Origin of the sequence: Bacillus sp. MAG717A (assembly GCF_036884855.1) — a bacterium.
GTDB lineage: Bacteria > Bacillota > Bacilli > Bacillales > Bacillaceae > Bacillus > Bacillus safensis.
In genome coordinates this window covers 228000-285528 of the sequence record NZ_CP145733.1, presented here as the reverse complement: position 1 = coordinate 285528, position 57529 = coordinate 228000, and the positions used below count along the sequence as shown (strand labels likewise).

General features: G+C 41.0%; 61 protein-coding genes and 1 pseudogene (2 of these 62 only partly in view). 48 read left to right on the top strand and 14 right to left on the bottom strand.

Features of this window, described 5'->3' with window-relative positions:
- From V6Z54_RS01525 to V6Z54_RS01500, 6 genes and pseudogenes are all read left to right on the top strand, one after another.
- Positions 1 to 1021, top strand: partial view of a Rap family tetratricopeptide repeat protein gene (locus V6Z54_RS01525; RefSeq protein ID WP_197203151.1) — the 3' portion only. The gene continues 92 nt to the left of window position 1, outside the view; 1021 of the gene's 1113 nt are visible here — the last part of the coding sequence; its start codon lies beyond the left edge, outside the window; the stop codon is at positions 1019 to 1021.
- On the top strand, positions 1011 to 1181 hold the full coding sequence (locus V6Z54_RS01520) for a RapH phosphatase inhibitor (RefSeq protein WP_101677288.1): 171 nt from the start codon (positions 1011 to 1013) through the stop codon (positions 1179 to 1181). Before V6Z54_RS01525 ends, V6Z54_RS01520 begins: the two co-directional genes overlap by 11 nt.
- Before the next feature lie 400 nt (positions 1182 to 1581).
- Positions 1582 to 3004 (top strand): annotated as a pseudogene (locus V6Z54_RS01515) (T7SS effector LXG polymorphic toxin); the annotation flags it as partial.
- Positions 3005 to 3018: 14 nt separating this feature from the next.
- Complete coding sequence (locus tag V6Z54_RS01510; protein WP_080772247.1) at positions 3019 to 3474, top strand: hypothetical protein; 456 nt, start codon at positions 3019 to 3021, stop codon at positions 3472 to 3474.
- A 44-nt stretch (positions 3475 to 3518) separates the two neighbouring features.
- Positions 3519 to 3818 carry a contact-dependent growth inhibition system immunity protein gene (locus V6Z54_RS01505; protein WP_041085223.1) on the top strand — a complete coding sequence of 100 codons (300 nt, stop codon included), beginning with the start codon at positions 3519 to 3521 and terminating at the stop codon, positions 3816 to 3818.
- A 346-nt stretch (positions 3819 to 4164) separates the two neighbouring features.
- Entirely contained in the window at positions 4165 to 4995 is an 831-nt protein-coding gene (locus V6Z54_RS01500) for an SMI1/KNR4 family protein (RefSeq protein WP_073980050.1), read from the top strand.
- Between the two features lie 42 nt (positions 4996 to 5037).
- Here the strand turns inward: V6Z54_RS01500 and V6Z54_RS01495 are convergent, their stop codons facing one another.
- Positions 5038 to 5286, bottom strand: a complete 249-nt coding sequence (locus V6Z54_RS01495; RefSeq protein ID WP_073980051.1) for a DUF2651 family protein — start codon at positions 5284 to 5286, stop codon at positions 5038 to 5040.
- Between the two features lie 594 nt (positions 5287 to 5880).
- Between V6Z54_RS01495 and V6Z54_RS01490 the strand changes: the two genes are divergently transcribed.
- Both V6Z54_RS01490 and V6Z54_RS01485 read left to right on the top strand, forming a co-directional pair.
- A complete protein-coding gene (locus tag V6Z54_RS01490) occupies positions 5881 to 6777 on the top strand; it encodes a macrolide 2'-phosphotransferase (protein ID WP_338527625.1) in 897 nt (298 codons plus the stop codon).
- Between the two features lie 201 nt (positions 6778 to 6978).
- A complete protein-coding gene (locus V6Z54_RS01485; RefSeq protein ID WP_073980053.1) occupies positions 6979 to 7503 on the top strand; it encodes a DinB family protein in 525 nt (174 codons plus the stop codon).
- A 4-nt stretch (positions 7504 to 7507) separates the two neighbouring features.
- Here V6Z54_RS01485 and V6Z54_RS01480 read toward each other — a convergent pair whose 3' ends face one another.
- The gene (locus tag V6Z54_RS01480; protein WP_073980054.1) at positions 7508 to 8071 is read right to left on the bottom strand and encodes a GNAT family protein; all 564 of its coding nucleotides are present in this window, start codon (positions 8069 to 8071) and stop codon (positions 7508 to 7510) included.
- Positions 8072 to 8089: 18 nt separating this feature from the next.
- Positions 8090 to 8980 carry a LysR family transcriptional regulator gene (locus V6Z54_RS01475; RefSeq protein ID WP_073980055.1) on the bottom strand — a complete coding sequence of 297 codons (891 nt, stop codon included), beginning with the start codon at positions 8978 to 8980 and terminating at the stop codon, positions 8090 to 8092.
- A gap of 121 nt (positions 8981 to 9101) precedes the next feature.
- Between V6Z54_RS01475 and V6Z54_RS01470 the strand changes: the two genes are divergently transcribed.
- The 6 genes from V6Z54_RS01470 to V6Z54_RS01445 all read left to right on the top strand — a co-directional run bounded on the left by V6Z54_RS01470 (position 9102) and on the right by V6Z54_RS01445 (position 13067).
- Positions 9102 to 10259 carry an MFS transporter gene (locus V6Z54_RS01470; RefSeq protein WP_041085105.1) on the top strand — a complete coding sequence of 386 codons (1158 nt, stop codon included), beginning with the start codon at positions 9102 to 9104 and terminating at the stop codon, positions 10257 to 10259.
- Positions 10260 to 10300: 41 nt separating this feature from the next.
- Positions 10301 to 10720: a GNAT family N-acetyltransferase gene (locus tag V6Z54_RS01465; protein WP_338527624.1), complete on the top strand. Its 420-nt coding sequence runs from the start codon at positions 10301 to 10303 to the stop codon at positions 10718 to 10720.
- Positions 10721 to 10849: 129 nt separating this feature from the next.
- A complete protein-coding gene (locus V6Z54_RS01460; RefSeq protein WP_039177907.1) occupies positions 10850 to 11983 on the top strand; it encodes a Rap family tetratricopeptide repeat protein in 1134 nt (377 codons plus the stop codon).
- Positions 11973 to 12110 (top strand): aspartate phosphatase, encoded by a 138-nt coding sequence (locus tag V6Z54_RS01455; RefSeq protein ID WP_095408252.1) that lies wholly within the window; start codon positions 11973 to 11975, stop codon positions 12108 to 12110. Before V6Z54_RS01460 ends, V6Z54_RS01455 begins: the two co-directional genes overlap by 11 nt.
- A gap of 99 nt (positions 12111 to 12209) precedes the next feature.
- Positions 12210 to 12443 (top strand): hypothetical protein, encoded by a 234-nt coding sequence (locus V6Z54_RS01450; protein WP_073980057.1) that lies wholly within the window; start codon positions 12210 to 12212, stop codon positions 12441 to 12443.
- A gap of 174 nt (positions 12444 to 12617) precedes the next feature.
- Entirely contained in the window at positions 12618 to 13067 is a 450-nt protein-coding gene (locus V6Z54_RS01445; RefSeq protein WP_269104386.1) for a GyrI-like domain-containing protein, read from the top strand.
- 46 nt (positions 13068 to 13113) lie between these two features.
- On the opposite strand, the gene V6Z54_RS01440 is transcribed toward V6Z54_RS01445, so the two are convergent.
- Positions 13114 to 13470 carry a hypothetical protein gene (locus V6Z54_RS01440; protein WP_155761588.1) on the bottom strand — a complete coding sequence of 119 codons (357 nt, stop codon included), beginning with the start codon at positions 13468 to 13470 and terminating at the stop codon, positions 13114 to 13116.
- Positions 13471 to 13589: 119 nt separating this feature from the next.
- Between V6Z54_RS01440 and V6Z54_RS01435 the strand changes: the two genes are divergently transcribed.
- From V6Z54_RS01435 to hag (V6Z54_RS01410), 6 genes are all read left to right on the top strand, one after another.
- A complete protein-coding gene (locus tag V6Z54_RS01435) occupies positions 13590 to 14219 on the top strand; it encodes a hypothetical protein (protein ID WP_338527623.1) in 630 nt (209 codons plus the stop codon).
- A gap of 173 nt (positions 14220 to 14392) precedes the next feature.
- Entirely contained in the window at positions 14393 to 15574 is a 1182-nt protein-coding gene (alr, locus tag V6Z54_RS01430) for an alanine racemase (protein WP_338527622.1), read from the top strand.
- 102 nt (positions 15575 to 15676) lie between these two features.
- The gene (locus tag V6Z54_RS01425; protein ID WP_338527621.1) at positions 15677 to 17248 is read left to right on the top strand and encodes a kelch repeat-containing protein; all 1572 of its coding nucleotides are present in this window, start codon (positions 15677 to 15679) and stop codon (positions 17246 to 17248) included.
- A 230-nt stretch (positions 17249 to 17478) separates the two neighbouring features.
- Positions 17479 to 18381, top strand: coding sequence for a flagellin Hag (gene hag, locus V6Z54_RS01420; RefSeq protein ID WP_267586058.1), 903 nt, complete (start codon positions 17479 to 17481; stop codon positions 18379 to 18381).
- A 267-nt stretch (positions 18382 to 18648) separates the two neighbouring features.
- On the top strand, positions 18649 to 19521 hold the full coding sequence (gene hag / locus V6Z54_RS01415; protein ID WP_064498330.1) for a flagellin Hag: 873 nt from the start codon (positions 18649 to 18651) through the stop codon (positions 19519 to 19521).
- 288 nt (positions 19522 to 19809) lie between these two features.
- Positions 19810 to 20709, top strand: coding sequence for a flagellin Hag (hag, locus tag V6Z54_RS01410; RefSeq protein WP_034623420.1), 900 nt, complete (start codon positions 19810 to 19812; stop codon positions 20707 to 20709).
- Positions 20710 to 20744: 35 nt separating this feature from the next.
- Here the strand turns inward: hag (V6Z54_RS01410) and V6Z54_RS01405 are convergent, their stop codons facing one another.
- Positions 20745 to 22217, bottom strand: a complete 1473-nt coding sequence (locus tag V6Z54_RS01405; RefSeq protein WP_338527620.1) for an FAD-dependent monooxygenase — start codon at positions 22215 to 22217, stop codon at positions 20745 to 20747.
- A 218-nt stretch (positions 22218 to 22435) separates the two neighbouring features.
- On the opposite strand from V6Z54_RS01405, the gene V6Z54_RS01400 reads away from it, so the two are divergent.
- Entirely contained in the window at positions 22436 to 23260 is an 825-nt protein-coding gene (locus V6Z54_RS01400; protein ID WP_269103755.1) for a methyl-accepting chemotaxis protein, read from the top strand.
- A 36-nt stretch (positions 23261 to 23296) separates the two neighbouring features.
- On the opposite strand, the gene V6Z54_RS01395 is transcribed toward V6Z54_RS01400, so the two are convergent.
- Positions 23297 to 23668, bottom strand: a complete 372-nt coding sequence (locus V6Z54_RS01395) for a DUF5412 domain-containing protein (RefSeq protein ID WP_039177928.1) — start codon at positions 23666 to 23668, stop codon at positions 23297 to 23299.
- Positions 23669 to 23910: 242 nt separating this feature from the next.
- On the opposite strand from V6Z54_RS01395, the gene V6Z54_RS01390 reads away from it, so the two are divergent.
- The gene (locus V6Z54_RS01390; RefSeq protein WP_041085094.1) at positions 23911 to 24534 is read left to right on the top strand and encodes a poly-gamma-glutamate hydrolase family protein; all 624 of its coding nucleotides are present in this window, start codon (positions 23911 to 23913) and stop codon (positions 24532 to 24534) included.
- Between the two features lie 26 nt (positions 24535 to 24560).
- Here V6Z54_RS01390 and V6Z54_RS01385 read toward each other — a convergent pair whose 3' ends face one another.
- Positions 24561 to 25109, bottom strand: a complete 549-nt coding sequence (locus tag V6Z54_RS01385) for an ImmA/IrrE family metallo-endopeptidase (protein ID WP_024424963.1) — start codon at positions 25107 to 25109, stop codon at positions 24561 to 24563.
- 309 nt (positions 25110 to 25418) lie between these two features.
- On the opposite strand from V6Z54_RS01385, the gene V6Z54_RS01380 reads away from it, so the two are divergent.
- Positions 25419 to 26318: an N-acetylmuramoyl-L-alanine amidase gene (locus tag V6Z54_RS01380; RefSeq protein ID WP_338527619.1), complete on the top strand. Its 900-nt coding sequence runs from the start codon at positions 25419 to 25421 to the stop codon at positions 26316 to 26318.
- Between the two features lie 218 nt (positions 26319 to 26536).
- Here V6Z54_RS01380 and V6Z54_RS01375 read toward each other — a convergent pair whose 3' ends face one another.
- The 5 genes from V6Z54_RS01375 to V6Z54_RS01355 form a co-directional block, all read right to left on the bottom strand.
- Positions 26537 to 26713, bottom strand: a complete 177-nt coding sequence (locus tag V6Z54_RS01375; RefSeq protein WP_078061713.1) for a type II toxin-antitoxin system SpoIISB family antitoxin — start codon at positions 26711 to 26713, stop codon at positions 26537 to 26539.
- Positions 26682 to 27452 carry a type II toxin-antitoxin system SpoIISA family toxin gene (locus V6Z54_RS01370; protein WP_039177934.1) on the bottom strand — a complete coding sequence of 257 codons (771 nt, stop codon included), beginning with the start codon at positions 27450 to 27452 and terminating at the stop codon, positions 26682 to 26684. The genes V6Z54_RS01375 and V6Z54_RS01370 overlap by 32 nt, the downstream gene beginning before the upstream one ends.
- Before the next feature lie 146 nt (positions 27453 to 27598).
- Positions 27599 to 28597: an inorganic phosphate transporter gene (locus V6Z54_RS01365; protein WP_017359158.1), complete on the bottom strand. Its 999-nt coding sequence runs from the start codon at positions 28595 to 28597 to the stop codon at positions 27599 to 27601.
- A 15-nt stretch (positions 28598 to 28612) separates the two neighbouring features.
- The gene (locus V6Z54_RS01360; protein WP_024426775.1) at positions 28613 to 29230 is read right to left on the bottom strand and encodes a DUF47 domain-containing protein; all 618 of its coding nucleotides are present in this window, start codon (positions 29228 to 29230) and stop codon (positions 28613 to 28615) included.
- A gap of 206 nt (positions 29231 to 29436) precedes the next feature.
- Positions 29437 to 29895, bottom strand: coding sequence for an ASCH domain-containing protein (locus V6Z54_RS01355; RefSeq protein ID WP_269103749.1), 459 nt, complete (start codon positions 29893 to 29895; stop codon positions 29437 to 29439).
- Between the two features lie 227 nt (positions 29896 to 30122).
- Here V6Z54_RS01355 and ggt point away from each other — a divergent pair, with 227 nt between their 5' ends.
- The 18 genes from ggt to V6Z54_RS01265 all read left to right on the top strand — a co-directional run bounded on the left by ggt (position 30123) and on the right by V6Z54_RS01265 (position 47467).
- The gene (ggt, locus tag V6Z54_RS01350) at positions 30123 to 31874 is read left to right on the top strand and encodes a gamma-glutamyltransferase (RefSeq protein ID WP_041085090.1); all 1752 of its coding nucleotides are present in this window, start codon (positions 30123 to 30125) and stop codon (positions 31872 to 31874) included.
- A 260-nt stretch (positions 31875 to 32134) separates the two neighbouring features.
- Positions 32135 to 33172 (top strand): sulfate ABC transporter substrate-binding protein, encoded by a 1038-nt coding sequence (locus V6Z54_RS01345; protein WP_305960387.1) that lies wholly within the window; start codon positions 32135 to 32137, stop codon positions 33170 to 33172.
- Positions 33173 to 33183: 11 nt separating this feature from the next.
- Positions 33184 to 34029: a sulfate ABC transporter permease subunit CysT gene (gene cysT / locus V6Z54_RS01340; protein WP_039177942.1), complete on the top strand. Its 846-nt coding sequence runs from the start codon at positions 33184 to 33186 to the stop codon at positions 34027 to 34029.
- 5 nt (positions 34030 to 34034) lie between these two features.
- Positions 34035 to 34904: a sulfate ABC transporter permease subunit CysW gene (gene cysW, locus V6Z54_RS01335; RefSeq protein ID WP_041085088.1), complete on the top strand. Its 870-nt coding sequence runs from the start codon at positions 34035 to 34037 to the stop codon at positions 34902 to 34904.
- Positions 34905 to 34919: 15 nt separating this feature from the next.
- On the top strand, positions 34920 to 35651 hold the full coding sequence (cysA, locus tag V6Z54_RS01330) for a sulfate ABC transporter ATP-binding protein (RefSeq protein WP_052468195.1): 732 nt from the start codon (positions 34920 to 34922) through the stop codon (positions 35649 to 35651).
- Between the two features lie 240 nt (positions 35652 to 35891).
- A complete protein-coding gene (locus V6Z54_RS01325) occupies positions 35892 to 36359 on the top strand; it encodes a PTS sugar transporter subunit IIA (protein ID WP_041085087.1) in 468 nt (155 codons plus the stop codon).
- Between the two features lie 53 nt (positions 36360 to 36412).
- Entirely contained in the window at positions 36413 to 37786 is a 1374-nt protein-coding gene (locus tag V6Z54_RS01320; protein WP_025093457.1) for a PTS transporter subunit IIC, read from the top strand.
- Between the two features lie 19 nt (positions 37787 to 37805).
- The gene (locus V6Z54_RS01315) at positions 37806 to 38084 is read left to right on the top strand and encodes a PTS sugar transporter subunit IIB (RefSeq protein WP_003212259.1); all 279 of its coding nucleotides are present in this window, start codon (positions 37806 to 37808) and stop codon (positions 38082 to 38084) included.
- A gap of 61 nt (positions 38085 to 38145) precedes the next feature.
- Positions 38146 to 38592: a hypothetical protein gene (locus tag V6Z54_RS01310; protein ID WP_041085086.1), complete on the top strand. Its 447-nt coding sequence runs from the start codon at positions 38146 to 38148 to the stop codon at positions 38590 to 38592.
- Positions 38589 to 39620, top strand: a complete 1032-nt coding sequence (locus tag V6Z54_RS01305; RefSeq protein ID WP_338527618.1) for an alcohol dehydrogenase catalytic domain-containing protein — start codon at positions 38589 to 38591, stop codon at positions 39618 to 39620. Before V6Z54_RS01310 ends, V6Z54_RS01305 begins: the two co-directional genes overlap by 4 nt.
- Positions 39621 to 39800: 180 nt before the next feature.
- Entirely contained in the window at positions 39801 to 40784 is a 984-nt protein-coding gene (gene pdhA, locus V6Z54_RS01300) for a pyruvate dehydrogenase (acetyl-transferring) E1 component subunit alpha (RefSeq protein ID WP_039177954.1), read from the top strand.
- A 31-nt stretch (positions 40785 to 40815) separates the two neighbouring features.
- Complete coding sequence (locus V6Z54_RS01295) at positions 40816 to 41796, top strand: alpha-ketoacid dehydrogenase subunit beta (protein ID WP_338527956.1); 981 nt, start codon at positions 40816 to 40818, stop codon at positions 41794 to 41796.
- Positions 41797 to 41813: 17 nt separating this feature from the next.
- Positions 41814 to 43139 carry a dihydrolipoamide acetyltransferase family protein gene (locus tag V6Z54_RS01290; protein WP_075611289.1) on the top strand — a complete coding sequence of 442 codons (1326 nt, stop codon included), beginning with the start codon at positions 41814 to 41816 and terminating at the stop codon, positions 43137 to 43139.
- 12 nt (positions 43140 to 43151) lie between these two features.
- Positions 43152 to 44534, top strand: a complete 1383-nt coding sequence (gene lpdA, locus V6Z54_RS01285) for a dihydrolipoyl dehydrogenase (RefSeq protein WP_224928053.1) — start codon at positions 43152 to 43154, stop codon at positions 44532 to 44534.
- Between the two features lie 31 nt (positions 44535 to 44565).
- On the top strand, positions 44566 to 45261 hold the full coding sequence (locus V6Z54_RS01280) for an SDR family oxidoreductase (protein ID WP_338527617.1): 696 nt from the start codon (positions 44566 to 44568) through the stop codon (positions 45259 to 45261).
- Positions 45239 to 46024, top strand: coding sequence for an SDR family oxidoreductase (locus V6Z54_RS01275; RefSeq protein WP_041085081.1), 786 nt, complete (start codon positions 45239 to 45241; stop codon positions 46022 to 46024). The genes V6Z54_RS01280 and V6Z54_RS01275 overlap by 23 nt, the downstream gene beginning before the upstream one ends.
- 93 nt (positions 46025 to 46117) lie before the next feature.
- Positions 46118 to 47074 carry a sugar-binding transcriptional regulator gene (locus tag V6Z54_RS01270; RefSeq protein WP_024426787.1) on the top strand — a complete coding sequence of 319 codons (957 nt, stop codon included), beginning with the start codon at positions 46118 to 46120 and terminating at the stop codon, positions 47072 to 47074.
- Positions 47075 to 47137: 63 nt separating this feature from the next.
- Complete coding sequence (locus V6Z54_RS01265) at positions 47138 to 47467, top strand: hypothetical protein (protein ID WP_024426788.1); 330 nt, start codon at positions 47138 to 47140, stop codon at positions 47465 to 47467.
- 13 nt (positions 47468 to 47480) lie between these two features.
- On the opposite strand, the gene V6Z54_RS01260 is transcribed toward V6Z54_RS01265, so the two are convergent.
- The gene (locus tag V6Z54_RS01260) at positions 47481 to 48806 is read right to left on the bottom strand and encodes an amino acid permease (RefSeq protein WP_039177966.1); all 1326 of its coding nucleotides are present in this window, start codon (positions 48804 to 48806) and stop codon (positions 47481 to 47483) included.
- A gap of 329 nt (positions 48807 to 49135) precedes the next feature.
- On the opposite strand from V6Z54_RS01260, the gene V6Z54_RS01255 reads away from it, so the two are divergent.
- Positions 49136 to 50092, top strand: a complete 957-nt coding sequence (locus V6Z54_RS01255; protein WP_338527616.1) for a ring-cleaving dioxygenase — start codon at positions 49136 to 49138, stop codon at positions 50090 to 50092.
- Between the two features lie 32 nt (positions 50093 to 50124).
- Here V6Z54_RS01255 and V6Z54_RS01250 read toward each other — a convergent pair whose 3' ends face one another.
- Entirely contained in the window at positions 50125 to 51414 is a 1290-nt protein-coding gene (locus V6Z54_RS01250) for a trypsin-like peptidase domain-containing protein (RefSeq protein WP_041085077.1), read from the bottom strand.
- A gap of 168 nt (positions 51415 to 51582) precedes the next feature.
- Here V6Z54_RS01250 and proG point away from each other — a divergent pair, with 168 nt between their 5' ends.
- The 6 genes from proG to V6Z54_RS01220 all read left to right on the top strand — a co-directional run.
- Complete coding sequence (gene proG / locus V6Z54_RS01245; RefSeq protein ID WP_338527615.1) at positions 51583 to 52407, top strand: pyrroline-5-carboxylate reductase ProG; 825 nt, start codon at positions 51583 to 51585, stop codon at positions 52405 to 52407.
- A 189-nt stretch (positions 52408 to 52596) separates the two neighbouring features.
- Positions 52597 to 53421: a M55 family metallopeptidase gene (locus V6Z54_RS01240; protein WP_041085075.1), complete on the top strand. Its 825-nt coding sequence runs from the start codon at positions 52597 to 52599 to the stop codon at positions 53419 to 53421.
- 18 nt (positions 53422 to 53439) lie between these two features.
- Positions 53440 to 54375, top strand: coding sequence for an ABC transporter permease (locus V6Z54_RS01235; protein ID WP_039177974.1), 936 nt, complete (start codon positions 53440 to 53442; stop codon positions 54373 to 54375).
- A complete protein-coding gene (locus tag V6Z54_RS01230) occupies positions 54372 to 55334 on the top strand; it encodes an ABC transporter permease (protein ID WP_041085074.1) in 963 nt (320 codons plus the stop codon). The genes V6Z54_RS01235 and V6Z54_RS01230 overlap by 4 nt, the downstream gene beginning before the upstream one ends.
- Before the next feature lie 6 nt (positions 55335 to 55340).
- Positions 55341 to 56351: an ABC transporter ATP-binding protein gene (locus V6Z54_RS01225; protein WP_041085073.1), complete on the top strand. Its 1011-nt coding sequence runs from the start codon at positions 55341 to 55343 to the stop codon at positions 56349 to 56351.
- Positions 56351 to 57529 carry the 5' portion of a peptide ABC transporter substrate-binding protein gene (locus V6Z54_RS01220; protein WP_338527614.1) on the top strand. The gene runs 444 nt beyond the window's last position, so 1179 of the gene's 1623 nt are visible here — the first part of the coding sequence; its start codon is at positions 56351 to 56353; its stop codon lies off the right edge, out of view. Before V6Z54_RS01225 ends, V6Z54_RS01220 begins: the two co-directional genes overlap by 1 nt.

The following is a 57529-nucleotide window of genomic DNA, read 5'->3' as shown; positions in this document are numbered from 1 at the left end:
GAAAGCGGAAGTTGAATGGGAAATAGATAGGATGGAAGAAGATCAGGATCTTCTTATCTATTATCAATTAATGTGTTTTCGACATCAACTTATGCTTGATTATATAAAACCTTCATTCGATCAATCAATTTCCGCGCTAGTCGATAAAATAGAGAATTCTAACCATCAACTGTCTGGAATGTTGCAATACTATAATGCCTTTTTTAGAGGTATGCATGAATTCAGTAAGAAAGAGTATGTACAAGCCATTCAATATTATAAGATTGCTGAGAGGCAGCTGGCGCTTGTTGTAGATGAAATTGAACAAGCAGAATTCCATTTTAAAGTTGCTGAAGCATATTACATCATGAAACAAACCCATGTTTCTATGCATCATATTATAAAAGCCCTAGAGATTTATGATCGTTATGATCTTTATAAGGTGAGAAAAATTCAAAGTCTATTTGTGATCGCAGGAAATTATGATGATTTTAAACGATATGAGAAGTCGCTCCCCCACTTACATAAAGCACTAGATCTAGCTGAAGAAATAAATGATCAAAGATTAATCGCTAAAACTTATTTGAATCTTGGAAATACGTATGACAGGCAACAGGATTATATTAAAGCTGCTTCCTTCTATAAAAAAGGGTTGGATAAGATGACTGAAAACAATGAAGATATTAAACCAAGATTATTTTTTAGTTTAAGTTGGACTTTGTTTAAAAGTGATAAAACAAAAGAAGCACTTGAATATATCGCTAAAGGAATAAAAAGTGCAACAGCAGAAAACAATCTGTTTTATAAAACATTGCTCAATTCATTAAAGACAATTTATGTAGATGAAGGTATTGAAAATATACGAAAAATGTTTAAAGGGTTAGAGGAAAAGAAGTTGTATCCTTATATTGAAGAGTTTGCTTTAAGTCTTGCAAATCTTTATGAAAAAAGGAATGATTCGGAGAGGGTAGCAGATTATTATAGAACTGCCATAGAAGCTCAAACCGAAATCCAAAAAGGGGAGTGTTTATATGAATATTAAAATGAAGATATTGATTAGCGCCACTTTATTGGTAGGTGCTGCTTGCCTAGGTTCTTTTAATTACTCACAAGAATCAACTGATCGAAATACCACTGTATTTCCTCAAAAAACCGATCGAAACACGACGATGATCGATCCAAATTCAACATTTGAAAACTAATAGGCAAAACTAAACAGACCTTGAGGGTCTGTTTTTTTTAAATGGGGACAGATTGGGGACGAACCCTTTCAGTTTTTAATCAGAAATTCACTTGCACATTATAGAACCTTATTAAATCAGTCTTTTTCAGAAAACGTCCGTTTGCTTCGGATGAGGTCATTCACCTTGATAGGGTAGAGGTCGCTGGTTGGAATCATCTTTGAAACTCTTACGTAGCAGGGTTTTTTTGTTTTTCTGTCAACGAATGTTCTGTTTCTTTTTATTGGCGACAAACTTTTATCTACTAAAATTGTTTTGAGTGTTTTTAGGAAGAGCTAGATATCACTTATTAAAAAACAAGTAACCATAAACACTAGAAAGTGCTCTAGGTCTTGTTTTTGTGTCTTTAATCCTATTTCATGAGCTCGCCGGAAATGTAGACATGTTTATCAGCTTAATCGATAAGCAAAAAGCCTTTCATGAAGGTGTTTCTGGGACACTTGATGATACGAGCTTTGGTGGCGATACCTTTGTAGAAGAACACTTTTTAGACAACGCAGTACATATGGGCATTAAAAATGCCAAAAGCATTGTAAAGGATCAAAAAAAGGCACTCAAAACGATTTTTCAAGACATTGATGATCTCATTTCACTAGAGGTATTTGATAGCCAAAACTTTGACGAAAAAATAGAAGATGCGGAAGATGAACGAAAAAAGACAGTCAAAGATCTAAGAGAGCTTGATCAAAATTTAAAAGATGAATATGCTTTGTCAGAGACGGAGCAGCAAGCTACAATGGCATTGTACGCTGAAATGATGAATGCGACAAATGACGGAAAAGCGATTTCGCCTATGAATTTTGACAAAAAAGCGTATCAAAATAGCGAAATCTACAAGGCAAAAAGTGATATTGAAAAGCAAACTTCTGAATATCTGAAAATCAAAAAAGAACAAGAAGAAGCCCGCGAGATCGCAAAGGAACAAGAAGCCCTCGCCAACCGTCCTTGGTATGAAAAAAGCGCTCGATTACGGTGGAAATATCGTCAATGAACTGACTGGTGTGAACGATGCAAAACGTGCCGCAACAGGTGTTGATCCAATCACAGGTGAGGAACTCACCGCAGGCCAGCGAGTCGCGGCAGGAGGCATGGCAGCAGCAGGCTACATCCCAATCGTCGGCTGGGCAGGCCGCATTTTCAAAGGCGGAAAAGCTGTCTATAAAACCACCCAAGCCACATCAGCTGCAGTCAGAGCAGTCGACATCTACAAGACATCACAAAAATCCTTTGACGCCCTGAAAACATCTCAAAAAGGCTTATATGGCCTCACCGCCACCAACGGCTTCAGCGAGGCAATCACAGGCCGCGATATGTTTGGAAACAAGATCTCAAAAGAACAGCAGGAAGCGAGTATGAATGTGGCGTTGGGGATGCTTTTGCCGTTTGGTACGAAAGGGTTTCATGGGAAGATGGGGGTAAACCCTCAAAGTCCAGAAGGATTTAATCGAAAAAGGGCATTGCGGCATGCAAAAGATTTAGGTGGGATACCTAGATCGCAACAGCCTACTTGTCAATGGCAAGTAGGAGATAATGTTTTTAAGAAGGGGCAAGAACATAGTAATTATGAGTACAGTTCTAACCATACTCATCATGGGCGATACTATGAATTTGATACCCCAAAAGGAAAAAGAGTTATAGTACAACATACTAATGACGGAAAATTACACACTCATGCAGGGAAACCAAAAGAGGGTGCCAATCCATTTAATTATGATTTTAAAAAAGAAAGATATTCAAATATTTATGGACCAAATGGTGATCATCATATCTATTACAATGAATAGCGGGGCATGAAAATATGGTATATCAAAATGAAAAAATACAGAAGAAAATAGCTTTAATGAATGCTAAGAAGAAAATAAATCAATTAGCGTATCTTGAAGTAATTGATTATGAAGATGATTCTTCTCAATGGCTGAAATTATGTGAAGCAGTACTAAAGCAATTTCGTCAAATAAACTCCACGCCTTCCGACATTTTAACAATTACAGACAGTGAATCTGTTATGGCTTGGTTAAAAAATTCTTTAGATTTTCTGAAAGAGAAAAAAGAATGGTTTATTTTGGTAGTGAATGACCCTTTTCCTGTTTGGGCTAATGTAAAAGCACTCGATTTTGATAAGGCAATTGAAGAGATTTGGCTATTTTCAGAGAATCACAACGTAATTGTAGCGGATAAAGTAACAGGTAAAATCGCTCAAATATATTCAGAAGAAAAACATTTTGAACTTCATATTGGAGAATGCCAAATTTAAATTAAAGTTGATATTAGATGTGGGATAGTATGAAGGATGATAAAATGAATGAGAGTTACAGTTATTTAGAAGAGTTAGAAGATTTTTTAGGTGGCACATTTCATCAGGATATCAATTCACCAGAAGAAGCGATAGATGAGTTTATTCATGAAGCTAGCAAAGAATGTCTGCTGTCTACTATAAAGGATTGTCAGGAATTTTTGAATAGTACTTTAACAATACAGGAAAAAGAAAGCTTTATTGAAAATAATGCAGAAATCTACTTTCCGGCGATCTCATTAAACCCTTTACAGTGGTTTAATAAAATAATAGAGGAAATGAAAGAAGCAGTGAAAATGAAGTAACAAAATGAACCTTGATTGGCTAATGCCTTTCAAGGTTTTTTGGGTCAATTGGTCATCAAATCGAGAAAAAGGGGATCTTTTTTCTATGCGGATCATCGTATGATTTAGATAAACAAAACGAACGTGAATATTTTGTCCAGAAGGAATAACATGCGGATGCTGGCATTGAGCACTTGAAGTGCCTGGTACTTGGCTGGCACTCCAGCCAGATCTTTTTTATATCTACTGATAAATTCTTTATTGGAGGAAGGAATTGAAGGGGTTTGTAATTTGAAGTTTTAAAATGGTAAATGAGTAGTTGGTCAATGATATACTGATCTCAATTAGAAAATAGGAGGTCCCCACTTTGAAACCATTTTGGGAGAAAGAAGAAGAGAGTCCTTTCACTTTAGAAAAGATAGATGAGGAACAAATTCGTGAAGCAGAGGGGACACTTGGTGTCACTTTACCTGCTACATACAAAAAGCTCATTTTAGATTGGAACGGTGGTTTTACAGTGCGTAATGCTTTTCCAACCGAAAAGCCGAATTCATGGGCAGATGATCATGTTCAATTTGACCATCTAAGAGGAATCGCCAAAGGTAATGGAATTATGACTAGCCCTCAGTTAAGTGATGAATTGGAGCTGCCGGAGGGGCTTGTGATCATCAGCGGAGAAGAAGATACATGGATCGCAATGGATTATCGACAAACGAAGGAACATCCTCCTATTCACTATTTTGATTTAGAGATGGGAGTCGATTTTAAACTGGCGGATACTTTCGATGATTTTATTGAGCAGTTATATACAGCTGAAGATGCGATGATCGAGGTTGTAGAGATTGATGAGGTATCTTCGGATTTGTATGTCAGTAAAGAAGAGCTTGAACAAATATTTGAGAGACAAGACCTTCGTCAGCAGAACCTCTTTAAAATGGCACATTATCCAATGGAAGACATTGAAGAGATTGAATGGTTTTTCGATCGCATGAAACAAAGCATCAAACATATAAAAGATCAGAATGTTTTGTATGAGGCGGCCACGACGGTTCACTCCATTCTTTTGTTAAATCCAGATATGCCGAGGAATGACCGTATCAATCAAGAGCTGAAAGAAATAGCGGAGTTTCTAGAAAATAGTGGTGAGTCTAATACCGCTTTTTTGGGAGAAGACATTCATCCAGTGAAAAAACGATAGTGAAAGAATAAAAGCCCCTCAAAAGGGCTTTTAAAACGTGGTTTAAGACCTCTTTTTATTTAAAGTTTTCATGATGAATAATGCTACATATGAAGCAATGAATGAGCCTAAAGTGTAAACAACTGACCACCCTAAGAAAGAGACATTAAAAAGTGTAAATGTCAGGATGAGCAAAATGATAAAGCTCACAACTGGCATAAAATAAACCTTTTGTACAAACAATGTGACGATAAAAGAAGCGATGATCATACTTACTGGAAGCAAGCCGAATGCGAATTCTAAATGAGTCATACCAATTCTCCCTTTAAATAACTTAGCTACATTTGATTTGTTCTAATTGCCTCTCATACACTCAAAATTCATAGTACATCGGGTTTTTGAGTTTAATAAATTTATTAGACAAAAGAATCAATAACCATATCTAAACACAAGTGAATACATTTATTATATTATATGTAATCCATTGGGAATTTAGATGATTTAAAATCCTTCTTTTTGTAGTCTTATTGAAAGTCATATTTAAATAAAGTATAGTAACTTTATATGACAAAGAGGAGGATGGTTAAAGATGATGCATGCAGGAAGATTACGCCAGCAAACTTTGAACAATCAGTAATTTCATATGTTCAAAGGCTCTGTTTTCATCAAACGGAGTAAACGGGGTAGTCTGCACATTTTTAATGATCTTCAGCGGGAAAGTATGCAATTTCACTAGAAGACAGGCAGATAATTGTTCTGTCTTTTTTGTATGTTTTTATAATACAAAGAAGGGCATAAGTCTAGCTTTGTTTACTCTGAACACATAAAGTAGCCTTTTGTGGATTTTTGTGATGATTTTGTTGATGCCTATTGATCATGACTAAATGAGCAATTGGAGGAATGGATATGAATAGACTAGAATTAAAGCAGTTAGCCAATCATCACGGATTAGAAATTTCAGAGAATACCATCAAAATAAATGAATCAGGTGTTGATTTCCGTGTCGCACATGTTGAAGATTCAAATGGTGTTAAATGGATATTAAGAGTGCCTCGCAGACCTGAATCAATGAAACATACCTTACAAGAAAAAAAGACATTAGATCATATTAGTAAGAAGGTTCAATTTCAGATCCCTCAGTGGTCAATCTTTACAGAAAGTCTGATTGCTTATAAACAATTAGAGGGGGTACCGGCGGCTAGTATTGATGTGGAGAAGCAATCGTATGTGTGGAGTTTTGACTCAACGAATGTACCGCAAGTTTATTATGAATCCTTAGGAAGAGTTTTAGCGAATGTACATTCTTTAGATCAACAGCCTTTTAAAACGATCGGTGTGGAGATGCTCAGTGCTCATGAATTAAGAGGATCAATGAAACAGCGAATGGAACTTGTCAAATCGCAATACACCATTAACAGCGGTTTATGGGAGCGCTGGCAAGAATGGCTAGCTAAAGATTCTTTATGGCCGCCTTTCGTGGGAGTGAAGCATGGAGATTTGCATCCTGGCCACATTCTGATTGATGAAAATCATTGTGTGACGGGGGTGATTGATTGGTCTGAAGTGGGGGTTGGTGATGTATCTGCAGACTTTTTGTCGCATCAACTTCTCTTTGGGACAGAAGGGTTAACAAAACTTATCCATGCGTATGAAAAAGCAGGCGGGAGAACTTGGCACGGAATGGATGAACATATAATAGAACTTCTGACTACAAGTGCGATCACTGTGGCCGAGTACGCACAGAGATCAGGATTGAAAGATATGCATGAAGCTGCAGCGTACATGTTGGCAAACGAGGGCTAATCAATCAGAACGAATCCAAAAAAAGCCTCTGAAAAGGGCTTTTTTTAATCTAATTCATGAAAAAAATGTTTGAGTTGATCGATCAAATGATCCATAGTCAAAGAAAATAAAAGGCATAAGCACCTTTATCTGTCTTGAGGTATGAGTTACAATCTATCCAAAATCCATTAGAATAAAGAAAATGGATAAAGGAGCAACCACATGAATTTCAATTTAAATGAAGCTTTGGATATGTTGAGTCGAACTCCTCACACGTTAGAAAGTCTTTTGTCGGGTTTATCGAAGGATTGGCTTCACAGCCGTGAAGGGGAGGGGACGTGGAATCCAGTTGAAGTCATTGAACATTTGATTGAAGCAGAGAAATTCAACTGGATTCCTCGATTAAATGTGATTCTTGCTGATGGAGAGAATACACCATTTCCTGCGTTTGACCGATATTCTCATTTGAACCAATCTGAAAGACAGATAGAACAAGCATTATCTGAGTTTCATCATGTGCGGATGGAGAATGTGGCATACATTCAGCGTATGACACATTCAGGCCTTGATTTAGAGAAAAAGGGCGTCCATCCGGAGTTTGGGGTCGTGAAAGTGAGCGAATTGCTTTCTGCGTGGGTTGTCCATGATTTCACACATATGTCCCAGATTGTTCGGATCATGGCGGAACGATATCGAACCGATGTGGGCCCATGGAGCGCTTATTTAGGGATTTTGAATAGGAAATAAATGTTTAGTGGTGCTTAGCGGCCCACTCAGATTGAAGAATGGCATATTGATATTCATCAACCCAATGTCCCTTCGACATATAATTTTGTAGCAAATGTCCTTCGCGTCTCATTTCTAAACGCTCCAGCACTCGAATGGATTTTTCGTTGCGCACATCTGTAAAGGCAATGATTTTATGTTTGTTTAGTGTCATAAAAATATATTCGAAAATTGCACTTAGAGCTTCGTGAATATAGCCCATTCCTTGGTATTCAGGCGCGAGTGTAAAACCTATTTCAACAATTCTCGGCTCACTGTCAAGTGTATGAATGGCGCAATCTCCTATCAGCTGATTGGATTCAGATAAGGCAATAGCGTATTGAAACCACGTCCCCGGTTGATTAGGTTTTTGTGTCATTTGATGTTGAACAAATGATTCAGCATTTTCGTACGTGTAGTTTTCCCAGGATTGAAATTTTGCAATAGAGGAATTTGCTCGGTATTGATAAAATGCTTCAATATCCTGCCTGTCAAATTGGCGAATAACAACCCGGTTTGTTATTGTAAATATGCTGTTTGCATTCTTCATGTGTTAACCTCACTTTTTTTAGTTTGTTCTTGATTTGAAAAAGTCTATCAGCCATTCAGATAGCTGCTGTTGTGCTTTGCTGACAAATCGATCTGCATAATAAATTAATTCCAAGTGCCGGACAGGTGCTGGCTCAGCAATAGGAATCGAAACAATATTGGACCACGTCGAATGATGTTTTAGTAATCCTCTTGGCTGAATGGTTGCACCGATCCCGGCTTCAACCAGCTGCAATAGCGAAAACGCGGACCCAACCTCCATGGCAGTGTCTAGTTCAACACCCTGTTCTTTACATACGTCATCTACTAAATCCCTTCCTAGATATCCCTTCGGATACATGACCAACGAATGCTGAGTCAGCTCTTCTAAAGTCACTTCACTCTTTTGGGCTAAATCACTTTCTGAATGAACAAATAATTCGTAAGGCTCACTTCCAAGTGGAATTTGAACGAGCCGTTTATCCGCAGGACCTCGCAGCCCGATGCCGAGATCCACTTTATGCGAAAGGACTTCTTCACGCACGAAGATATTTGAATATGCCTTCAGATTGGTTTCGGGGTAAAGTGTTTTAAATTCTACAAAAAGTGGCACCAGCTGAAAATCAAGATCGGAGGGGAGTACTGCGAGACGAACGGTTCCTCGTTTTTCTGATAATAGTTCTTTCATCGCATTTTTTGCATCTCTTTCAGCTTGAAGCATTTTCATGCCATATTGATAAAGCAGCGAACCAGCTTCAGTAGCCACGACTTTTTTGCCGATTCGATCAAAGAGCGGCATCCCAACTTCTGCTTCAAGCAGTCGAATTTGCTGGCTAAGTGTCGGCTGTGATATGCCTAGCTGCTCAGCAGCCTTTGTAAAATGCAAATGATGATATACAGCCATAAAATAGGTAATATGCCGGGTATCCATTTGTCCTCCTTTCAGAAACGATAGTATTTTCCTATCATCATAATACGATTTATTGTATTGATCAATGGATGCAGCAGTTTTATACTCAAAGTAACCTTAACAAGATGAAAGAAGGGTATTGATGAAAAAAATATATTATTTAGCCGCTTTATTTTTAGCGGCATTAAACTTACGTCCAATCATTACGTCCGTGGCTTCCATGATGAGCATGATTCAATCAGAGCTTGGTGTAAACGCACTGACAGCAAGTCTTTTGACCACTTTGCCTGTCCTTTGTATGGGGGTATTTGCTCCTGTTGCGACGATACTCAGCCGGCGTTTTGGTTTAGAAAGAACTCTGTTTTTCTCAATTCTTCTTATCACGATTGCCACCGCACTGCGTGGTACAAGCCAATCGGTTGCTATCCTTCTCATGACTGCGTTTGCAGGAGGTGTAGGGATTAGCTTTGCGGGTCCTTTATTGTCTAGTTTTATTAAAAAATATTTCCCGAGAAATCCTGGTATTGTCAGTGTCTATTCAATTTCGATGACAATAGGTGCAGCGCTTGCTTCCGGCTTTACCATTCCGATTTATCTACGCAGTGAGCAACACCTTACGTTTGCTTTGTCCTGCTGGGCTTTTCTAGGGGTGATTGCTCTTATTCTATGGGTCGGTTTAGTTCGCAAAAATGAGCAGAGTGATCATGTAACCTTGCCGTTAAAATTGCCGCTGAGAAACAAAAAGGCGATTCAATTCACCTTGTTCTTTGGCTTTATGTCCAGTATGTTTTATTCTTTGACGGCATGGATTTCACCGATTGCTCTTAGCTTTGGAAACAGTCCTCAATATGCTGCCATGCTACTGACCATATTTACACTCATTCAGATTCCAGTGGCACTACTCGTTCCAGCGGTCGTTACTCGATTAGGAAAACCGAAATTATTTCTCATCTTATGCAGTCTGTCTGAACTCATTGGCCTTATCTTTCTTCTTCTGCCAATGCCGATCTTGCCAGCCGTCATTTTCCTAGGTATGGGTGCCGGAGGGTTGTTTCCTTTAGCACTTATGCTCCCGATTATGGAGACGAATACTCCAGAGGAAGCCGGAACCTGGTCTGCGATGTCGCAGATGGGCGGGTACATCGTGGGTGGATTCGGTCCGTTTTTCATTGGCTTGGTTTTCGATCTAAGCGGACATTTTTATGCTTCCATTGTGGCAATGCTTGTCATCGTCTCGTTAATGATTGGCGTTCAGTTATCAATGAAACTTGGAACAAAAGCAGGAGAAGTGTCAAGTTAAATAATGCTGCTTCACATTTCAATAAAAACGGGGGAATTCTATTGCTCATTCGAGAAGCAAAAACGATCGATTGTCCACAATTAAGGCAAATCTATTTAGAATCAAGGCGCCAGAGCTTTCACTGGCTCAATCCAGAAGACCTCAATCTGCAAGATTTTGATCAAGATACGCAGGAAGAGCAAATTTTCTTAGCTGAGGAGAACAATAAAATCCTCGGATTCATTTCTCTATATGTACCCGATCGATTTATTCACCTCTTGTTTGTACATCCAGAAGCTGCTGGTCAAGGGGCTGGCGATCTGCTGCTCAAACAAGCGATCAACGTTTTGGGAACACCGGTCACCCTCAAATGTGTCTCCGAAAATCACAAAGCTTTATCTTTTTATCAAAAAAGAGGCTGGAAGGCTGTTGTAGAAGAAGGAGGACCTGGGACAGAATACTGGGTGCTTATTTATGAATAGAAATCATTTTATCTTATCGTTCACAAGGCCCTTTATAGGGCTTTTTTGCGGTTTCTTTTCGGTGTCGAATGGTTCATAAAATGATAATATATGTCATTATGAGGAAAATAGAGGAAGGGGTAAGGGCTGATGGAGAAAGTGCTTTCTTCTCACGTCGGTTTGAAAATCAATGAATGGTATTATCATATTCAAAGATTTAACGTACCGGACGCCGAAGCATATAAAGAGGAAATCAAATCAATGCTTGATCATATGGAAGAAAATCAAGATTTATTATTGTATTTCTCACTCATGGAGTTCAGACATAAATTAATGCTTGATTACTTGAATCCTTTAGAAAATGGGAAAGAGCGGGCCAACTTCAAGGAACTCGCAATGAAGATCAAAAGGGACCAAGAGAAATTAACAGGACTGCTCGAGTATTACTTCAATTTTTTCTACGGCATGTATGAATTCGAAAACTATGAATACCTAAATGCGATTACCTTCTATAAACGGGCAGAAAAAAAGCTGTCTCTTGTCAGTGACGATATTGAACGGGCCGAGTTCAATTACAAGATGGCTGAAATCTATTACCACATGAAACAAACCCACATGTCCATGCACCATATCGCACAGGCGATAGAATGTTATCGAGAAAAAGATACATACACAGTAAGAGAAATACAATGTTCTTTTGTGATTGGATTAAACTACATAGATATGGGCTGCCCCGAAAAAGCAATACCCCATTTTCAACACGCACTAGAAAAAGCCGCCGACAACTCAACAAAACGATTAAAAGGATCAGCACTCTATAATTTAGGGTTGAGTTATTTTCATAACAAAGAAATAGCCCAAGCAATAATTCACTTTAATGACTCAATTCGAGCATTTAGAGAGCAGGGATACGAACATTTAAATAGAATCTTAGACCCGCTCATTATGTTGTCAAAAGCCTACTTCAAAAAGAAAGAACAGGATTTAGGTATATATGCTTTAAATAACGGCATAGAACTATCTGAAAAACTGAAAGACCATGTGCTGTTATTGATATTCAAATTTTTAAGATCGCTATACGTTGACAACAATTTTGAACAGTTGGAAAAAATAATGGAATTGCTAGAAATAAAGTCAATGTATCCTGATCTAGAAGATTTAGCAAAAGACGCTGCAAAATATTATAATGAAATGGGAGATAAAGACAATGCGATGCTTTTTTATGAGAAAATTCTTTATTTCCAAACTCAAGTGAAGCGGGGGGACTGTCAGTATGAAATTTAAAACGTTATCAGTCGTATTTGTGATGATCAGCGTTATCAGTATTGTTGGTTATTTTACATCTGAAGTGACAGCAAGTCATGATGAAGCTAGGAGAGGTCATACTGCAAGTATCGGTTACACTGCATAAAATAAAAAGCCCTTTAAGGGCTTTTTATTTTAAGACGGAATATATGCTATGAATAAAGAATATTTTTTCCATAGAAAAGATATTAAGGAGGAAGTAAAAATGACAATGTTAAAATCAACATTTTTTAGAAGGATTTTTATTATATTTTTTGCTTTAACCTTTATGATTAGCCTGTTCAATATGGCTGTGTTTCCGGGGACGCCAGTGTCTTATTATGTTGGCCTGGTTTGTAAGATGTTGTTTATCAGTTTTTTAAATGGTTTGTTTTTCGGAACAATCATCTATTTGATTGGCGTCTTTCTCGGTGCTAAATCTTCAAAGGAAAATCAATAACGAGTGAGCGGCTACAGTCCGTTCTTTTTTATTTTAAAAATGACAGAGAACATGTATGATCTAGATCGCACATTACATTATTTTTAATATCCTACTGCATTCTATTTTAAAGGATGTTACCGTTGTTTGTAAGGAATGATTGGCCAGTCTTCCAATACGAGTTGGAGGGAAATCATGAATTACAAAATTGAAATGTTAACGAATATGAAAATGGTGTATATGAGAAATATAGGATTATATGGTAGCAAAGAGAATCTTGAGATGATGAAGAGATTTAAGAAATGGATCAAGCAACACCAATTAAATGATGAATTAAAGGAATATGGTATATATGGTGTTCCTCAAGATGATCCTGGAAAAATTCCATCAGAAAAATGCAGATACGACCTCATGCTTATGACAAATAGAGATTTCACAAATGATCAAATGGTTCAGACTGGTCATTTTGAAGGGGGAAAGTATGCTGTGTTTACAGTGACACATACAACCGAAAAAGTGAGGTTGTTTTGGAGACAATTGCCTCAAATGATCCAACACAATCAATTGAACACGCGTCAGGTACCTATTATGGAGAGATATAGAGAAGAAGAAGGCGTGTGTGAGTTCTTACTACCTATCTTTTAAATATTTTATCAAACTTCAATGAAAACAGACCTCTTATGGTCTGTTTTCATGAATATGATATGTTTAAATATTCTACGACTCGTTCCTTTAAATAACGATACTGATCCTCATTCGTATCTTGAAATGCTTCTTCTCGATTCGAAGGTACATCCATATAAACGATTTCCTCAGAGAATTGTGAAGAAGTAAAGTCGATTCTTGTTCCATTCACTACATTATAAAAGTGCCATCCGTTGGGTAATGCGGTCTTGTTTATTTTTCCACCTAAAAGATCATGGACGACTAAAGAAGTAACGCCACATTGTCCGTTTGCTGGGTTGTCTTTACTCCATTTTGAACTAGATTGAGAGGACCAGGCTTTATAAAGAGCATCAATGATTTTGTCTGTCGTGTAGAGGTTCATCATACAAATCCTTTCTATTTAAAGAGTGAAATGAATGTAGTATCTGTTTAGTCTATAGTAGATTTTTTTTCGATCAAAATCTAGATGCTATACTATGATTAAACCAACAATGAAGGTTTATGACAGGAGGAGCTGGAGTGATATTCATCATAGGCATTGTAATCGCTTTTATTGTTGCTATTTTAGGCTTTACTGTTTTCGTAGATATAGGTAACGGGTTGGGAACGGTTTTTAGCATCATTGGCGCGATGGTCATTTTATGGATAGCGGGAAGGCTGCAAAGGCAAAAAGAAAAGAATGAGCCAAATATATTATTAGATAAAATGATGATGCTTTTTCAAGAAGACGGGTTTCAGGCTTCAACATACATCTTTTCACAAAATGTTGATAAAGGTTTTGCGATTGATGATGAGCGAAAGGTAATACGCTTTATTACACATCAACCTGGCGGCTCATCTCGAAAATTCAAGTTTGAAGTCACTGAGCTTTCCTTGAAAGAGTTGAAACAAGTTGACATGTTAGAAGATGGTGTGCCGATTGAACAATCTGTTGAGAGTGATAATAATGAAGAGATCTCGACACTTGAATTGAGATTAACTATGAATGATCAGGAATCATCAACGATCACGCTCACCTTTCTGGCTTTTGATGTGCCTGTTCGTAAGAGCACTGCCGAATATTTGACTGAACGAGAAAATCTGAAGGAGATTTATCATGAAATTGATTCAATGATGAAATCTGCGGTTTAATAAATGACTGTCCCATAAAGAAGAAATCACCATTTGAGGTGGTTTCTTTTTTTATGTCCATCAAGACAAAAGCTGGTTCAGTCATTGCGGTTGAATGTTTTTCTCAAAAATGAATAAAGATAGACTAGACACGAAAACGAACATTGATATCGAAATGACTGGAGGAAACATACATGCAAAAGCTTTGTAGGGAAGTCTGGATCGAGGTCAATCTTGATGCGATTAAAAGAAATATCGAAGCCATTCAAGCGCATATTCCAAAGAAAAGTAAAATCATGGCTGTCGTGAAGGCGAATGCATATGGGCACGGTTCCGTGGAGGTTGCGCGGCAGGCATTAGAAAGCGGTGCGACAGAGCTTGCAGTTGCCAGCTTGGAAGAAGGCATTGTATTGCGGAGAGCAAAAATTGAAGCACCGATTCTCGTCCTTGGATTTACCCCGCTCGACTGTGTGAAAAGAGCTGCAACCTGGAGAATTGACCTATCCGGCCTTCGTGAAGACTGGATTGTTCAAGCAAATGAGATTTTAGCAGAAGAAGAAAGTCTGCCCCGGCTTGGGATTCATGTCAATGTCGATACGGGGATGGGCCGATTAGGTGTACGGACAAAGGAAGAGCTGTTAGAGGTGGTGAGGGCGCTTGAAGAGAGTGAAAACCTGAGATGGGATGGAATATTTACGCATTTTTCCACTGCGGATGAGCCTGACCCTGATTTTACGTTGCTTCAGCACAGCATCTTCATTGATTTTCTTCGGTTTTTGAAAGAAGAAGGGATCAAACTGCCGACCGTACATATGAACAATACAGCTGCTTCGATTGCGTTTCCTGAATTTAGCGCCGATATGATCCGGCTTGGTATCGGACTTTATGGACTGTATCCCTCTCAATATATTCAAAGCTTAGACGCTGTTCAATTGGAACCGGCTCTAAGCTTAAAGGCAAGAATTGCTTTTGTAAAAGAAATGGTCACAAAACCTAGGACCGTCAGCTATGGGGCAACCTATGTAGCAAAGCCTGATGAAGTTATTGCGACCATACCGATTGGTTATGCAGATGGGTACTCACGAGCCTTATCAAATCGAGGATTTATGCTTTTCCGCGGAAAACGAATGCCGATTGCTGGCCGAGTCACAATGGATATGACCATGATCAGTTTAGGAGAAATGAAAGCAAAGCAAGGCGAGGAAGTCGTTATATATGGTCGTCAAAAGGGCGGAGAAATTTCTGTCGATGAAATCGCCGAAATGCTCAATACGATCAACTACGAAGTCATCGCCACCTTAAGCCGCCGCGTCCCAAGATTTTACCGTCGAGGCGGGAAGATTATTAAAATATCGACACCGGTGATGTATGTGTGAGGATTTCATCATAAAAATTGATTAATAATAACCTTTAATGATAAAAAAAGTAAAAATAAGGACGATAAAAGGAGGGAATGTCATGAACTGGAGGAAGAAAAAATGAAAAAAAGATTTTTACTATTTATCTTGGTACTTCTTTTAATAAGTACCATTAGTCCATTCAAAGCGAATGCAGCTGAAAATTCAACTGGATGGACTAAACGAGCTGATTTACCAGAAGAACGTATTAATGCTGGGGTAGGAGTAGTAGATGGAAAGATTTATGTGTTTGGTGGAGCAAGTGAAAAAAATAAGTTAAATAATCAAACATTTATGTATGACCCTAAGAAAGATGTGTGGGAAGAAAAAACTAGCATGCCGAGAAATAGAACAGGTGGTACATATGCTACAGTTGGTAAAAAAATCTATCTCATAGGTGGAATAAACGAAGAGACAAATGTAGCTTATAATACGATTGATATTTATGATGCAGAACTTGATCAGTGGGCTGAAGAACCGATTCAAATTCCAAGAGACCCTGTATTTTCAACTTATAGCAAGGGAACTTTGTACGCAGTTGCAGTGAAAGAGAATATATATATTGTCTCTTCAAAAAACTCTTATAAAAATAATGTCTATCAATTCAATACTGCCACTGGTGAATGGAAGAGCTTGGACTCATCGGCTTTACCATCTCGAAATGGAAGAGCCATTTCTGCAATTGACGGCAAAATATATGTTGCAGGTGGAGAAAATTCGATTGGGCATAGTAGAGAAAGATCTTTGTTCCAGTATGATATTTCATCAGATAAATGGAGTAAATTAAAAGATAGTGACTTAACTTCATATGTATTTGAACCAGCTTACGAAACATATAATAAGAAATTCTTCGTTATTGGTGGACAGCGGACTGGTGATCGTTCAAGTGAAATACTGAATAAAGTTCAAATTTTCAATCCAAAAGATGGTCAATTTAAAAATTCAGCGTATGATTTACCAGAAGGTAGAGTATCAGCTGTCGCAGCAATTGTAGATGATCAATTGTATGTCATTGGCGGACGTGACTACTCATATTATATGGGGAATTTTTCTGCAAAAAGTGATTACAAATCAGTGATTTCTATTCCATTAAGTGACTTGCAAATAACTGAAGATGAAGCAAAGCCAGATGAAGATGCAACAGAAGAACCGAAAGATCAGGACGGCACAAAACCTGGTGATGGGGCAACAGAAGAACCGAAAGATCAGGACGGCACAAAACCTGGTGATGGGGCAACAGAAGAACCGAAAGATCAGGACGGCACAAAACCTGGTGATGGGGCAACAGAAGAACCGAAAGATCAGGACGGCACGAAGCCTAGTGATGGGGCAACAGAAGAACCAAAAGATCAGAACGGGACAAAGCCTGATGATGGCACAACTGAAGAACCGAAAGATCAAGACGGCACAAAACCTGGTGAAGAAGCAACGAAAGGTATACTTTCTATTACCATGATCAATGGACTGCAAAAGGATTATCTGCTCTCAATGAAAGAAATCCACGATTTTCTTAACTGGTACAAAGAAAGAAGCTTTGGAATTGGTATGAACTTCTATGAAATCAATGATGAACACAATAAAGATCCTTTCACAAGTAAGAAGGATTATGTCGTGTACCAAAATATCTTAATGTTTGATATCAAGCAATACTGAAATTCATAAATGATAAAGCTGCTGATAAGAGATCAGCAGCTTTAATTTTTATAAAATTGTTAAAATTAGGATTAACGTCATGAAAAAATGTGATATCTTTTAAAAAATCTGCTAAACATCCTATAAACACATCCGATAAAAGAATTGTCAGGGTTGATAAGCCCTAGAATAAAGGACTTTTTTCAGACAAGGACGTCTGTCAGGTCCCACATACATGGAGGTAATAGAAAATGAGAATTAACCACAATATCGCAGCACTTAACACATTAAACCGTTTATCTGCAAACAACGGTGCGAGCCAAAAGAACATGGAGAAACTTTCTTCTGGTCTTAAAATCAACCGTGCAGGAGATGACGCAGCAGGTCTTGCGATCTCTGAAAAAATGCGTGGACAAATCCGCGGATTAGAAATGGCTTCTAAAAACGCACAAGACGGTATCTCTCTTATCCAAACAGCTGAAGGTGCATTGACTGAAACTCACTCAATCCTTCAACGTGTTCGTGAACTAGTTGTACAAGCTGGAAACACTGGTACACAAGATGGGACTGACCTTGGTGCAATTCAAGAAGAAATCAACAATCTAGTTCAAGAAATTGGTAACGGTACTGATAAAAATGGTATCTCTGACCGTACTGAGTTCAACGGTAAAAAGTTGTTGAATGGTGATTTTGCTGATGGTACAGCTACATTAACTTTCCAAATTGGTGCAAACAAAGCTCAAAAATTAGATGTAAATATCGAAGCAATGTCTTCTGACAAACTTGGTGCTACTCAAGCAGATGGAACTCTTGTAGCTGGACAAGCGATCTCTAACCTTGATGTTACACAATTCGCTGCTCCTACACCAACACTTACATTTGATCAACAACTAGACATCGTAGATGGTGCAATCAAACAAGTTTCAGACCAACGTTCTAAACTAGGTGCGGTTCAAAACCGTCTAGAGCACACAATCAACAACCTTGGTGCTTCTGGTGAAAACTTAACAGCTGCTGAGTCTCGTATCCGTGACGTTGACATGGCGAAAGAAATGAGTGAGTTCACAAAGAACAACATTCTTTCTCAAGCGTCTCAAGCAATGCTTGCACAAGCGAACCAACAGCCACAAAACGTACTTCAATTACTACGTTAATGACAGGCCCCTTAAAGGGGCTTTTTTGTTCGTATTCATTAATAAAGGCTATATGATAATCATTTGAACGAATAACAGAATTGAAATCTTTATAAAACTAAATAGTGAATAAAGATATATAAAAATGATCAATAAATATGAAAGAATGTTAAACTTCCTGTGAAATAATCCGATAAAAGAATTGTCAGGGTTGATAAGCCCTAGAAACAAGGACTTTTTTCAGACAAGGATGTCTGTCAGGTCCCATATACATGGAGGTAATAGGAAATGAGAATTAACCACAATATCGCAGCACTTAACACATTAAACCGTTTATCTGCAAACAACGGTGCAAGCCAAAAGAACATGGAGAAACTTTCTTCTGGTCTTAAAATCAACCGTGCAGGAGATGACGCAGCAGGTCTTGCAATCTCTGAAAAAATGCGTGGACAAATCCGCGGATTAGAAATGGCTTCTAAAAACGCACAAGACGGTATCTCTCTTATCCAAACAGCTGAAGGTGCATTAACTGAAACTCATGCAATTCTTCAACGTGTTCGTGAACTAGTGGTTCAAGCTGGAAATACTGGTACACAAGATGGAACTGACCTTGGTGCAATTCAAGAAGAAATCAGTAACCTTGTCAAAGAGATTGGCGGCGGTACGGATGGAAATGGTATTTCTGATCGTACTGAATTCAACGGTAAAAAATTGTTGAATGGTGACTTTGAAACAGCTACATTAACTTTCCAAATTGGTGCAAACAAAGCTCAAAAATTAGATGTAAACATCAAAGCAATGTCTGCTGATAAACTTGGAACAGACCCAACTGATGCTACTAAAACAGTATCTGCTATTAAAGTAACTGATTTTGCAACTACTAGCTTCGATGATCAACTAGATATCGTTGATAATGCAATTAAACAAGTTTCAGACCAACGTTCTAAACTTGGTGCAGTCCAAAACCGTCTAGAGCACACAATCAACAACCTTGGTGCTTCTGGTGAAAACTTAACAGCTGCTGAGTCTCGTATCCGTGACGTTGACATGGCGAAAGAAATGAGTGAGTTCACAAAGAACAACATTCTTTCTCAAGCGTCTCAAGCAATGCTTGCACAAGCGAACCAACAGCCACAAAACGTACTTCAATTACTACGTTAATGAAAGGCCCCTTTATGGGGCTTTTTTTTATGATGTTTTTTCTTCGAATTTCCTCCACTCTTATGATTCTTAACTCCCTCTGATAAATCATGAAAAATGACCTTTAAATTTGACATACTCTAGCGAAACGATCATATTGAATGAGACTTAATCCTTATTTATTCCTTTTTTGTTAAACAAATTCCATTAAAGTTCGATAAATGGATTGTAAGGCTTACAAAAAAATTTTAATTTAGAACTTTTGGATAAGGACGTCCAATTGGTTCAAACACACGGAGGTCATTTAACATGAGAATTAACCACAATATCGCAGCACTTAACACACTGAACCGTTTGTCTGCAAACAATGGAGCAGGGCAAAAGAACATGGAAAAGCTTTCTTCTGGTCTTAAAATCAACCGTGCAGGAGATGACGCAGCAGGTCTAGCAATCTCTGAAAAAATGCGTGGACAAATCCGCGGATTAGAAATGGCGACGAAAAATGCACAAGACGGTATTTCTCTTATTCAAACCGCTGAGGGAGCATTGACTGAAACTCACTCAATCCTTCAACGTGTTCGAGAACTAGTGGTTCAAGCTGGAAACACAGGTACTCAGGATGATACAGATTTAGGTGCGATTCAAGAAGAAATTGACGCGCTAGTTCAAGAAATTGGTAACGGTACAGATAAGAACGGTATTTCTGACCGTACTGAATTCAATGGAAAGAAACTTCTTGACGGTACTTTTGCTGCTGAGCCAGAAGGTGGAGAAGCGAAGAAATTAACTTTCCAAATTGGAGCTAACGGTGCGCAGCAATTATCAGTTCATATTGAAGCAATGTCTGCTGATAAACTTGGAGTTGAGGATAAAACAGTTTCTACTATTAAAGTAACTGATTTCGCCGAAATTGCAGCAGATGAAGAAGGTGGATTTAACGACCAATTAGCAATTATTGATGGAGCCATCAAACAAGTTTCAGATCAGCGTTCTAAACTTGGTGCAGTCCAAAACCGTCTAGAGCACACAATCAATAACCTTGGTGCTTCTGCTGAAAACTTAACAGCTGCTGAGTCTCGTATTCGTGACGTTGACATGGCGAAAGAAATGAGTGAGTTCACAAAGAACAACATTCTTTCTCAAGCATCTCAAGCAATGTTAGCGCAAGCAAACCAACAGCCGCAAAACGTACTTCAATTATTACGTTAATGAAAAAGCCCCCTTTAAAGGGGCTTTTTTTTGTTTCAATCAAATGACAGCAAGTGCTCTAGACGAAAATCAGGAACCGCTTCATGGAAAAAAGCTCGGTTGCCTTCATCGTTCTTTTGATCCCATTGCTTCCACCATTCAGCGGTTTCTCCTGAGGTGTCAGCTTGAATCATGTCGTTCAGCTGTTCTAAGTTGATGATTTCTCTCGGTTCTGTTAAGAAAGAATGCATCCGGTGATACGCTTCAAGTCGTTTGGGCTGTTTTGTGACAATGGCGTATTGTACGTAGCGATTTAAAAATTCCTGTACGAACGTCAAATGGGGGATGGGTGTTTCCCCTTTTAACTCGACACCGTCCCACGCCATATCAGCAATTGCACAAAGCCACCAGCCAAGATCAATCGCATGCTGCATTTGTTGTAATGTGTCCTTTTCAAAAGACAGCCGCTCATTTTTTTGTGCTTGTTTGAGCATACGGTGAAGTGTTTGTGCTTCGAGGGCAGCCTTTGTCATGCCCTGTCCATGAATGGGATCTAACGTACACAAGGCATCGCCCATCACCAATAATCCACTTGGCCAATCCTGCATGTGTTCATAGTGATGTCTCACGCAAGAAGGAACTCTAAATCCTTTTGGTTTTGTAAAGGGCGTTAAATGGGTGATGGCTTCTGCTATCGCTGGATGGGTCAGTGCAGCGGTTTCTGAATCAAATTGATCTGCATCCGTTGTTGGATAATGTGAACCGCCAGCTGCAGAAAGAAGCACAGCTACTAAATCATGATCTACCCGTTCAAACAGTCCTGTTGGGATTTGCTTGTCTGGCTGGCCAACTACAACCATTGATTGCAGGGGTGGCGCACCTGATGATATTTGATAATATCTTGTGCTGTAGCCTAGAAACACACTTAACTCATCAGTCTGTGGCAAGGTTAATCCAGCGTCTTTCAACCATTTTGGCAACTTAGACATTCTTCCAGACGTATCAATCACTAAGTCTGCTTTCATTTCATGAATGCTGCCAGGTTTTACTTGCCGGTCCTTCACGATAAGCCCCATGACTTGATTAGTTCCCTCTTTAAACTGAAGGGAGATGGCTTCATGTTTTTCTAAAAACTGCACACGTTCCTCTGTTACCATTCTTTGCATCAATACCCACTCTAGCATTGCGCGTCTTGTGACGGCGGTTTCTTCTCTATCAGTGAGCGTTAATTCGCCATCTTTTGTAATAAATCGAGAGGTTTGATGCATGGTATTAAATCCGCCCATTGCCAGTAACTCTTTTGTATAACCAGGAAATAGACGTTCAACGATTTGCTTGCCAAGCGGCAGCATTCTATGTGGGTGAAAGGCTTGAGGAGTGCCGAGACGATTCTCAGGAGAGTCTGGCAGTTCATCCTTTTCAATAATCAATACTTGATGATAAAACGTTAATAAAACTTTTGCAGCGAGCATTCCGGTGATACCTCCGCCAATGACGATTGCCCGCTCATATTTCATGGGTTGTGTCACAACATGCGCCTCCAATGAATACACAAAATGGTTAAATGACCATTTCATCATATGTTGATTCATTAATTATAGCAAAATTATGTTTGAATATAGAAAGGAAATGTACTACTTTTTACTAGTAAATATGAAGAATCTCTTCAATGATTATGATATTTTTTTAAAAAACAACTACTAATTTAAGTAGAACGACCGATAAACTTAATAAGGGGGTAGAGAAATTGGATATACTACAGAGCATTGTAACAGCAGCACCTTATATCATGCAGATTTTAAAAAATGAAGTGACGCTGGGCGTCACTGATCGAGAGAAATTTTTGCTTTATTTGCCATCGAAAGATCTTGATTTTCAAATTCGGGCTGGCGAACTCATTAAACCAGATGATCTAAATCTGAAAAAGGCGCTGAGAGGTGAGACATCAAATATATCTTTGCCTGAATCGGTGTATGGAACGCCATTAAATTCAATGTGCATGCCTATTATAGATGAAAATCAACAAGTAATTGGTGCATTAGCTTTAGGTTTTCCACTCAAAAATCAGTTAGAGCTTGAAGCGTACATGGAGTCATTAAGTGACATCATTCAAAGTATTCAAGAAAAGGTGCATGTCGTGGCGGCGCATTCAGAAGAGCTTTCTGCAACAAGTGAGGAAATGACCTTACAAACGCAGCAAACACTTGAAAGCTCGAAAAAAACATCTGATATTACAAAAATGATTAAAGGCATTTCGAAACAAACGAGTTTGCTGGGATTGAATGCGTCAATCGAAGCAGCCAGGGCAGGAAAAGAGGGGGCTGGTTTTAGTGTTGTAGCCAGTGAGGTTCAAAAACTTTCAAGTGAAACTTCACGTGCAACAGAAAACATTGAAAGCTCACTGCAAGGGATTTCCTCTAATATACATACATTACTTGAGAGTATGGACCATATGAAAGGTTCATCATCAGAACAGGCTTTACTTGTAACAGAGTTTAGTGAAATTGTGGAACGACTGACAATCGTAAGTAAAGAAATGAAAGAATTTATGCAGCATGTGATGTCAACGTAAAAAACGAATCCAAGAGGGATTCGTTTTTTTAATACGCTATTTTCTTTTATTCCGATCAAAGCGATAATCGTATGTTTCTCCCTTTACCACATTTAAAAATTCATGCCCAATTTGAACAAGCTGTCCATTTTTCCATTTGATGAGAGGGTCTTTATCAGGGTATTTCCAGTAAATCGTTTTCTTTCGGTGGGTGAGTTTGTTTTCAATTTCTGCTCTAACTGCGTTCTCCTTTAGTTTCCCTCCGCTATGTCGATAGGTGTTGATGATATATGTTCCGTCAGGTGATGTCATCGAGCGGATAAAGGTTCCGTGAGATACGCCTTGAAGAGAAAAGCATTTCCAGTAAATGATGCCAGCGAAGCTAAGGAATAAGATGACAAGGGTGATGGTGGTTTTCTTTTTTAACATGAATTCCTCCAGATGTAGATCACAATATTTCTAATTTATGAGAGAGAATGAAAAAAGATTCATATAGTCCAAAAGTTCTATTCATTTCAATTATCGGTCATTTTTTCTCAAAATTCAACAGATAGCCGTAAAGATAAGGAAATTTTAAGGATGTTTCATCTCGATAGGTCATTCGAAATCCCTTTACAAAAGAATTTAAGATCAGTAGACTTATGCTCATATAGAGAAATGGGGAAGATGGAATGACGCAAATCATTGATACATATCAAAGTTATGAAGAGCTTTCCGCTCATGAAAGAGAAGGAATCGACTATCAAATTCTTCACGAGCGGAAAGGTGACCAGCTTTTGGTTTTGTCCCCTCATGCCGGGGGAATTGAATCTGGCGTAAGTGAGCTCATTCATGAAATCGCAAGTGATCATTCTATGTATTTATTTGAAGGCCTTAAAGTGAAAGGCAATCATGTGCTTCACATTACAAGCACACGTTTCGATGAGCCGGTCTGCCTTTCTCTAGTGCATACCCATCATTACACGTTTGCGCTCCATGGCTACGGTGAAACGGAGATGCTTCAAACATTAGTGGGCGGGACAGACAGAGAAAGAGCGGCGGAAACAGTGAAACGTTTAACGCTTAATGGCTTCCAGGCAGTGCTGCTATCTGAATCTGATCGTTATTCTGGAACACATCCTCACAATATTAATAATCAATGTCTGACGGGAAAAAGTGTACAACTTGAAATCAGTCAGGCGCAAAGAAGAGCATTCTTTCAAGATTTCAGACGGCGCTATCGCCGTGAAACGCAAAATGAGCAATTTTATCGGTACACAAATGTACTCAAGCAAGTATTAAACCTGTATGAATAAACGTCTGTTCCCCTATGCAAAGAGGCTTACGTTTGATAAACAGCTTCTTTTTCCGCGACCTTTTCAGCTTTCATTAAATAAGATGTAAACTCTTGTTGAAAGCGAATGCCTGCTTTCCGCTGTTCGAATAAGGCCAGCCGTTTTTCAGCAAAAGCCCAGGTGACGTGAAATGTTTGCGCAATGTGCAAAATGGCTTGCTGCCGAAGGTTTGGAAGCTTCATTTGCATCAGCATAAAGGTCGGTACACAAAAGTGATACATGAATTGTTTAGCCTGAAACTCTTGCAGTTCTCGAAAGAGTTTGTGCATCTTGAAATGATTGCCTGCATGCTTCAGCACATGACAAAGCTCGTGGGCAAAATCCTGCCATTGTTCCTCTGACGATAGAGATCTGTTTAATATAATACTGTAAAGACCTTGATGTTTGATCATCATGCTGCCAGTATCCTCATAGTGGACCCATACATGAAATTCAGAAGCGATCCTTTGCATGTCTCTATAAGCAGGACCGCTTATTTGTAATTTGGCATATAACCGCTTAATCTCTTCTTCTAAATGGGTTAAAAAACCAGTCATTTAAAAACCTCCAAGCAAACGTATGTTCTGTTTTTGGTGTAAAAGAAAAGTCCATATAGGACTAAATAGCTAATGAAGCTATTGCTTACTTTTAATATCGGCTTATTTTTAACAATTTTAACATAAAATCAAGGAAAAATGGAATTAATTCCTGTTTTTTTCTTCATTTTTACGTTTTCCACTACTAAAATGAGTGATTGAATTCAAATTTTACCATAGTCTTATCACTAAAACAAACTCATGTTGTCTTACGAACGCCACCAATTGATGAGAAAGATCAATTCAATCTAGCAAAAGGGAGTGCAGAACATGGTAGAAATTTATCAAGATTTTATTCCAGTTGGAAACGGAAACCGCCCAGGATACGCCATGACACCGATGTATGTGACGGTGCATAACACAGCAAACACGTCAAAGGGAGCAGATGCGAAAAGTCATGCGGCATATGTGAAACGCCCAACGACAGCGGAAAGCTGGCACTTTACAGTGGATGATCATGAAATCTTTCAGCATCTGCCGTTAAATGAAAATGGCTGGCATGCAGGGGACGGACATGGAAATGGAAACCGAAAGTCGATCGGTATTGAAATTTGTGAAAATGAAGATGGGAATTTCCAGCAAGCGGTTAAACATGCGCAATGGCTCATCCAAAAGCTGCTGAAAGAACATAACATTCCACTAGCTAATGTGGTCACACATCAGCACTGGTCTGGAAAAACATGTCCGCGTCTGCTTCTCGCTACATGGGATGAATTTAAAAAAGGAGTTGAAACGGCAGGAGAGCCTGAGACGGTCATCACGTATGTTGTCAAAAGCGGGGATACGTTAACGAGTATTGCCAAAGCTCATGACGTCACAGTTCAAGATCTTCAGAAGTGGAATAACATTAGCGACCCGAACAAAATTCAAATTGGACAGGTTCTCAAAATTTATCGAAATGATGGAAAAATGATGTATGAGCTGCCTGATGGGATTTTAAAGGTGACTTCGCCTCTAACGAAGGGAGAGCACGTACGCCTCGTCCAAAAAGCGCTTGCTGCTGTTTATTTTTATCCTGATAAAACGGCTGCAGATAAAGGCATCGATGGTGTTTACGGGGAAAAAACGGCGAATGCTGTGGCACGCTTTCAGCTGGTGAACGGGCTGATAAGTGATGGGGTATATGGTCCTAAAACGAAGGAGAAGCTGCTTAAACTTTTAAATCAGTGAGTGTTTCTGTTTGTATGATTGGATGGCTGTTTCACTTTTTTCAATTAATCGCCGAGTATATGGGGAAGGCTGATATTCGGCAAACTGAACATATCTCAGTTGTTTGATTTTCTTTTTCATTTTGGCACCTCAATTGTTGCAGCGTATGGTGTATTGTATGCAAGTCTATGTAAAAATGGAATCAGGACGCGGATCTCATTCCGCGTCCTTTAGTGTTATCAAGCCTTTTTGTTTTTATACTCATCCAGAAGCTGTTCATTCTTTTTAAAAATTCGCTCAGTATGGGGGCTTACCTTATAATCGGCCATACTGATATGGCGTTTTTTCTTTAAAATCTTAAAAGGGTTTTTCTTGCGATTGTTGTTATCCCCTTGAAGTGCGTGGTCCATCTTCATCACCTTCCTCTTCGTCAGGCAAGATTAGGTCATAAATTGTTGTAAGTGATGTCATTAATAAATAGTCGAACTCCGTGACAATCTCATCGGAGGTGAGTTTAATGACAAAATGAGCATCTGCTACAGAAAATGGGATGAGCACCAAATGACCGAAATCATCGTAATATACTTCCTGCCTGTCAAGCTTCGCCTGAATGAGAGCCCGCTGGTCAAGTGTCCGAAGCAGGTCATCTTTTTGTTCCTGCGTATCGTATGGACAAAGCACCGCTTGAATATTCATCTTGTCGGCAAAAGAATAAATGAGCCGCTCAATTCCCTCTATATATGCCTCTACACTTCCATAATATACATGGATGGGTTCATTTTTCAATAGGTATTGGTACGTTTTTAGTTTATTGAGGTAAGAATGAAGCAGATCGTTATTTTGTTCAAGGAGTTGATGGGTGTCGGTTTCCAGCTCATGATTTCCGAGTTTCTTAATATAGGAGCTAAGAAAGATGAAAGCATCGGTTAATGCGAAAAAAACGGCAATGATCAAGTAGTGCATCCAATCCGTGAAGATAGAAGAAGGGTCATTTGTCCAGTACACGACAGCACCCGCTACATAAATCCAATACCACGTTTTACGAATGGCAAACATCTTTTCTTTTACTTTTTGTTCAAAGCGCCATACCGCAAATACATACACAGCAAGAGCACCTAGCAATAACCAAACAGTCAATTGAAAAAATAATAGCATGTTCTTCTCTCCCATAGACAGATGAATACTTGTTTATTTCTATGGATATGATTGGAAACCCTGCTTCATGAAAAAATGTCCTGCGAGGAAAGGATATTTAAGTGTGCAGACAAATAAAAAAAGACCTGTCAGACAGGTCTTTGAAATTAAAGAATCGCATTTAACACAAAGTATATAAGAGCTCCTAGAGTTCCTGAAATCGGTAATGTAATCACCCAAGTGACAAGCATACGTTTTGCCGTACCCCAGTTTACCCCTTTGACTCTGTGTGCAGAACCTACACCTAGAATAGAAGATGAGATCACGTGAGTCGTACTAACAGGTAAGTGAATAAACGTCGCACCGAAGATAATAGCTGCACCCGTTAAGTCGGCAGATACTCCGTTTACTGGACGAATTTTCATAATTTTACCGCCGACTGTTTTGATAATCTTCCAGCCGCCAATAGAAGTACCGAGTCCCATTGCAAGTGCACAAGAGAATTGTACCCAGAAAGGAATGTCATCTGTTGTATGCAAATTACCTGCAATTAAAGCCATCGTAATAATTCCCATCGCTTTTTGCGCATCGTTTGTTCCATGGGTATACGATTGCAGTGCAGCCGTTAAAATTTGAACACGTCGGAATTGTTTATTTGTTTTTGCGAGATTGTTGTTTCTAAATATAATTTTGATAATGGTATACACGATATATCCCAATACGAAAGCTAGGATAGGTGAAAGCAAAAGTGCTTGAATGATTTTAATGAATCCCGAATAGTTTAAAGCGCCAAAACCAGCAGAGGCAATAACCGCTCCTGCAATTGATCCGATTAATGCATGTGAAGAACTACTCGGAATCCCGTAATACCAAGTAAGCAAGTTCCATGTGATGGCCGCAATTAAAGCAGCTAAGATCACAACAGAGCCGTTTTGAAGTGTAAATGGATCTGCGATATCTTTTGTAATGGATTTTGCCACACCTGTAAATGTCATTGCTCCTAAGAAGTTCATGAACGCTGCCATGATAATCGCATGTCTTGGCTTTAATGCCTTCGTTGAAACTGAAGTCGCAATGGCATTTGCTGTATCGTGGAACCCGTTAATGAAATCAAAAGCAAGTGCACAAATGACAATAAGTATGGTAAGGATGAGTAATGTGTCCATGTTTAACTAACCCCGTTACGCATTCTTCATAATGATTGTTTCTAGATTGTTGGCAACACTTTGACAGGAATCAGCGATTTCTTCAAGTGTTTCGTAAATTTCTTTGTATTGAATCACCTTAATTGGATCTGTTTCTTTTCCAAACAAGTTCTTTAATGATTTACGATGAAGATTGTCACAATTATGTTCAATCTCTTTAATCTTGATTGCGTGCGGATGAATATCTTTCAAGCGATTTTCAGCTAGTAAATCAATTGTGATTAAAATTTCTTTCGCACACTCTCTGATGTAGTGGCTGAATTTGTCGATATGTTCGTCAGAGCTTGTAATTGAGTAAATTTCTAATGTTGCGGAAAAATGCTCAATTCCATCTAAAACATCATCGAGGCTATTCGTCAATTGAAGAATGTCTTCACGTTCAATCGGTGTAATAAAGGCTTTGTTCAGCTCTTTAATCATGGTATGAACATGATTATCACCTTTTGTCTCATATTCCTTCAATGTGTCAGAAAATTCTTTCAGAGTGGTTTGATTTGTTACTTTATAGCTAACAAAATACTCAGCAGTTTCATCTAAATTTTTAGCAATTTCCGTTAACAAGACGGAAAACTTGTCTTTTTTCCTTTTTAACATGTAAAAACCCTCCATTGTATAAATGAGACAATGCACACATCAAATAATTATATATTCTTTTGTCGAAAAAAAACAGGTGTAGTCGAAAATTTCTTCACTTTTTCTATTTGATCTTATTCTGACCTAAAGATGTGATCTCAACACACCTTTTTCTAAAAGGGGAAAAGCAACGAAAAAAGCGGGCCATTTTTGGCACCGCTTATAGCCTAAGAAGCCGAATGAATCAGCTTAAACCGTTCACAAACAAGAAGCATATCCTCTTTAAAATCTAAACCGTATGATTGGAGTGCTTCTGTGAAAAATTCTTTATGTTCTCTGTACCAATAGTCATAAGATAAATCGCCCTCACCTTCTGCTTGTGCAAATGATACGGGGACTTCATTCATTGGCATGACATCTACATGTGTAATTTCAATGATGGCTTTTGGCTCTTCCTGGCTGTCTAAAATGACTGCATATTGTCCGGCTTTTGGAAGCGGCTCCTGTTCCTTTTCATAAAACAGGTGTCCAGAACAAGTGGCTGTTTTTTTTCCTTGCTTTACAAGATCAAGCAAATGATCAGGATCTGATCCGAATGCCCACGCCGATACAAATGCGTCAGCAGGTGCTTGTTCTGATTTCTCTTTCCAATAGTTTTCCCAAAATAATCTGCTTTTGTTGTTCAATGTTTTTCCCCCTCTTTGATGTGTTTATTATACCTTGAAGCTGAGTCGTTGGAAATTCTGTGTCTTTATTCCTAATTATTGAGTGCGTCATATGTTTTGAAAAACAATGTTTGATTTGGGAAATGTAGGATGATAGGATGAAAATTTTTGAAATTTTAGAATAATCTATTGTATTCTGGTCAAGAAGTCGGTAAGGTCAAAGTAAGAATATGGAAGGGGTGTTGTTCATGAAACGCATTTCTCTAACTGTTTTGTCCATATGTCTGTTTGTTTTCTCGTTTTTTCTGCCTGTCAGCCAAGTCAATGCGAACGAATCTCATGGGAGTAAAGTAGCTGTTGGTAAAGATGGCATGGTGGCTACTGCTCACCCGCTGGCATCAGAAGTAGGTGCTGATGTATTGAAGAAAGGTGGAAACGCAGTGGATGCTGCTGTTGCCATCCAGTACGCACTGAATGTGACAGAGCCAATGATGTCTGGAATTGGCGGCGGTGGTTTTATGATGGTTTATGATGGAAAGACAAAAGAAACCTCCATCATCAATAGTAGAGAACGAGCACCACAGGGCGCAACACCTGACATGTTTTTAACGGACGAGGGAAAAGTCATCCCATTTGCTGAGCGGTCTACACACGGTAATGCGGTTGGTGTTCCAGGGACAGTAAAAGGTCTCGAGGCAGCATTGGATAAGTGGGGGACCCGTTCGATGAAGGAATTGATTGAGCCTTCCATTCAGCTTGCAGAGGATGGATTTGAAATCGATTCTGTCCTGGCACAAGCCATTGAAGATCATCAAGGAAAGCTGAAAAAAACGGCTGCAGCTCCAATCTTTCTTCCAGATGATCAGCCGCTTAAAGAAGGCGATCTGCTTGTACAGCCAGGTCTTGCCAAAACATTTAAGCTCATTGCGAAAAAAGGAAGCAAAGCATTTTATGAAGGAAAAGTAGCAAAGGCACTTGCAAATACAGTCCAAGATTTTGGCGGAACGATGACAACTGATGACATTGGTCGTTATGAGGTCAAGACTGACAAGCCTATCTGGGGGGACTATAAAGGATACCAGCTTGCAAGTATGCCTCCACCAAGCTCAGGCGGTGTGTTTATGCTGCAAATACTCAAAATACTAGATCACTTCAATCTATCACAATATGACCCCAAATCATTCGAAAAATATCAGCTGCTTGCTGAAACAATGCATCTCTCCTATGCTGACCGTGCTGCATATGCAGGCGACCCCGAATTCGTAGATGTTCCACTAAAAGGACTACTAGACGATGATTACATTTCAAAAAGAGCTTCTCTCATTCAATTAGATCAAATGAACAAAAACCCGAAAGAAGGAGATCCATGGGCTTATGAGGATGAAAAAAATCCATCCCCGATTGTCCCGCAGCCAGAAGATAAAACCATTGGGGAGACCACTCATTTTACTGTTGCCGATCAGTGGGGAAATGTCGTGTCATTCACAACAACCATTGAACAGTTATTTGGTACAGGGATTCTTGTTCCGGAATATGGCTTTTTCTTAAACAATGAACTAACAGATTTTGACGCAAGACCAGGCGGAGCAAATGAAGTCCAGCCGAATAAACGTCCATTATCCAGTATGACCCCGACTATTATATTCAAAGATAACGAACCGGTCATGACTGTTGGCTCACCTGGAGGAACGACTATTATTGCTTCTGTTTCACAAACGATCCTGAACTTGCTTGAATACGACATGGAGCTTCAGGATGCGGTGGAAGAGCCGCGGATATATACAAACAGTCTAACTTCTTACCGTTACGAAGTAGGAGTTCCCCTTGATGTGAGAACGAAGCTAAATGACATGGGTCACCGTTTTGGCAGTTCACCTATTGATATAGGAAATGTGCAAGCCTTACTCATTGATCGAAAAGCAGGGACATTTACTGGAGTAGCTGACTCCTCGAGAAATGGAACCGCTGTTGGTGTCAATTTAAAGCTATCTGCCGATTAAAACCATTTCCCGGGAAAAGAAGCGCCTCTGCAAGATGGCGTTTCTTTTTTTGTTTAAATAAAAAACAGAGTTGACACCTGTGAATAGTTTGAATAATATATAGACTAACATCAATCATACATAGCTGATCGGACAACCGAAGGCTCTTGGCAATTTGAAGTACAGGACTGTAATGTATTTCAGGTGGCTAAGGGTCTTTTTTGCGTATGAAACGGCAAGGTTGGTGTCACTATTATTTGATAACAGGGGAGCGGGATAACGTGAAAAAGTGGAAATGGATCTCGGTTATAACCATCGTAGTGGTCTTGGCAGTGACGAGTGCTGCATGCTCAAACGCAAACGAAGCCTCAAAGCAAAAGGGGAAGGTTGAGCTGTTAAATGTTTCGTATGATCCTACACGTGAATTGTATCAGGAATACAATCAAGCCTTTCAGACGTATTGGAAAGACAAAACAGGGGAGGATGTCACGATCAAGCAGTCTCACGGTGGATCAGGAAAGCAGGGAAGATCGATTATTGATGGACTCGAGGCAGATGTGGCAACGCTGGCTTTAGGGTATGACATTGATGCGATTGCAGATCGCGGACTGCTTTCGAAAGATTGGCAAAAAGAATTTCCAAATCAGTCAACTCCGTATACATCCACCATTGTGTTTCTTGTGAAGAAAGGGAACCCCAAAAATATTAAAGACTGGGACGACTTGATTAAACCAGGTGTGTCCATCATTACACCAAATCCGAAAACGTCCGGCGGTGCGAGATGGAATTACTTAGCTGCATGGGCCTATGCCGATAAAACATTTCATGGGAATGAAGACAAAACAAAGGATTTTGTCAAAAAGCTATATGAACATGTCGAAGTCCTTGATTCAGGTGCACGCGGGGCCACAACGACCTTTGTTGAACGCGGTCTTGGGGATGTGTTAATTGCATGGGAAAATGAAGCCTATTTAACGCAGCACGAACTAGGCAAAGACAAATTTGAGATTGTCACCCCATCGATTAGTATTCTAGCAGAGCCGTCTGTTGCGGTCGTCGATCAAAATGTGAAACGTAAAGGAACAGAGAAAGTGGCAAAGGCTTATTTAGATTATTTATATTCTAAAAAAGGGCAGGAAATTGCGTCGAAAAACTATTATCGTCCTAGAAATCAAGAAGTCTTAAACAAATATAAAGACCAGTTTAAAAAGATTGATATGGTGACGATTGATCAAGCATTTGGCGGGTGGAGAAAGGCGCAGAAAAGATTTTTTGATGATGGCGGCTTATTTGATCAAATATACAGCGGACAAAAATAGGGGGCGATGTGATGAAGAAAACACATGCAGCCGCCAATAAAAGAAAACGTATATTGCCTGGATTTGGGCTGAGCCTTGGGGTGACGCTCGTTTATGTGAGTGCGATTGTCGTCATTCCTTTATCCATGGTATTTATTTGGACGGCTTCATTAGGAGCAGAGGGGATTTGGAAGGTGTTTACCGATGCACGAGTATTGAAGTCGCTCCAGCTGACCGTGACGACTTCCTTTGCAGCTGCTCTCATCAATGCAGGGTTTGGTGTACTGATTGCCTGGGTTCTCGCCAGGTACACATTTCCCGGAAAGAAAATTTTAGATGCTCTCATTGATTTGCCTTTTGCGCTCCCAACGGCTGTTGCGGGTATCGCCCTCACCACCCTTTATTCTCCAAATGGGTGGATTGGTCAATTTCTGCATTTAAAGGTGGCATACACACCGATTGGGATTATTTTGGCACTTATTTTTATCGGCATTCCATTCGTTATCCGAACCGTTCAGCCTGTGATAGAAGGGCTGCAGCAGGAAGTGGAAGAGGCTGCGGCGATTCTTGGTGCGACAAGGAGACAGACCTTTTTTCACGTGCTGCTGCCAGCCTTGTTTCCTGCGGTGATGACTGGATTTTCACTTGCGTTTGCAAGAGCGCTAGGTGAATATGGCTCTGTTGTGTTTATTGCTGGAAATATTCCGTTTAAAACAGAAATTACACCGCTGATGATCATGTCCAAGCTTGAACAGTATGATTATCATGGAGCAGCAGCGATTGCGTGCTTGATGCTGCTTCTTTCGTTTTTCATCCTGTTATTGATTCACGGCATTCAGTGGTATGTTGAACGGAAAAAACAAGTATACGTGAGGTGAAACCATTGGAGAGAGAGCTTAGTCATCGGAGCCATGTTCAGTATAAAAGTCCTGTAACCGAATCTAAAACGGTAAAAATCCTATTGATTACGGTGGTGTACGCTTTTTTGATTTTATTTTTACTCATACCGCTGATCGCCGTGTTCTCAAAGGCATTTGAGAAAGGGTGGAGTTCATACCTTCTGGCCATCTCACATCCAGATACACTAGCGGCGATCAAATTGACCGTTTTCATTGTCGTCGTTACCTTGCCGCTTCAAATGATCTTCGGGGTTAGTGCTGCATGGCTTATCACAAAATTTAACTTCCGCGGCAAACGTTTGTTGACGACTGTAATTGACCTCCCGTTTGCCGTTTCGCCTGTGATTGCTGGACTTGTATTTGTGCTTTTATTTGGTTCAAACGGGCTTTTAGGACCTTGGCTTATGGAGAATGGATGGAAAGTCATTTATTCTGTACCAGGCATGATTTTAGCAACCATATTCGTTACATTTCCGTTTATTGCTAGAGAATTAATTCCGTTTATGCAGCATGAAGGTATTCATGAGGAGGAAGCATCACTCACACTTGGTGCAAACGGATGGAAGACTTTTTTCCTTGTGACACTCCCAAATATCAAATGGGCTCTTTTTTACGGCGTTATTTTAGCCGGGGCAAGAGCGATTGGTGAATTTGGCGCTGTGTCGGTTGTATCAGGTCATATTCGAGGGATGACCAATACGATGCCGCTTCATATCGAAATTTTATACAATGAGTACCAATTTCAAGCCGCTTTTGCTGTGGCGTCTCTTATGGCATTTGTGGCAGTCATTACTTTAATGATTAAACAAATCATTCAGCAGAGGGATCACCGGCTTGGTAAGCGGTCAACATAAATGGAGGGATCGGCCTTGGGGATTACAGCAAAACAAATATCAAAACAATTTGGTCAGACAAAGGTTTTGCAAAACGTGGATTTATCGATAAGAAATGGTGAATTGATCTCTTTACTAGGACCATCTGGCTCTGGGAAGACGACTTTATTAAGAATTATTGCAGGTCTTGATTATGCCAATAACGGACAGATTTTATTTGGAGATCAGGATTACACACACATTCCAGTACGAAAACGACAGATCGGTTTTGTATTTCAGCAATATGCACTTTTTCGAAATATGACGGTTTTTGATAATGTGGCATATGGGCTGAAAATTAAACCTAGAGGAGAAAGACTGCCTAAAAAAGACATCAAAGAGCGGGTACATGAGCTTTTAGAGGTTGTTCAGCTCACGCAGTATGAGCAGCGTTATCCAGAGCAGCTGTCAGGCGGACAAAAGCAGCGTGTAGCACTGGCACGAGCACTTGCCGTTCAGCCGAAGGCACTCCTCTTAGATGAACCCTTTGGCGCTCTTGATACAAAGGTAAGGAAAGAATTAAGGCATTGGCTGAAAAAAGTTCATCGTGACTTTCAAATGACCACTATTTTTGTGACACATGATCAAGAAGAAGCATTCGATATTGCTGATCGTGTCGTGGTGATGAATGAAGGAAGAATCGAAAAAATTGGCACAAAGGAAGAAATGGCAGTACAGACAGACAATCTATTTGTATCTGAATTTTTAGATATAGGAAGCCACATTTAACAAGAAGTATAGAAGGCGAGTAGAGAAAGACGCAGTGATCACTGCGTCTTTTTTTTATAAAAATTTCCCTAGGAACATTGACTTATAATTTCGAATATTATAATATCTTTACAAAGGTAACAACATTGAACATTTTTCAGAACGCATAATTGTAAGCGCTTTATAAAAGGTTCTTTTCTAAAATGTTCTTTCTTTTTGTTACATGTGTTCATATTTATACCAAATGAAAGGAGTGGTTGTTTGAATAACTTGTTTGAGTTAAATGAACAACTGATTACGCTGCAGTTCGAAGCTTCTTCGAAAGAGGAGGTGACCACATATTTAGCAGAGCAGCTAGAAGCTGGAGGGTACATTAAATCGAGCTTTTTACCAGCAGTGCTTGAAAGAGAAAAAACATATCCTACAGGCCTTCCACTTGCAGCCTTTGGGGTAGCGATTCCGCATACAGATCCTGAGCATGTGAACAAACCGGCGATTAGTGTTGCTACATTAAAGGAACCTGTCGTGTTTCATAAGATGGGGAGCCCCGATGAAACAGTGCAAGCCAAAATTGTGTTTGTCCTAGCAATCTCTGAGCCTAGCAAACAGCTTGTGATGCTCGAGAAGCTGATGACACTTTTTAGAAAAGAAGAAGTGATGACAAAGCTGTCTCACATGACCTCTTATGAAGAAGCGGCTCACTTGCTTCAACAAGAGCTAAACCAATAATCATTCATGAAATAATGTAAGCGCTTTATCTGAAAAATTCAGGAGGTGGATGTATGATCAAGCAAGCTGTCGATTTTATATTAGACCTTGGACCAACTATTATGCTCCCGATTATTATGACGCTTTTCGGTATGATTTTAAGACAGGGCTTTAAGAAATCCTTCAGGGCCGGTATTACGATCGGAATTGGATTTGTCGGTGTCAATCTTGTCATTAATTTGCTCGTGAGCGGTCTTGGGCCAGCAGCGAAAGCTATGGTTAATTCCCTTGGACTAAAGCTCGACATTTTGGATGTTGGATGGCCGATTGGCGCTGCCATATCCTTTGGTACACCTGTTGCCCCGCTCATGATTCCTCTTGTGCTTTTGTTAAATGTGATTTTATTGTCCGTAAACTTCACGAAAACACTGAATGTGGATATTTGGAACTTCTGGCATTTAATTTTCGCAGCCTCTGTTACTTACTACGCTTATCATAATATGTTCCTGGCTCTTGCTGTTGGCTTGATTGTTTCTGCAATCACGCTTAAATTAGCCGATTGGACAGCGCCGACAATCGAACACCATTTTGGTTTAAAAGGCGTATCGATGGCTCATGCTGAAACGGTCAACTTCGCACCGCTGATGTATGCGTCCAACCGCGTCATTGATAAAATTCCTGGTTTAAACAAAATTCATGCTGATCCAGAAACATTAAAGAAACGCTTTGGTATCTTTGGTGAACCGCTTGTGATGGGTCTCATACTTGGTATCATTATTGGTCTTCTCGGCGGCTATGATGCAAAAGGCGTGATGACACTCGGAATTCAAATGGCAGCAGTTCTTGTCTTAATGCCAAGAATGGTTGCGTTATTAATGGAAGGACTCATTCCAATCTCTGAGGGCGCTCGTTCTTATATTCAAAAGCGTTTCCCAGGGAAAAATGTCTATATTGGTTTAGATACAGCGATTGTTATTGGTCATCCAGCGAATATGGCGGTAGCCCTTTTAATGGTGCCGATTACGATTTTGCTCGCTGTTGTTCTGCCTTACAATGGCATGCTTCCGTTTGCTGACTTATCGGTTTTGCCATTTACAGTTGTCTGGGCAGTAGCAGCCGCTCGTGGAAATATTATTCGCGGCCTTATTAACAGTATTTTTACATTAATGATTGTCTTCTTTATCGCAACGAACCTTGCACCACTTGCAACAACCATGGGGAAAGCCGTCGGCTTTGATTTCCCAGAAGGGGCAAACATGATTTCAGGTATTGACCTTGGTTCTCACGTCATTCCTTGGATCATGGTGAGACTTCTTGATCCGAGCAACCCTTACTTTATTGCAGCGATTATCTGTGCTCTGGCTTATGCGCTTCTATGGTACTGGGTGCGAAATGATATTAAAAAGCAGTATGCAAAAGAAATGGGTTTAGATCAGAAAGAACAATAAATGAGCTGGAGGGATTCTAATGGCGAAGAAAATATTAGTATCATGCGGAACGGCAGTTGCAACATCAACGGTTGTGGCTAAAAAGGTAGAAGAGACATTAAAGGAAAAAGGATATGATGTCGTGGTGGAACAATGTAAGGCATCTGAAGTCCCGCAAAAAGCAGAGGGCGCCGATTTAATTGTGACAACAACGCCAGTAAGTGATACGAAAGGGACACCTGTGATTCAAACATTATCCTTTTTAACTGGATTTGGTATTGAAGATGATATCGAGAAAATCATTGATCATATCAAGTAGAGGGCTATTTTCTGGAGGAGCTTTCGCGGCTCCTTCTAGTGATTTGAAAGGAGGAAGTCTCATGCAGCATCATGCTTATAGCCGAACGTCTGCAGTGTTGTCTATTTTTCTTCCGGCTGTGCTCATCTGTCTGTTTTTTCTCTGGTCTCTTTATACGTTATGGTCAGCAGGACCTGAGCCGTTAGCTGTGCTGGGCGTTTATACACTGCCGATTCTCATGCTGTCTAGTATCACAGGACTGAACCAGCCGACAAATGTCGTCATTAGTGAAGATCAACTGAAGATAGGGGCTTTTGGCAGATGGCACACATATGCTGTGTCTGATATTAAAGGAAAGCTTTTTTTAAAGCCATATCCTCATATCGGGAAAGTCTATGTCAGGGTGGGCCCAGCCCGGATATTCGGAGGGCGTTACTGGATATCAAGTGAGATGAGTGAGTACAAACAGCTTGTGCAAACGTTACAGGATTTTGCGAAGGGTGATGAAAAGGAGGATGCAGCTACATGAAATCAGCTGTCTTTTATTCTTCAGAGGACATTCGGTATGAGGAGCGGGACCGGCCAGCCATCGGTGATGATGAAGTTCTGTTAAAGCTCCGAGCCTGCGGCTTATGCGGAACAGATATTTATAAAGCAACGCATGAGACAGTCCCTCCTGGAACGGTGCTGGGACATGAAATCGCTGGTGATATTGTCGAGACCGGCACACGCGTGACACATGTCCAGACGGGGGACAGGGTATATGTGGCGCATCATGTGCCTTGTTTCACCTGTGACTTTTGTCAAAAGGGGTTTTATACGATGTGTCCGCAGTTTACAGCCACAAATGTAGAGCCAGGTGGGTTTTCAGAATATATCCGTATACCTACTTTGCATGTCAAGCACACGATGGGCAAGCTTCCAAAAGACGTATCGTATGAGCAAGGGGCGATGGTAGAACCGGTTGCCTGCTGCCTGCACGGGTTTGAACGAGCACCTGTTCATCCAGGAGATTCCGTCTTGATCCTTGGAGCGGGGCAAATTGGCTGTATTCAATTGCAGCTTGCCAAATATTATTTAGCTGGAAAAGTGATGATAACAGATGTGAATGAGAACAGGCTGCTGCAAGCGAGAAGTTTAGGTGCAGATGCCGCTTTTCATCCAGCCGCTGAGCCAGTGGAAAACCGGGTGATGAAAGAAACAGATGGTAAGGGAGCAGACCTCGTTATTATTTCTGTTGGGAGCAGTGCGCTTTTAAAAGAGGCGTTTCAGGCTGTAGCGCGAGGCGGGACAATTTTGGTATTTGCTCATTTTCCAAAGGGAGATGTGGCCATTCCTGCTGAACGATTTTTCAATGATGAAGTGAAGGTAGTAGGTGCCTATTCATCGCATCCATATCATTATCGTGAAGCTCTTGAGCTTCTGAAAGCAAAAGTGGTCAACACTGAAAAGATGGTGACGCACCGTTATCCGTTAAGCCAGCTGCTTCAGGCGATAGAATGCGCAAGGCATCCTGAGGGTGAGAGTGTCAAAATCATGATGTATCCAGATGAATGAGTGTATGAGATTAAAAGAGAAAGAGAAGTTCTTTGGAAAAGGGCTTTGCCTTTCTCTTTTTTTCTGACAAAAGATGAAAACGCTTAAAAATGAGAGAGAAATGCTTGACTTCGCTGACACTTAAACGTATGATAATTACAAATGTAACAAACAAGAACAAATGTAAAGGGGAGAGAAGAAATGCAAAAACAAATCACTTTGCCTGAACAGATTAGTCATGAGAAATTAGCAGATTTATATAAACAAATGTGGTTAGTGAGATATTTTGATGAAAAGGTCGATCAATTCTTTGCAAAAGGACTTATCCATGGCACCACTCATTTATGTGTTGGGCAGGAAGCGTCAGCTGTTGGATCGATTGCCGTATTAAAAGATAAAGATAAGATCGTCAGCACACACCGAGGACATGGTCACTGTATTGCAAAAGGGGCCGAGGTCAATAAAATGATGGCTGAATTGTTTGGACGTGAAACCGGCTATTGTAAAGGAAAAGGCGGCTCCATGCATATCGCGGACTTAGAAAAAGGAAACCTTGGGGCAAATGGAATTGTTGGCGGCGGTATCCCGCTGGCAACAGGTGCAGCGCTCACATCTAAAATGAAGCAGGAAGGCTTTGTTGTTCTTTGTTTCTTCGGAGATGGTGCCACAAATGAAGGCAGCTTCCATGAAGCTTTAAACCTTGCATCCATTTGGGATTTACCGGTTGTGTTTATTTGTGAAAACAATCAGTACGGTATGTCTGGTCCTGTGAAAGAAATGATCAACATTGAAGATATTTCAACAAGAGCAGAAAGCTACGGAATGCCAGGGAAAACGGTTGATGGAAATGACATGGTCGAAATTATGAACACAGTTGATGAAGCAGTCAGCCGTGCGAGAGCGGGAGAAGGCCCATCACTTATTGAAATGAAAACGTACCGCTGGAAGGGTCACTCTAAGAGTGATGCGAAAAAATACCGTACACGTGAAGAAGAGACAGAGTGGAGACAAAAAGACGGCATCAAACGCTTTAAGTCTCTTTTGATTGAACTGAATGTTTTGACAGAAGAGCAGGCAGCAAGCTTACAGGAAGAAGCGAAGCAGGAAATTGAAGCGTCTGTAGAATTCGCCAAAAACAGTAAAGAACCGTCAATCGACACACTATTAGAGGATGTATACGCCTAATTAGGAGGGGAATTACGTGACAAAAACAACAGTGAGAGAGATTTCATATTTAGAAGCCGTTCGAGAGGCTATGAGTCAGGAAATGAGAGAAAACCAAGATGTCTTCATTTTAGGTGAAGATATTGGCGTATATGGAGGTGCTTTTGGGGTCACGCGCGGCATGATTGAAGAATTCGGTCCAGAGCGAGTTCGCAATACACCTATCTCAGAGGCCGCCATCGCAGGTGGGGCAGTCGGAGCGGCTTTAACTGGTATGCGTCCGATTTTAGAACTTCAATTCTCTGACTTTATTACAATCGCAATGGATCAGCTTGTGAACCAAGCAGCCAAAACACGATACATGTTTGGCGGAAAAGGGAAGGTGCCGCTCGTTGTAAGAACGCCAGCAGGATCAGGAACGGGTGCAGCGGCGCAGCACTCACAAAGCTTAGAAGCGTGGATGGCCCATATTCCAGGACTCAAAGTGGTTCAGCCTTCAACAGCCTATGATGCAAAAGGTCTTTTAAAAGCAGCAATGGATGATGACAATCCTGTCATTTTCTACGAGCACAAGCTTTTATATAAAACAATCGGTGAAGTGCCTGAAGAGCAATATTCAATTCCTCTAGGAAAAGCAGATGTGAAAAGAAGCGGGAAAGACGTCACGATTGTAGCAACAGCGATTATGGTTCACAAAGCGTTAGAAGCTGCGAAGGAACTAGAAGCAGAGGGAATCGATGTTGAAATCATTGACCCAAGAACACTTGTCCCATTAGATGAAGAAACGATTATCGAATCTGTGAAGAAAACAGGTAAATGTATCGTGGTTCATGAAGCGGTAAAACGAGGCGGCTATGGCGGAGAGATTGCAAGTATGATAGCGGAAAGTGAAGCCTTTGACTACTTAGATTCTCCAATTAAACGACTTGGCGGTCTTGCGGTTCCAATACCATACAACCCGACGCTGGAAAAAGCGGTCATTCCACAAGTGCCAGATATTATTGAAGCAGCAAAAGAGCTTGTGCGCTCTTAAGTAAAGGGGAGAAGATCATGCCAAAAGAGATATTTATGCCGAAGCTAAGCAGTACGATGGAAGTCGGCACCTTGCTTCAATGGTTTAAAGAAGAAGGAGATTCGGTTGAAATCGGTGAGCCTCTTTTTGAAATTATGACAGACAAGATCAATATCGAGGTGGAAGCCTATGATGATGGTATTTTTCTAAAGAAATATTATGAAGCCGATGATCAAATTCCAGTCAATGCTGTCATTGGATACATCGGAGAGGCAAATGAACAGGTGCCAAGCGAACCGCCAGCACAATCAGATGAAGATTCATCCGGCAGCAGCGAATCGGCTTCATCAGACACGGCTTCATCCAGTTCTACTGAAGCCCCAAAAACACCTAATGAAAAAGTGCGTGCCACTCCTGCGGCGAGAAAAACGGCAAAGGATCATCATGTGGCGATTCATGAGGTATCTGGCACAGGACCTAAAGGCAGAGTTCAAAAGCGGGACGTCGAGGCGGCTGTCCAATCTAATGAGAAAGATCAGCGCGTGTCACCTCTAGCAGAGAAAGTGGCTGCTCGTGAAGGAATCGATTTAGCGAATGTTGCTGGATCTGGTGCGCACGGAAAAATTATGAAGAGTGATGTAACGGCAGCAGCTGTAAAAACAGCTGAGTCTTCTCCAGTGAAAACACAAAAACTAGCTGGCATGAGAAAAGTGATCGCTGATCGCATGTCACAAAGTGCCTTTACAGCACCGCACGTGACATTAACAAGTGAAATCGATATGACAAAAGCAAAAGAAGTACGCAAACAGCTATTGCCAGCGATTGAAAAAGAGACAGGCTACAGACTGTCGTTCACAGAAATTATCATTCATGCGGTCAGCAATGTACTCACGCGCCACCCGCATATCAATATGACGTTTGAACAAAATGAGCTCCATTTCCATGATGATGTGCACATTGGTCTCGCTGTCGCTGTAAAAGATGGCTTAATGGTTCCAGTCATTTCTCATGCGAACCAAAAAGGATTAAAACAGCTGACAAAAGAGGCGAAAGAAATCGGCCGAAACGCACGTGACCAAAAACTGCTGCCAGACCAGCTGAAAGGGTCCACTTTTACCATTAGTAACTTAGGTATGTATGCCATTGATACCTTTACCCCGATTATTAATCAGCCAGAAGTGGCGATCTTAGGCGTTGGGCGCATTCAAGAAAAACCTGTTGTGGTAGATGGAGAAATTCAGGTGCGGCCGATGATGGGCGTTAGTTTATCGTTTGATCACCGAGTGGTAGATGGCGCACCAGCGGCTGCCTTTTTAACAGACCTTAAAAAAGTGCTTGAACAACCATTTGAATTGCTAATGTAGGAGATGAATCGGATGACGAAAACGTATGATCTGACAGTCATTGGCGGAGGGCCTGGCGGGTATACTGCCGCCCTTCAAGCAGCTGAGCGTGGACGGAAGGTCGCATTGATTGAAGAGGATTTTCTTGGCGGTACTTGTTTAAATCGGGGCTGCATTCCTTCAAAGACACTGCTCAAACATGCAGAAGTCATTGAATCAATTGAGAAGGCGAAAAGCTGGGGAATTGAAACAGGGGATTTGGTCCTTTCCTTCGATAAAATGAGAAAGCGCAAAGATGACGTCATTGAAAAGCTCAGAGGCGGAATTGCCTTTTTATTAAAGCAAGGAAAGATTGATGTATATAACGGCAGAGGTACAGCTGTGACAAGACACCAGATTGAGATTGAAAAACAAGACGGTTCAGAATCGATTGAAACGAAAGAGCTCATGATTGCCACTGGATCTTCACCCGCTATTCCGCCAATACCGGGCCTTAAAGACATTCAATTTGACACAAGTGATACGATCTTTGACATCCCAGATATTCCTGCTTCTGTCGTCATCATTGGCGGCGGTGTCATTGGACTTGAGCTGGCTTGTATCTTCCAGAGCCTTCAATCAAAAGTCACGATTATTGAAGCAGCTCCGTCCATTATTCCGCAAGAGGATGAGGAAGCATCTAAGCTGCTAGAAAGAGAATTAAAGAAAAAAGGCATCCATATCGCGAAGAAAACCACTGTGACAGAGGTAACGGAAAGTGAAGGAGTCAAAGCGGTTCATGCATCAGACGATAAAGGGGAGACGCATATCTTTACGGCTGAAAGATTGCTTGTTTGTGTAGGAAGAAGACCTACTGTTTCTGCTGTCAGCCAGCTTGACCTGCAGCTGGATGGTCCTTTTATCAAGGTGAACGACAAGATGCAGACAAGCGTTGAAGGTGTCTATGCAGTTGGAGATGTTGCTGGCGGCTATCAACTGGCTCATGCAGCGATGGCAGAGGCAGCTGTTGCGGTCAGTAATATTTGCGGTGTGTCTGAAAAAATGAATGCTGATATCATGCCTAGATGTATTTATACATTACCAGAGGTAGCAAGTGTCGGTCTGACTGAGAAAGAGGCAAAAGCCAAAGGACTTAACGTGCGGGCAGAACGATTTGATTTAGCGGCAAGCGGTAAAGCACTAGCGGCAGGTGAGCAAACAGGCTTTATTAAATTGGTATACGATACAGCCTATGGTGAAGTGATTGGCGCGACGATGGTTGGCCCGCACGTCACAGAGATGATTTCAGAAGCTTCCTCCTTTATGTATTTAGAAGGAACAGCAGAAGAGATGGCGAAAATGATTCATCCGCATCCGACCATCTCAGAAGGTTTTTATGAAGCAGCACTTGATATCGTGAGTAAGCTGAGAAAATAATGGCCAAACAAGGGATAGGGAGGAGATACGTGTGCACGTCCAGCTTCATCAGAAAGCGGCACTTGTGACAGGTAGCACAGATGGATTTGGAGAAGCCATCTGCCTGGCTTTAGCCCGGGCAGGTGCACATGTTTTTTTACACACGTTTCATGATGAATCAAAGGCTAAAACCATTCGTGAAGACATTCAAAAAATGGGCGGTCAAGCGAGTATTATTCAGAACCCGCTGGAAACGCCGCGTGATGCGACACGGATGCTGAGGCAAGTGATTGATAAATGCGGTAAACTGGATATTTTGGTCAATCAAGCAGAGCAAGGAGCAGGCGCAGAGCTTGATGACGTGAGCCCTGATGGGTGGGTAGATGAAGTGGAATCGGCTGTGAATACCGTCTTTCTTTCCAGTCAGGCTGCCGTATGGCATATGGTTGATCAGAAGCAAGGCTGCATCATTAATATATCGTCATCAGGCAGTATCACAGGAGATGGCGGGATCTCGCATGCTACTTCGAATTCTATGCTGAATGCCATGACAAAAGGGTTAGCGAGAGAATTTAAAGAAAAAGGCATCCGGGTGCTTGCGCTGCTGCCGCCTCCTCTCCATTTGGTTCCTGATACAGAGCAAATCAAGGAGACTGTGGCCCATATGACGGTGTTTCTCAGTACATCCTATGGTGCATTTACAGATGGCGTGGCGATTATGCTTGATGGGGGTGAGAGCGCTGGCTAATGATCAAAAACCAGTTCTCATCGTTGGCGGAGCACAAGGGATCGGAAAAGAAATAGCTGAGCGTTTTTTAAAAGAAGGACAGCTAGTTGCTGTGTCAGATATAGATGAAAAGGGGCTTTCGCTCTTAAAGACACAGTATCCTCAGCTGCTGATATTTCAAGCTGACGTTTCATCGTGGGAAAGTGTTCAGCAAATGATATCAGCAGCTGAAAGGGAGCTGGGCGGTATTGCTCATCTTGTGTATTCAGCAGGAATGACAAAATCTCTGCCTTTTTTAGAAGTCGATTTTTCACTTTGGAAAAAGACACTGGCTGTGAACTTATATGGTCTTTACTATTGCATCAAAGCGTTGGCCCCCTATATGTGTGAGCGTCAGGAAGGCAGTGTTGTCATTATTGGATCGGGATCGGCCATCACCGGCTCAGGCGGCGGTATTCAATATTATGCATCAAAAGCAGGTGCTTTTGGATTGATGCGATCGCTCGTAAAGGAACTAGGCTCCCATCATATACGCATCAATGTGATTGCCCCCCGCGTAATTGAATCTCAAATGCTTGATACGCTCTATCCAACTGTAGAGGAGAAACGGCAGCTGCAATCACTTATTCCCATTGGAAGATTAGGTAAGCCTGAGGATATCGCAGGACTCGCTTTATTTCTCACACGTCGCGAGGGGAGTTATTTGCACGGACAAATTATCCTGTTAGACGGTGGAAGAACGTATCAACCGAAATATACTGAGGGAAAAAGAGCGGAGAGTTAATCGCTCTTTTTGTTATTTTCATAACAATTGTTCCAATTGGAAACGAATGTTTGGTATACTGGTAATCATAGTATATTAAAAGGATGATGTCACATGCTGAATTGGGAAGAAAGACGACAGCTCGTCAAAGTTGCTCATCTTTATTATACAGACGGGTGGACGCAGCAAGAAATTGCAAAAAAGCTCAATGTCTCAAGACCAGTCATTTCAAAGCTCTTACAAAAAGCAAAAGATGTGGGAATTGTTGAAGTGTACATTAAAGACGAAAGCATTCATACGGTGGAACTTGAAAAGCAGCTGGAAACAACCTTTCAATTAACAGATGCGGTCGTTGTCCCAAGTGTTGGGACAATGTCTGAGATGGTGAAGAGAGCAGTCGGTCAAGCGGGCGCCTATTATTTGTCTAAAAACATGAAAGATGCGGAGAAAATCGGCATTTCATGGGGGACGACGCTTGCTGAGCTCGTCAAAGAATATCCGTTTGAACGAAGAAATGATGTGAAGGTTATTCCTTTAGAGGGCGGAATGGGCAGGCAAGCGGTCGACATTCATGCCAATCAGCTGGCATACGAGCTGGCAAAGAAAATGAACGGCACGTGTTCCTATTTATATGCTCCTGCGATTTTAGAAACAGAGGAATTAAAAGAACGGCTTATGGCGATGCAGGACATAGAAGCTGTGCTTGAAGAAGGCAGAAATGTGGATATTGCTCTCATCGGTATTGGCAACCCGCATAAAGGGTCGACTTTAAAAACAGTCGGTTATTTAAAAGAAGAGGATTTATCTGGTTTAAGGCAATCAGGCGCTGTCGGTGATATTGGTTTTCGTTTCTTTGATGGAGAAGGAAAACCTGTTCAAGATGAACTGAATCAAAAGGTCATAGGCTTATCGCTGGAACAATTAAAGAGCGTCAAAACGGTCATCGCTGTTGTAGAAGGAACCCATAAAGCTGAAAGTATTTTAGGGGCTTTAAATGGCGGCTTCATCCAAGTACTGGTGACAGACGAACTAACGGCGGCAGCCATTTTAAAGGAAGCATCCGTGCAATAAAAGGCTTGCAGCGTTCGAATGGTATAACAAGAGCAACATCAAACGAGAAAGGAGCTGTGTATCTTGAAGAAAACCGAAATGGAAGCAAACCTACATTGTACTCGGTGCCAAGAAGAGACCCTCCACAGCATCGTTTATGTGAATGATCAGATGAAAAGCGTTGAGTGTACAGAGTGTCATCAAAAGATCAGTGTGCAAGTCGACATCATGAAGGAATTTTACAAAGAAGTATACGAAAAAATAGCGACAAAGCCAAAGCGGATCACGCAGGAATATAAGTCGAACCTGAATGGATTTATCTCAAGGCTCCCAATCCGCGTGCTTAGTAAGCCATACCGGCTCATGAGATATTTAAACGAATCATACAAAGTAATCAAACAATATAAAAAATAAAGCAGAGCACTGCTTAGTGCTCTGCTTTATTTTGTGTTTTTTTCATATAATAATAAATAGGCAGTCCAGCCATTCCGATCAGCATGGAGATCAGGCAGCTTTTCCAATCGGTGATCATGGTGCTGATTAAGACGAATAATGAACCGATAATCGCAATGATTGGTGTCAGAGGGTAAAGTGGTACACTGTACGCACGCTTCATTCCGCTGTTTTGTTTTCTCAGCTTAAAGACGGCGAAAAAGGCCATGACATAAAAGATGTAGATCATGAAAATCGATACTTCAGACAGCTTCTCGGGATTACTGACGATCATAAACACAATGGCGATCAAAATTTGCACAAATACAGCGATCCAAGGTGTTTTAAACGTTGGGTGAATACGGGAAATCGCGTTGGCGAAAGGAATCTGCTTTCGTTCTGCCATCGCAAAAATCACACGTGGGAATGAAAGAACCTTTCCGTTCAAACAGCCAAAGATGCTGATGATGATCCCAATACTAATGATTTTCCCGCCAATTGGTCCAAAGAGCATGGTAGCAGCAGTGCTTGTCGCATTTTCACCTAGCTGGACGATTTGATCAGCTGGCAGCACGTGCAAAAGTGCGACATTAATAAAGAGATAACAAGCCGTCACAATTAAAATTCCGCCTGCCATCGCGCGAGGAAGCAGTTTCTCAGGGTTTTTCATTTCTCCTCCAAGCGCAGCAAGTAAAATCCAGCCATCATAAGCAAATAACGTAGCCAAAATCGCTGCACCGAAGTTCATTTGAGCGATACTATCGTTGACAGCCATGAAGATGTTTTCGTTACCCTTCCATATGCCAAACACAATAATAGCGGCAATTGGGACAAGCTTTCCAATAGTGGTCAGCCCCTGAACAAATCCGCCGTATTTTGTTCCCATGATGTTGATGATACATAAAAATAAAACGGTGATAATGCCGATCGTCGTAGACCATAAAGTCGAAAGCGAAAATAAATTGGCTAATAATGAACCAAAATAAAGACCAAGTGCTCCAATGATGGCGGGTCCGTAAATAATAATCTGCACCCAGCCGCATAAGTAGCCCCAAAATTCACCATACACTTCTTCAAGATAGGCGTACAAACCGCCGGTTCTCGGGATTTGTGTACCAATTTCAGCGACTGTCAGTCCGCCTGCAAGTGTTAAGATTCCACCTAACAGCCAAGCGAATAATGCGATGTCTGAGCTCCCTGAATAGGAAAGGACGTTGCCTGGCTTCATAAAGACGCCTGACCCGATAATGGTCCCGATGACAAGAGATAGGGCGAAAAATAAGCCGATGTCTTGTTTTAACGCTGGTTGTTCTTTGTTCATTACACACGACCTCCTGCATCACTTTCGTACGTTACTGTGACATGTATTTTGTTCATTGTAATACGATTTTAGGAAAACAAGAATTAAAAAAATTTTCTGATTTTCGTATTTGTGATTGAAAGTGTTCGTTTATTGGAGATATTAGGGTGAATGTTGTGTTAAAAACGAACAATGAAAGAATGTTTTCGATTTAATGTTAATTTAATGGCCAGAAACCGAACATCCAGTAAACGTACAGTTAAATGGTTGACTTTTCTTGAAAAATGAACTATTTTATTCATAAGGATATTATCTCGAATTCGAGATAATTTAAAATAGGAGTGAAAATAATGAAAATCAATGGGATTCACCACGTATCTGCGTTAACAGCCAATGCTCAGAAGAATGTTGATTTCTATCGCCAAATTCTTGGCTTGAAACTTGTAAAGAAAACAGTCAATCAGGATGACCCGTCTATGTATCACTTGTTTTATGGAGATGAGGTTGCTTCACCAGGAACAGAGCTTACATTCTTTGAGATTCCAATGCTTGCCCGCCGTTTGGAAGGGACAAATGCGATCACAAGCACAGGCCTTCTCGTTTCTTCTGAAGAGGCACTCACGTTTTGGGAAAAGCGGTTTGAAGATAAAGGCGTACAGCAAGAAACAGCTTCCTTGAGAGGCGGAAGACCTGCCTTACGTTTTAAAGACCCAGAAGGGCAGCAGCTGTTTTTAACAGTAGAACCGAACGCACAAGAAGAAGGATCACCGCCAGTGCATGACAATATTCCTGCAGAGTATGCGATTAGAGGTTTAGGTCCAGTTGAATTAACCGTTGCAGAAGCTGATAAGACGATCCGTGTTTTAACAGACATCCTTGGTTTCACCGAAAGAGCACGTGAACAATCAAATGATGGTGAGATCGTGACCATTTTTGAGTCAGGAAATGGCGGTGCTGGAACAGAAATTCATGTGATTGAAAAAACAGAAGGGCCTTCTGAACGTTCCGGCAGAGGAAGTGTGCATCATGTCGCATTCCGCGTGAAGGATGCAGAAGAGCTTGAAAAATGGTATGACAAAATATCAAAAGCAGGCTTTACGAATTCTGGTGTTGTAGAACGTTTTTACTTTAAAGCTCTTTACTTTAGAGAGCCAAATGGTATTTTATTTGAAATTTCAACAGATGGTCCTGGGTTTACAGTTGATGAAGGGGTGGATGTACTTGGCGATCAATTAGCCCTTCCGCCATTCCTAGAGCATAAACGAGCAGAAATTGAACAAAGATTAACGCCAATTCAATCGTCATAAAAAAAACAGCTCATAACTGAGCTGTTTTTTCATTAGGAACTGACTTGCTTAGATTCAGATTGTGTTAATGTGACCTGTTTCGTTTCTTGTTTTCCGTTTCGAATGAGGGTGATGCTCACGGTGTCTCCTACTTTTGTATTCGTGTATAGCTCGTGACGTAATTCGCTGCCAGTTTTGATTTGTTTTCCATTGATGGCGGTAATGACATCCTCTGACTTTAAGCCAGCTTTGGCGGCAGGTGAGCCAGCGGCGATTTCTTTGACATACACGCCTTGATCGAGCTGACTGCTTTTAAGTCCGAGTGTTTCTTTCTGATACACATCTGGAACTTGTTCGAGATCCAGCATACTGATGCCGATATATGGACGTTCAATTTTTCCTTTTGCGAGAAGCTGATCAGCGATTGGTTTGACATCATTGATTGGCAGCGCGAATCCAATGCCTTCCACACCTGTTTCAGAGATTTTCATACTCGTGATCCCCACAACCTTTCCGTCTGTCGTCAGAAGCGGGCCGCCGCTGTTACCTGGATTAATGGCCGCATCTGTTTGAATGACATTAATGCTGCTTTCGCCTGCTGATGTGTTCATAGAGACTGTTCGGTCGACACCGCTGACAATTCCTTGTGTCACCGTTCTTGAAAGGTCTTCACCAAGCGGGTTTCCGATTGCGATGACAGTTTCTCCAGCACGCAGTGAGGAGGAATTGCCTAATGCCGCCACCTTCGTCACATGACTGCTGCTAATTTCCACAACAGCTAGGTCAGTGAGCGGATCAGCTCCGACCAGTTTTCCTTCAATGGTTTTGCCATCGTGTAAGGATACGGTGAGTTTGTTTGCCCCTTCAATGACGTGGTTGTTTGTTAAGATATAGGCTTTATTGCCTGATTTTTTGAAAATCACTCCTGAGCCTGTACCGGTTTTTTCCTCTTGACTGCTTTTGTTTTGCTGTGATTCATCGAAAGGGTTACTGAAATCGCCAAAGCTCGTGTCTGTTTGAGTTTGTGCTTGGTAGTTTGTAATGCCGACAATTGCTGGTGATACATTTTCGACCATGCTGGAAATGCTGCTTGATGAATTTGATGTTTGGACGGCTGTTGTTTTTGACAAATTCGTGTGATTTGTCGATACTGCTTCTGTTTTCGCTGCCGAATCATTTGCAGTGCTGTCTGATGAATGCTGAGCATATGGCGTAAGAACATAGACACCTAACGCTAATATACCGCCCACAACACCGCTGACGAATGGCTTAAACCAGCCATTTGGCTTCTTCTGTTTTTGAGGTTGTTCAATAGTTTGTTTGTCATCTTTGTGATGTGTCATCCGAATCACTCTCTTTCATTGATTTTTTCATGTATGTGTTCAAGGTGTTTTACCGTATGTGGTGGTGACTGATTTTATCGTAAGAAAAAAGTGTGGGATAAAAATGAAAACATTGTGGGAAATTGTTAAAATAAGTAGTGAATCTTAGCAAATAGAGGAGTTTAAACTGTGGAAACAATCGGAATTATTGGATATGGAAGTATGGCTGATATGATGGTGCAAAAGTGGCTGGAAAATGGGGTACTAGATGCTCATCAAATCATGATCCATACAAGAAGTGAAACGGAACACCTGCATCAGCTTAAAGAAAAGCACCAAGAAATCAGCATTTGTTCATTAGACGAACTTTCTGCGTCATGTGATATATTGTTTGTCTGCGTGCCGCCGCTGGCTGTACTAGATGTTCTAGATCAGCTGCCTTCTGCAGCGAGAGCGTTACATATTGTGTCAGTAGCAGCAGCTGTGACATTAGAAAAGTTACAAGCGCATACAACACAGCCAGTGTCTAGATACATCCCAACACTCACGTCAGCTGTTGGCACAGGCGTATCCCTTGTTGCGCATGGTGCAACCGCAGGGCGTGAGGAAAAAGAGCGTTTACACCGTCTGCTTTCAGCTTTTAGCATCGTCAGGGAGGTAGAGGAAGACCGGTTTGATGCGGCGAGCAATTTGACAAGCTCATCTCCTGGTTTTATCGCTGCTCTGTTTGAAGAAATGGCGAAAGCGGCTGTGAGAAATAGCGATCTTTCCTTGGAGGAAGCGAATGAATTTTTAACGTATGCCCTTTTAGGGACAGGCCAGATCCTCGTAGAACGAGGCCTCACCTTTGCTGAAACTGTCGATAGAGTGGCGACAAAAGGGGGAATTACAGGAGAAGGTGCTGAGGTCATTCAACAGCAGGCACCTCAGATGTTTGATGATTTATTTACACAAACCATGAAGAAATATGAACAGCTGAAATCGCAGATCAATGAAGCGGATAAACACCACTAAAGACATAGTTAGTGGTGTTTTATTTGTTAAAAAAATCCTTTCTAAAATAGTCTTTTGACCTGTATTATCTGAGCCTAAATTCCTTATTTTCGGACATTGTATTGAAAAATCAATCAAGTTCTCATATAATTTTTTAGAAAATTTAGAAAAATATACACAAATTTTATGTTTAATTAAAGGGGGATGGGAATGAAGCTCTATCTATCTGTCGATATGGAGGGAATTACTGGTCTAGCTGATCATACATTTGTTGATTCACGCCAGCATAACTATGAGCGGGGCAGACGCATTATGACAGGTGAAGTGAATGCCTGTGTAGAGGCGCTTATTCAGCATGGTGCCACCGACATTTTGGTGAATGACAGTCATTCTAAAATGAATAATCTTTTGATCGAAGAGCTGCATGAAGAGGCAGTTCTCATATCAGGTGATGTAAAGCCTTATTCAATGGTGCAAGGGTTGGATCAAACCTATGATGCAGCTGTTTTTTTAGGCTATCATGCAAGAGCATCAATGAAAGGTGTGATGTCGCACAGTATGATTTTTGGGGTCAGACATTTTTACATAAATGATCATCCAATTGGTGAAATGGGCTTTAATGCGTATGTTGCAGGCTACTATGGTGTTCCAGTGATTCTTGTTTGCGGGGATGATCAAGCAGCACTAGAGGCAGAAAAGCTGATGCCTGGTGTGAAAACAGTAGCGGTGAAAGAGACCATCTCAAGATCTGCTGTGAAATGCTTACCTCCTGCCAAAGTCAATAAACAAATCTCGCAGCAAGTGGAAGCCGCGATGACACAGATTGATCAAATGAAGCCGCTGACGCCTCCTGATCAGCCGCTGCTTAAAATTGAGTTTGCCAACTATGGACAAGCTGAATGGGCGAATTTAATGCCGGGTACTGCCATCATAGAAGGAACAACGACGGTGACGTACCAAGCAGAGAATATATTAGAAGCCTATCAAGCGATGCTTGTCATGACAGAGCTTGCCGCACGTACAACATTTTGTTAAGCGAGGGGGAGACAGCAGATGGCCAGCTTTTTGCTCAAGCGTTTTATTGCGATGATTGCCACGATCTTAACGATTACGACTTTAACGTTTATTTTAATGAAGGTCATCCCAGGATCGCCTTTCAATGAAGAACGAAATACAAACGAAACCGTCCAGCGAAACCTCGAAAGCTACTATCACTTAGACGAACCACTCTATGTTCAATATGTCATCTATTTAAAATCCATTGTTACCTTTGATTTTGGTCCTTCCATTAAAAAGCCTTCTGAAAGTGTCAATGATCTATTGGCGAGAGGCTTCCCTGTCTCATTAGAACTTGGTCTTATCTCAATATTGATTGCTGTCATCTCTGGCATTCTGCTAGGGGTCATGGCTGCCCTCCGGCATAATGGTTTGATTGATTACATTGCTATGACCATTGCTGTTTTCGGTATATCCATTCCAAACTTTATCTTTGCTACCTTATTAATTCAGCAGCTTGCTGTCAATTTGAAGCTCTTTCCTACAGCGATGTGGACAAGTCCAATGCATATGGTGCTGCCCACAATCGCCCTTGCTGTCGGACCAATGGCCATTATCGCAAGGTTAACGAGATCGAGCATGATTGAAGTGCTGTCGCAAGACTATATCCGTACTGCCAAAGCAAAAGGACTTTCTCCCTTAAAAATTGTATTTAAGCATGCGCTTCGAAATGCACTTTTACCCGTTGTGACCATTCTTGGAACACTTGTCGCAAGTATTTTAACAGGAAGTTTTGTCATTGAAAAAATATTTGCCATTCCTGGAATGGGAAAATATTTTGTCGAGAGCATTAACAACCGTGACTATCCTGTCATCATGGGAACCACTGTTTTTTACAGCATTATTTTAATCACACTTCTCTTCATTGTCGATGTGGCGTATCGTCTCCTTGATCCGAGGATTCAGCTGCATCAGAAAGGAGGAAAGGCATGAGTATACACCTTCAGCATGATCCACCGAACAGGCATCCTGAAGTCCCGGACGAATGGTTTTCTCCTCGAGAGCAAAAGAAAACGGAAGCCCATGCCATTAAAAGACCCTCTCTTTCCTATTGGGCTGATACATGGAGGCGGCTGAAGCAAAATAAGCTTGCGATGTTTAGTCTATCGGTCCTGATTTTTCTTTTTGTCATGGCAATCTTAGGCCCATTGCTTGCGCCAAATAGTGTGACAGAACAGCGTCTTTCGATGCAAAATCTGCCGCCCTCGGCTGCTCACTGGTTCGGAACAGATGAGCTTGGGCGAGATGTGTTCACACGTACTTGGTACGGAGCACGCATTTCGTTATTTGTGGGTGTCATGGCAGCCCTGATTGATTTTGCCATCGGTGTGATTTATGGGGGCATAGCCGGCTATAAAGGCGGACGCTATGATCATGTCATGATGCGGATTGTCGAGGTGCTTTACGGACTTCCTTATTTACTTGTCGTCATTTTATTGATGGTGCTGATGGGGCCAGGGCTAGTCACCATTATTGTAGCGCTCACTGTCACCGGATGGATTGGAATGGCAAGAATTGTGAGAGGTCAGGTTCTTCAGCTGAAAAGCCAGGAATATGTTCTTGCCTCAAAAACCTTTGGTGCCAAAAGCCTGCGGATCATTCGCCGCAACCTGCTGCCGAATACGATGGGGCCGATTATCGTCCAAATGACCCTGACTGTGCCGACCGCGATATTTGCTGAAGCGTTCCTAAGCTTTCTCGGTTTAGGTATTCAAGCGCCGTTTGCAAGCTGGGGTGTGATGGCTAATGACGCTTTGCCGACTGTGCTGTCAGACAATGGACATTGGTGGCGTTTATTTTTCCCGGCATTTTTTATTTCACTCACGATGTTTTGCTTTAACAATTTAGGTGATGGCTTGCAAGATGCACTTGATCCAAAGATGAAGAGGTGAAGCGCTTTGAAAAAAGTTCTACAAATCATCGATCTGCACGTCAGCTTTCGGACATACGGCGGTTCAGTTCAAGCAGTACGTGGAGTGAATGTCGATGTATATGAAAAAGAAACCTTAGCCATTGTAGGAGAATCAGGCTGCGGAAAAAGTGTGACTTCACAAAGCATTATGAGGCTTCTGCCTGCATACAGTGCACATGTCGATCAGGGAGAAATCTGGTTTCAAGACCGCAACTTGCTGTCATTATCTGAAAAAGAAATGCGCGCCATACGAGGTGTCGATATCTCGATGATCTTCCAAGATCCGATGACGGCACTCAACCCAACCTTGACAATAGGGGATCAGCTGATGGAGGCGGCGAAGGAACATCAAAAGCTGACAAAAAAAGAAGTGAAAGAAGCCGCCATACAGATGCTTGATTTGGTTGGTATTCCGCAGCCGAAGGAGAGGTTAAAGCAATACCCGCACCAATTCAGCGGAGGAATGAGGCAGCGGCTCATGATTGCAATGGCACTGATTTGCGAGCCAAAGGTGCTGATTGCAGATGAACCAACGACCGCACTGGATGTCACCATACAGGCACAAATTTTAGAGCTGTTTAAAGAGATTCAAAGGAAAACAGGTGTCACCATTATTTTAATTACACATGACTTAGGGGTCGTAGCCCAGGTTGCCGACCGGGTAGCGGTCATGTACGGAGGGAAAATGGTTGAAGTCGGAACAAGGCGAGATATTTTTTACAGTCCGCAGCACCCTTATACAAAAGGGCTCCTGCAATCCGTTCCAAGACTTGATATGAAAGATGAATTGATTCCGATTGAAGGAAGCCCGCCTGATTTATTTGCTCCGCCAAAGGGCTGTCCGTATACCGAACGCTGCCCGGTGGCCATGAAAGTGTGTGATCATATCATGCCGCACGAAACGCAGCGGTCACCTACCCATACAGTGCATTGCTGGCTCCAGGATGAGCGAGCGAACCAAGCGATTTTATCTTCAACACAAAGGGGGAGTTTTTGATGAGAAAAAAAGGGTGGATCATCAGTGTTTGTTTGTTCATCATCATGCTGCTTGCAGGATGTACAGCGAATGAGCAAGCAGGTAAAGGATCATCAAGTAATAAGGGTGAAAAGAAAATATTAACCTTAAATAACGAAAATGAACCGACGTCATTTGACCCGCCGATTGGTTTTAATAATGTATCGTGGCAAGGGCTAAATAACTTAATGGAAGGATTAACGAGACTGAATGAAAAGCACGAACCATCTCCTGCAATGGCTGAAAAATGGGAGATTTCAGAGGATGGAAAAACGTACACGTTTCATTTAAGAGACAGTATCAAGTGGTCGAATGGTGATCCAGTGAAAGCGAGTGACTTTGAATATGCGTGGAAGCGTCTGCTCGATCCGAAAACAGGCTCCTCTGCATCGTTCTTAGCTTACATGATTGAAGGAGGAGAGGCATTTAACAGCGGAAAAGGAAAGAAAGATGACGTAAAAGTGAGCTCTGAAAATGACAAAACGCTAAAAGTCACACTGGCATACCCGCAGAAGTCATTCTTAAATATGACCGCAAACCCTGCCTTTTTCCCTGTTAATGAGAAGGTAGCTGAGAAGGACCCAAATTGGGCAAAGGATGCCAAAACCTTTGTCGGGAATGGGCCGTTTCAGCTGACAGAATGGAAGCATGATGAGAGCTTCACCATGGAAAAAAGTGAGACGTATTGGGACAAAAAAACAGTCAAGCTGGATCAGGTAAAGTGGCTGATGATCAGTGATCGAAACACTGATTATCAAATGTATCAATCGGGAGATTTAGATACTGCCTTTGTCCCAGCAGAGCAAAGTGAAAATTTGTTGAAAAATAAAGATGTGCAAATTGAAGATCAGGCCGGACTGTTCTTTTATCGTCTGAATGTGAATATGGAACCTTTTCAAAATAAGAACATTCGCAAAGCCTTTCAAATGGCGATCAATCCGAAAGATATCGTGGATTATGTAACAAAGAATAAAGAGAAGCCAGCTCGCGCCTTCGTTTCACCGGGGATTCTAGATTCAAAGGGTGAAGATTTCAGAGAAGCTGGCGGCGATCTTGTCAAACAAGATACGAGTGAAGCAGCGAAGCTATTAGAAAAAGGGCTGAAAGAAGAGAACTATTCGAAACTGCCGCCCGTCACATTAACATATAGCACAAAGCCT

What these genes read in the sequence shown, in the direction of transcription:
- V6Z54_RS01520 (WP_101677288.1), top strand. Translation starts at nt 1,011, where the DNA reads ATGAATATTAAAATGAAGATATTGATTAGCGCCACTTTATTGGTAGGT.
- V6Z54_RS01510 (WP_080772247.1), top strand. Translation starts at nt 3,019, where the DNA reads ATGGTATATCAAAATGAAAAAATACAGAAGAAAATAGCTTTAATGAAT.
- V6Z54_RS01505 (WP_041085223.1), top strand. Translation starts at nt 3,519, where the DNA reads ATGAATGAGAGTTACAGTTATTTAGAAGAGTTAGAAGATTTTTTAGGT.
- V6Z54_RS01495 (WP_073980051.1), bottom strand. Translation starts at nt 5,286, where the DNA reads ATGACTCATTTAGAATTCGCATTCGGCTTGCTTCCAGTAAGTATGATC.
- V6Z54_RS01490 (WP_338527625.1), top strand. Translation starts at nt 5,881, where the DNA reads ATGAATAGACTAGAATTAAAGCAGTTAGCCAATCATCACGGATTAGAA.
- V6Z54_RS01485 (WP_073980053.1), top strand. Translation starts at nt 6,979, where the DNA reads ATGAATTTCAATTTAAATGAAGCTTTGGATATGTTGAGTCGAACTCCT.
- V6Z54_RS01480 (WP_073980054.1), bottom strand. Translation starts at nt 8,071, where the DNA reads ATGAAGAATGCAAACAGCATATTTACAATAACAAACCGGGTTGTTATT.
- V6Z54_RS01475 (WP_073980055.1), bottom strand. Translation starts at nt 8,980, where the DNA reads ATGGATACCCGGCATATTACCTATTTTATGGCTGTATATCATCATTTG.
- V6Z54_RS01470 (WP_041085105.1), top strand. Translation starts at nt 9,102, where the DNA reads ATGAAAAAAATATATTATTTAGCCGCTTTATTTTTAGCGGCATTAAAC.
- V6Z54_RS01460 (WP_039177907.1), top strand. Translation starts at nt 10,850, where the DNA reads ATGGAGAAAGTGCTTTCTTCTCACGTCGGTTTGAAAATCAATGAATGG.
- V6Z54_RS01455 (WP_095408252.1), top strand. Translation starts at nt 11,973, where the DNA reads ATGAAATTTAAAACGTTATCAGTCGTATTTGTGATGATCAGCGTTATC.
- V6Z54_RS01450 (WP_073980057.1), top strand. Translation starts at nt 12,210, where the DNA reads ATGACAATGTTAAAATCAACATTTTTTAGAAGGATTTTTATTATATTT.
- V6Z54_RS01445 (WP_269104386.1), top strand. Translation starts at nt 12,618, where the DNA reads ATGAATTACAAAATTGAAATGTTAACGAATATGAAAATGGTGTATATG.
- V6Z54_RS01440 (WP_155761588.1), bottom strand. Translation starts at nt 13,470, where the DNA reads ATGAACCTCTACACGACAGACAAAATCATTGATGCTCTTTATAAAGCC.
- V6Z54_RS01435 (WP_338527623.1), top strand. Translation starts at nt 13,590, where the DNA reads ATGACAGGAGGAGCTGGAGTGATATTCATCATAGGCATTGTAATCGCT.
- alr (WP_338527622.1), top strand. Translation starts at nt 14,393, where the DNA reads ATGCAAAAGCTTTGTAGGGAAGTCTGGATCGAGGTCAATCTTGATGCG.
- V6Z54_RS01425 (WP_338527621.1), top strand. Translation starts at nt 15,677, where the DNA reads ATGAAAAAAAGATTTTTACTATTTATCTTGGTACTTCTTTTAATAAGT.
- hag (WP_267586058.1), top strand. Translation starts at nt 17,479, where the DNA reads ATGAGAATTAACCACAATATCGCAGCACTTAACACATTAAACCGTTTA.
- hag (WP_064498330.1), top strand. Translation starts at nt 18,649, where the DNA reads ATGAGAATTAACCACAATATCGCAGCACTTAACACATTAAACCGTTTA.
- hag (WP_034623420.1), top strand. Translation starts at nt 19,810, where the DNA reads ATGAGAATTAACCACAATATCGCAGCACTTAACACACTGAACCGTTTG.
- V6Z54_RS01395 (WP_039177928.1), bottom strand. Translation starts at nt 23,668, where the DNA reads ATGTTAAAAAAGAAAACCACCATCACCCTTGTCATCTTATTCCTTAGC.
- V6Z54_RS01390 (WP_041085094.1), top strand. Translation starts at nt 23,911, where the DNA reads ATGACGCAAATCATTGATACATATCAAAGTTATGAAGAGCTTTCCGCT.
- V6Z54_RS01385 (WP_024424963.1), bottom strand. Translation starts at nt 25,109, where the DNA reads ATGACTGGTTTTTTAACCCATTTAGAAGAAGAGATTAAGCGGTTATAT.
- V6Z54_RS01380 (WP_338527619.1), top strand. Translation starts at nt 25,419, where the DNA reads ATGGTAGAAATTTATCAAGATTTTATTCCAGTTGGAAACGGAAACCGC.
- V6Z54_RS01375 (WP_078061713.1), bottom strand. Translation starts at nt 26,713, where the DNA reads ATGAAGATGGACCACGCACTTCAAGGGGATAACAACAATCGCAAGAAA.
- V6Z54_RS01370 (WP_039177934.1), bottom strand. Translation starts at nt 27,452, where the DNA reads ATGCTATTATTTTTTCAATTGACTGTTTGGTTATTGCTAGGTGCTCTT.
- V6Z54_RS01365 (WP_017359158.1), bottom strand. Translation starts at nt 28,597, where the DNA reads ATGGACACATTACTCATCCTTACCATACTTATTGTCATTTGTGCACTT.
- V6Z54_RS01360 (WP_024426775.1), bottom strand. Translation starts at nt 29,230, where the DNA reads ATGTTAAAAAGGAAAAAAGACAAGTTTTCCGTCTTGTTAACGGAAATT.
- ggt (WP_041085090.1), top strand. Translation starts at nt 30,123, where the DNA reads ATGAAACGCATTTCTCTAACTGTTTTGTCCATATGTCTGTTTGTTTTC.
- cysT (WP_039177942.1), top strand. Translation starts at nt 33,184, where the DNA reads ATGAAGAAAACACATGCAGCCGCCAATAAAAGAAAACGTATATTGCCT.
- V6Z54_RS01320 (WP_025093457.1), top strand. Translation starts at nt 36,413, where the DNA reads ATGATCAAGCAAGCTGTCGATTTTATATTAGACCTTGGACCAACTATT.
- V6Z54_RS01315 (WP_003212259.1), top strand. Translation starts at nt 37,806, where the DNA reads ATGGCGAAGAAAATATTAGTATCATGCGGAACGGCAGTTGCAACATCA.
- V6Z54_RS01310 (WP_041085086.1), top strand. Translation starts at nt 38,146, where the DNA reads ATGCAGCATCATGCTTATAGCCGAACGTCTGCAGTGTTGTCTATTTTT.
- V6Z54_RS01305 (WP_338527618.1), top strand. Translation starts at nt 38,589, where the DNA reads ATGAAATCAGCTGTCTTTTATTCTTCAGAGGACATTCGGTATGAGGAG.
- pdhA (WP_039177954.1), top strand. Translation starts at nt 39,801, where the DNA reads ATGCAAAAACAAATCACTTTGCCTGAACAGATTAGTCATGAGAAATTA.
- V6Z54_RS01290 (WP_075611289.1), top strand. Translation starts at nt 41,814, where the DNA reads ATGCCAAAAGAGATATTTATGCCGAAGCTAAGCAGTACGATGGAAGTC.
- lpdA (WP_224928053.1), top strand. Translation starts at nt 43,152, where the DNA reads ATGACGAAAACGTATGATCTGACAGTCATTGGCGGAGGGCCTGGCGGG.
- V6Z54_RS01275 (WP_041085081.1), top strand. Translation starts at nt 45,239, where the DNA reads ATGGGGGTGAGAGCGCTGGCTAATGATCAAAAACCAGTTCTCATCGTT.
- V6Z54_RS01270 (WP_024426787.1), top strand. Translation starts at nt 46,118, where the DNA reads ATGCTGAATTGGGAAGAAAGACGACAGCTCGTCAAAGTTGCTCATCTT.
- V6Z54_RS01260 (WP_039177966.1), bottom strand. Translation starts at nt 48,806, where the DNA reads ATGAACAAAGAACAACCAGCGTTAAAACAAGACATCGGCTTATTTTTC.
- V6Z54_RS01255 (WP_338527616.1), top strand. Translation starts at nt 49,136, where the DNA reads ATGAAAATCAATGGGATTCACCACGTATCTGCGTTAACAGCCAATGCT.
- V6Z54_RS01250 (WP_041085077.1), bottom strand. Translation starts at nt 51,414, where the DNA reads ATGACACATCACAAAGATGACAAACAAACTATTGAACAACCTCAAAAA.
- V6Z54_RS01240 (WP_041085075.1), top strand. Translation starts at nt 52,597, where the DNA reads ATGAAGCTCTATCTATCTGTCGATATGGAGGGAATTACTGGTCTAGCT.
- V6Z54_RS01235 (WP_039177974.1), top strand. Translation starts at nt 53,440, where the DNA reads ATGGCCAGCTTTTTGCTCAAGCGTTTTATTGCGATGATTGCCACGATC.
- V6Z54_RS01230 (WP_041085074.1), top strand. Translation starts at nt 54,372, where the DNA reads ATGAGTATACACCTTCAGCATGATCCACCGAACAGGCATCCTGAAGTC.